56 protein-coding genes (1 of these 56 running past the window's edge) are annotated in these 57671 nt (G+C 46.3%); 25 read left to right on the forward strand and 31 right to left on the reverse strand.

The window, feature by feature from the left end:
• Positions 1-361: 361 nt before the first annotated feature.
• The 22 genes from B3K42_RS06600 to ndk form a co-directional block, all read right to left on the reverse strand.
• A complete protein-coding gene (locus B3K42_RS06600) occupies positions 362-1876 on the reverse strand; it encodes a 1-acyl-sn-glycerol-3-phosphate acyltransferase (RefSeq protein WP_110990534.1) in 1515 nt (504 codons plus the stop codon).
• On the reverse strand, positions 1873-3150 hold the full coding sequence (locus B3K42_RS06605; protein ID WP_110990535.1) for a HAMP domain-containing sensor histidine kinase: 1278 nt from the start codon (positions 3148-3150) through the stop codon (positions 1873-1875). Before B3K42_RS06605 ends, B3K42_RS06600 begins: the two co-directional genes overlap by 4 nt.
• Positions 3140-3802, reverse strand: coding sequence for a response regulator transcription factor (locus B3K42_RS06610; protein WP_110990536.1), 663 nt, complete (start codon positions 3800-3802; stop codon positions 3140-3142). Before B3K42_RS06610 ends, B3K42_RS06605 begins: the two co-directional genes overlap by 11 nt.
• A complete protein-coding gene (locus B3K42_RS06615; RefSeq protein WP_110990537.1) occupies positions 3799-4680 on the reverse strand; it encodes a DMT family transporter in 882 nt (293 codons plus the stop codon). Before B3K42_RS06615 ends, B3K42_RS06610 begins: the two co-directional genes overlap by 4 nt.
• Positions 4681-4711: 31 nt before the next feature.
• Positions 4712-5785 carry a DUF4384 domain-containing protein gene (locus B3K42_RS06620; protein WP_110990538.1) on the reverse strand — a complete coding sequence of 358 codons (1074 nt, stop codon included), beginning with the start codon at positions 5783-5785 and terminating at the stop codon, positions 4712-4714.
• The gene (locus tag B3K42_RS06625) at positions 5782-6729 is read right to left on the reverse strand and encodes an L-lactate dehydrogenase (protein ID WP_110990539.1); all 948 of its coding nucleotides are present in this window, start codon (positions 6727-6729) and stop codon (positions 5782-5784) included. The genes B3K42_RS06620 and B3K42_RS06625 overlap by 4 nt, the downstream gene beginning before the upstream one ends.
• A complete protein-coding gene (gene ispG, locus B3K42_RS06630) occupies positions 6726-7769 on the reverse strand; it encodes a flavodoxin-dependent (E)-4-hydroxy-3-methylbut-2-enyl-diphosphate synthase (RefSeq protein WP_110990540.1) in 1044 nt (347 codons plus the stop codon). The genes B3K42_RS06625 and ispG overlap by 4 nt, the downstream gene beginning before the upstream one ends.
• The gene (locus tag B3K42_RS06635) at positions 7766-9277 is read right to left on the reverse strand and encodes a site-2 protease family protein (RefSeq protein WP_292597666.1); all 1512 of its coding nucleotides are present in this window, start codon (positions 9275-9277) and stop codon (positions 7766-7768) included. The genes ispG and B3K42_RS06635 overlap by 4 nt, the downstream gene beginning before the upstream one ends.
• Positions 9262-10398, reverse strand: a complete 1137-nt coding sequence (gene dxr, locus B3K42_RS06640) for a 1-deoxy-D-xylulose-5-phosphate reductoisomerase (RefSeq protein WP_292597668.1) — start codon at positions 10396-10398, stop codon at positions 9262-9264. The genes B3K42_RS06635 and dxr overlap by 16 nt, the downstream gene beginning before the upstream one ends.
• Complete coding sequence (locus B3K42_RS06645; RefSeq protein ID WP_292597671.1) at positions 10395-11087, reverse strand: RnfABCDGE type electron transport complex subunit B; 693 nt, start codon at positions 11085-11087, stop codon at positions 10395-10397. Before B3K42_RS06645 ends, dxr begins: the two co-directional genes overlap by 4 nt.
• Positions 11088-11097: 10 nt before the next feature.
• A complete protein-coding gene (rsxA, locus tag B3K42_RS06650) occupies positions 11098-11679 on the reverse strand; it encodes an electron transport complex subunit RsxA (RefSeq protein WP_292597672.1) in 582 nt (193 codons plus the stop codon).
• Between the two features lie 13 nt (positions 11680-11692).
• On the reverse strand, positions 11693-12307 hold the full coding sequence (rsxE, locus tag B3K42_RS06655) for an electron transport complex subunit RsxE (RefSeq protein WP_292597674.1): 615 nt from the start codon (positions 12305-12307) through the stop codon (positions 11693-11695).
• Positions 12304-13026, reverse strand: a complete 723-nt coding sequence (locus tag B3K42_RS06660; RefSeq protein WP_292597677.1) for an RnfABCDGE type electron transport complex subunit G — start codon at positions 13024-13026, stop codon at positions 12304-12306. Before B3K42_RS06660 ends, rsxE begins: the two co-directional genes overlap by 4 nt.
• Positions 13019-13969: an RnfABCDGE type electron transport complex subunit D gene (locus B3K42_RS06665; protein ID WP_292597680.1), complete on the reverse strand. Its 951-nt coding sequence runs from the start codon at positions 13967-13969 to the stop codon at positions 13019-13021. The genes B3K42_RS06660 and B3K42_RS06665 overlap by 8 nt, the downstream gene beginning before the upstream one ends.
• Complete coding sequence (gene rsxC / locus B3K42_RS06670; protein ID WP_292597683.1) at positions 13966-15285, reverse strand: electron transport complex subunit RsxC; 1320 nt, start codon at positions 15283-15285, stop codon at positions 13966-13968. The genes B3K42_RS06665 and rsxC overlap by 4 nt, the downstream gene beginning before the upstream one ends.
• Before the next feature lie 169 nt (positions 15286-15454).
• Positions 15455-16912, reverse strand: a complete 1458-nt coding sequence (locus tag B3K42_RS06675; RefSeq protein WP_292597685.1) for a 5'-nucleotidase C-terminal domain-containing protein — start codon at positions 16910-16912, stop codon at positions 15455-15457.
• 12 nt (positions 16913-16924) lie between these two features.
• Positions 16925-17275 (reverse strand): hypothetical protein, encoded by a 351-nt coding sequence (locus B3K42_RS06680; protein ID WP_292597688.1) that lies wholly within the window; start codon positions 17273-17275, stop codon positions 16925-16927.
• Entirely contained in the window at positions 17238-18506 is a 1269-nt protein-coding gene (locus B3K42_RS06685) for a glucose-1-phosphate adenylyltransferase (protein ID WP_292597691.1), read from the reverse strand. The genes B3K42_RS06680 and B3K42_RS06685 overlap by 38 nt, the downstream gene beginning before the upstream one ends.
• A gap of 16 nt (positions 18507-18522) precedes the next feature.
• Positions 18523-19650, reverse strand: coding sequence for a glucose-1-phosphate adenylyltransferase subunit GlgD (glgD, locus tag B3K42_RS06690; RefSeq protein ID WP_292597694.1), 1128 nt, complete (start codon positions 19648-19650; stop codon positions 18523-18525).
• Between the two features lie 59 nt (positions 19651-19709).
• Complete coding sequence (locus tag B3K42_RS06695; protein WP_292597697.1) at positions 19710-20525, reverse strand: zinc dependent phospholipase C family protein; 816 nt, start codon at positions 20523-20525, stop codon at positions 19710-19712.
• A gap of 6 nt (positions 20526-20531) precedes the next feature.
• Positions 20532-21710 (reverse strand): class I SAM-dependent rRNA methyltransferase, encoded by a 1179-nt coding sequence (locus B3K42_RS06700; protein WP_292597700.1) that lies wholly within the window; start codon positions 21708-21710, stop codon positions 20532-20534.
• Positions 21710-22153: a nucleoside-diphosphate kinase gene (gene ndk / locus B3K42_RS06705; protein ID WP_292597703.1), complete on the reverse strand. Its 444-nt coding sequence runs from the start codon at positions 22151-22153 to the stop codon at positions 21710-21712. The genes B3K42_RS06700 and ndk overlap by 1 nt, the downstream gene beginning before the upstream one ends.
• Positions 22154-22278: 125 nt before the next feature.
• Here ndk and B3K42_RS06710 point away from each other — a divergent pair, with 125 nt between their 5' ends.
• Genes B3K42_RS06710 through uvrC form a run of 7 tightly spaced genes read left to right on the forward strand, consistent with a single transcriptional unit; the run spans position 22279 to position 29806 of the window.
• Positions 22279-23229, forward strand: coding sequence for a hypothetical protein (locus tag B3K42_RS06710; RefSeq protein ID WP_292597706.1), 951 nt, complete (start codon positions 22279-22281; stop codon positions 23227-23229).
• A 1-nt stretch (position 23230) separates the two neighbouring features.
• Positions 23231-24115 carry a PSP1 domain-containing protein gene (locus B3K42_RS06715; RefSeq protein ID WP_292597709.1) on the forward strand — a complete coding sequence of 295 codons (885 nt, stop codon included), beginning with the start codon at positions 23231-23233 and terminating at the stop codon, positions 24113-24115.
• A 20-nt stretch (positions 24116-24135) separates the two neighbouring features.
• On the forward strand, positions 24136-26034 hold the full coding sequence (locus B3K42_RS06720) for a transketolase (RefSeq protein ID WP_292597712.1): 1899 nt from the start codon (positions 24136-24138) through the stop codon (positions 26032-26034).
• Positions 26034-26771, forward strand: a complete 738-nt coding sequence (gene rnc / locus B3K42_RS06725; protein WP_292597715.1) for a ribonuclease III — start codon at positions 26034-26036, stop codon at positions 26769-26771. Before B3K42_RS06720 ends, rnc begins: the two co-directional genes overlap by 1 nt.
• Positions 26768-27583, forward strand: a complete 816-nt coding sequence (locus B3K42_RS06730) for a 50S ribosomal protein L11 methyltransferase (protein WP_292597718.1) — start codon at positions 26768-26770, stop codon at positions 27581-27583. Before rnc ends, B3K42_RS06730 begins: the two co-directional genes overlap by 4 nt.
• On the forward strand, positions 27553-28086 hold the full coding sequence (locus B3K42_RS06735; RefSeq protein WP_292597721.1) for a DUF501 domain-containing protein: 534 nt from the start codon (positions 27553-27555) through the stop codon (positions 28084-28086). The genes B3K42_RS06730 and B3K42_RS06735 overlap by 31 nt, the downstream gene beginning before the upstream one ends.
• Positions 28079-29806, forward strand: coding sequence for an excinuclease ABC subunit UvrC (gene uvrC / locus B3K42_RS06740; protein ID WP_292597722.1), 1728 nt, complete (start codon positions 28079-28081; stop codon positions 29804-29806). The genes B3K42_RS06735 and uvrC overlap by 8 nt, the downstream gene beginning before the upstream one ends.
• A gap of 32 nt (positions 29807-29838) precedes the next feature.
• Here uvrC and B3K42_RS06745 read toward each other — a convergent pair whose 3' ends face one another.
• Both B3K42_RS06745 and B3K42_RS06750 read right to left on the reverse strand, forming a co-directional pair.
• Complete coding sequence (locus B3K42_RS06745) at positions 29839-30111, reverse strand: HU family DNA-binding protein (RefSeq protein WP_292597724.1); 273 nt, start codon at positions 30109-30111, stop codon at positions 29839-29841.
• Between the two features lie 111 nt (positions 30112-30222).
• The gene (locus B3K42_RS06750; protein WP_292597727.1) at positions 30223-31566 is read right to left on the reverse strand and encodes a TrpB-like pyridoxal phosphate-dependent enzyme; all 1344 of its coding nucleotides are present in this window, start codon (positions 31564-31566) and stop codon (positions 30223-30225) included.
• 877 nt (positions 31567-32443) lie between these two features.
• Here B3K42_RS06750 and B3K42_RS06755 point away from each other — a divergent pair.
• The 12 genes from B3K42_RS06755 (at position 32444) to ileS (ending at position 47022) form a co-directional block, all read left to right on the forward strand.
• Entirely contained in the window at positions 32444-32635 is a 192-nt protein-coding gene (locus tag B3K42_RS06755; RefSeq protein WP_292597730.1) for a hypothetical protein, read from the forward strand.
• A 456-nt stretch (positions 32636-33091) separates the two neighbouring features.
• Positions 33092-33982 carry a carbon-nitrogen hydrolase family protein gene (locus B3K42_RS06760; protein ID WP_292597732.1) on the forward strand — a complete coding sequence of 297 codons (891 nt, stop codon included), beginning with the start codon at positions 33092-33094 and terminating at the stop codon, positions 33980-33982.
• Positions 33983-33984: 2 nt separating this feature from the next.
• Positions 33985-35169 (forward strand): CaiB/BaiF CoA transferase family protein, encoded by a 1185-nt coding sequence (locus tag B3K42_RS06765; protein WP_292597735.1) that lies wholly within the window; start codon positions 33985-33987, stop codon positions 35167-35169.
• Entirely contained in the window at positions 35166-35861 is a 696-nt protein-coding gene (locus tag B3K42_RS06770; RefSeq protein ID WP_292597737.1) for a DUF2877 domain-containing protein, read from the forward strand. Before B3K42_RS06765 ends, B3K42_RS06770 begins: the two co-directional genes overlap by 4 nt.
• A gap of 81 nt (positions 35862-35942) precedes the next feature.
• Positions 35943-37475: an acyl-CoA synthetase FdrA gene (gene fdrA, locus B3K42_RS06775; protein ID WP_292597740.1), complete on the forward strand. Its 1533-nt coding sequence runs from the start codon at positions 35943-35945 to the stop codon at positions 37473-37475.
• 2 nt (positions 37476-37477) lie between these two features.
• Positions 37478-37657 carry a hypothetical protein gene (locus B3K42_RS06780; RefSeq protein WP_292597742.1) on the forward strand — a complete coding sequence of 60 codons (180 nt, stop codon included), beginning with the start codon at positions 37478-37480 and terminating at the stop codon, positions 37655-37657.
• Positions 37644-38906 (forward strand): DUF1116 domain-containing protein, encoded by a 1263-nt coding sequence (locus B3K42_RS06785; RefSeq protein WP_292597787.1) that lies wholly within the window; start codon positions 37644-37646, stop codon positions 38904-38906. Before B3K42_RS06780 ends, B3K42_RS06785 begins: the two co-directional genes overlap by 14 nt.
• 12 nt (positions 38907-38918) lie before the next feature.
• A complete protein-coding gene (locus B3K42_RS06790; RefSeq protein WP_292597744.1) occupies positions 38919-39710 on the forward strand; it encodes a cyclase family protein in 792 nt (263 codons plus the stop codon).
• Positions 39711-39737: 27 nt separating this feature from the next.
• A complete protein-coding gene (locus B3K42_RS06795) occupies positions 39738-40613 on the forward strand; it encodes an FAD binding domain-containing protein (protein ID WP_292597746.1) in 876 nt (291 codons plus the stop codon).
• Entirely contained in the window at positions 40610-41113 is a 504-nt protein-coding gene (locus B3K42_RS06800) for a (2Fe-2S)-binding protein (protein WP_292597749.1), read from the forward strand. The genes B3K42_RS06795 and B3K42_RS06800 overlap by 4 nt, the downstream gene beginning before the upstream one ends.
• On the forward strand, positions 41100-43514 hold the full coding sequence (locus B3K42_RS06805; protein ID WP_292597751.1) for a xanthine dehydrogenase family protein molybdopterin-binding subunit: 2415 nt from the start codon (positions 41100-41102) through the stop codon (positions 43512-43514). Before B3K42_RS06800 ends, B3K42_RS06805 begins: the two co-directional genes overlap by 14 nt.
• A gap of 364 nt (positions 43515-43878) precedes the next feature.
• Positions 43879-47022 carry an isoleucine--tRNA ligase gene (ileS, locus tag B3K42_RS06810; protein ID WP_292597754.1) on the forward strand — a complete coding sequence of 1048 codons (3144 nt, stop codon included), beginning with the start codon at positions 43879-43881 and terminating at the stop codon, positions 47020-47022.
• Positions 47023-47079: 57 nt separating this feature from the next.
• Here ileS and B3K42_RS06815 read toward each other — a convergent pair whose 3' ends face one another.
• Both B3K42_RS06815 and B3K42_RS06820 read right to left on the reverse strand, forming a co-directional pair.
• Positions 47080-47871, reverse strand: a complete 792-nt coding sequence (locus tag B3K42_RS06815) for a family 1 encapsulin nanocompartment shell protein (protein WP_292597758.1) — start codon at positions 47869-47871, stop codon at positions 47080-47082.
• Between the two features lie 17 nt (positions 47872-47888).
• Positions 47889-48221 carry a ferritin-like domain-containing protein gene (locus B3K42_RS06820; protein ID WP_292597759.1) on the reverse strand — a complete coding sequence of 111 codons (333 nt, stop codon included), beginning with the start codon at positions 48219-48221 and terminating at the stop codon, positions 47889-47891.
• A gap of 1581 nt (positions 48222-49802) precedes the next feature.
• On the opposite strand from B3K42_RS06820, the gene B3K42_RS06825 reads away from it, so the two are divergent.
• From B3K42_RS06825 to B3K42_RS06840, 4 genes are all read left to right on the forward strand, one after another.
• Positions 49803-50285: a hypothetical protein gene (locus B3K42_RS06825; protein WP_292597762.1), complete on the forward strand. Its 483-nt coding sequence runs from the start codon at positions 49803-49805 to the stop codon at positions 50283-50285.
• 55 nt (positions 50286-50340) lie between these two features.
• Positions 50341-50643 (forward strand): hypothetical protein, encoded by a 303-nt coding sequence (locus B3K42_RS06830; RefSeq protein WP_292597764.1) that lies wholly within the window; start codon positions 50341-50343, stop codon positions 50641-50643.
• Complete coding sequence (locus B3K42_RS06835) at positions 50621-52315, forward strand: hypothetical protein (protein ID WP_292597766.1); 1695 nt, start codon at positions 50621-50623, stop codon at positions 52313-52315. Before B3K42_RS06830 ends, B3K42_RS06835 begins: the two co-directional genes overlap by 23 nt.
• Before the next feature lie 321 nt (positions 52316-52636).
• Positions 52637-53179: a hypothetical protein gene (locus tag B3K42_RS06840; protein WP_292597767.1), complete on the forward strand. Its 543-nt coding sequence runs from the start codon at positions 52637-52639 to the stop codon at positions 53177-53179.
• 385 nt (positions 53180-53564) lie between these two features.
• On the opposite strand, the gene B3K42_RS06845 is transcribed toward B3K42_RS06840, so the two are convergent.
• Positions 53565-53915 carry a hypothetical protein gene (locus B3K42_RS06845; RefSeq protein WP_292597770.1) on the reverse strand — a complete coding sequence of 117 codons (351 nt, stop codon included), beginning with the start codon at positions 53913-53915 and terminating at the stop codon, positions 53565-53567.
• Between the two features lie 207 nt (positions 53916-54122).
• Between B3K42_RS06845 and B3K42_RS06850 the strand changes: the two genes are divergently transcribed.
• Together B3K42_RS06850 and B3K42_RS06855 are read left to right on the forward strand one after the other, a co-directional pair.
• Positions 54123-54422 carry a hypothetical protein gene (locus B3K42_RS06850; protein ID WP_292597772.1) on the forward strand — a complete coding sequence of 100 codons (300 nt, stop codon included), beginning with the start codon at positions 54123-54125 and terminating at the stop codon, positions 54420-54422.
• A 137-nt stretch (positions 54423-54559) separates the two neighbouring features.
• Positions 54560-55621: an amidohydrolase gene (locus tag B3K42_RS06855; RefSeq protein WP_292597774.1), complete on the forward strand. Its 1062-nt coding sequence runs from the start codon at positions 54560-54562 to the stop codon at positions 55619-55621.
• Between the two features lies 1 nt (position 55622).
• On the opposite strand, the gene B3K42_RS06860 is transcribed toward B3K42_RS06855, so the two are convergent.
• The 4 genes in view from B3K42_RS06860 to B3K42_RS06875 are tightly spaced (at most 20 nt apart) and all read right to left on the reverse strand, a layout consistent with a single transcriptional unit that may run on beyond the window.
• On the reverse strand, positions 55623-56327 hold the full coding sequence (locus tag B3K42_RS06860; RefSeq protein WP_292597777.1) for a protein-L-isoaspartate O-methyltransferase family protein: 705 nt from the start codon (positions 56325-56327) through the stop codon (positions 55623-55625).
• 20 nt (positions 56328-56347) lie between these two features.
• Positions 56348-57079, reverse strand: a complete 732-nt coding sequence (locus B3K42_RS06865) for a sulfite exporter TauE/SafE family protein (RefSeq protein WP_292597780.1) — start codon at positions 57077-57079, stop codon at positions 56348-56350.
• A 15-nt stretch (positions 57080-57094) separates the two neighbouring features.
• Positions 57095-57580: a MarR family winged helix-turn-helix transcriptional regulator gene (locus B3K42_RS06870; RefSeq protein ID WP_292597783.1), complete on the reverse strand. Its 486-nt coding sequence runs from the start codon at positions 57578-57580 to the stop codon at positions 57095-57097.
• Positions 57577-57671, reverse strand: partial view of a glutathione peroxidase gene (locus B3K42_RS06875; protein WP_292597785.1) — the 3' portion only. Its footprint extends 385 nt past the window's final position; 95 of the gene's 480 nt are visible here — the last part of the coding sequence; its start codon lies beyond the right edge, outside the window — the gene reads right to left on this strand; its stop codon occupies positions 57577-57579. The genes B3K42_RS06870 and B3K42_RS06875 overlap by 4 nt, the downstream gene beginning before the upstream one ends.

Raw genomic sequence — 57671 nt, forward strand, 5'->3', positions numbered from 1 at the left:
CAGATTTCATGCTGTCAAAGTTGAGGTAGTGCTTCTGTACGAGATCTCGCATCTAAGATCCACTTTTCGCTGGTCGCTGAACGCTTTGAAGAACAGTCGTAAGTCGACAGATCCAAGTTGATGACAGCAAGCATCCAGCTGATCTTATGGCCCGGCACAGCCGGAACTGGCATCGCCGTAGGCGAGACTGGCCAGGCGAAGCCTGACAGGCCACCGAAGGTGACTGGCTCTTTTTTTGCCTCCTGCGTAGCAGCCTCACTTCCCCGGATGTTCCTCCGGGCATCACTTCCTGCGGAGCAGCATCACTTCCTCGCGCCAGCGAGCCTCGCCTCCTGCCGAAGGCAGCATTACATGCCGGGAGCTATCCCCAGAGATCAGTGTGATAGTTTTCTCTTTTAAGTCTAAATTTGATCTGAAAGTCGACAACTTCCTGCCACATCAGTGCACTTGTTGTCGATACGAAGCTCACCATTTCATTTGCAATCCCGAAGACCGGTTCAATGCTTTTCTCTATACTAGAGTTCTTTATAAGGTTGTAATCCAGCCTGTAGTCTCCGATAGTCGCTTGATCTTCATACATAGTGGCAACAACTTTCTTCCCGTTATATATGACATCATCCTTTATGGGAAAGGACAGCCCCATGCTTCCCGGCATGATTTTGTCGTGTATTTGAATGACTTCATTCACAGTTGGCTTTGTCCAACTTTTCCCACAGGAAGAGCAGGAAAAGCCACTTCTGAATCCTTTGATTGAGGATATGGTTCCGCAGCTAGGACAGCGCCATATCAGCTTTTCGATGTGCTTGTAGTTCCGGTAAGGGAGTTTGAATGTGGGATCCTCCTTGCCCAGAAAATCCATAACCTTTTCTTCGAGCTGTGGATCATCTGCTTCAATGGGATTTCCAAATTCAATAGTGGAAGTACCGACAGAGAATATCTTCGACCATCTTGGCCAAAGCCGCTGAACTCCGAAGAACTTGACTGGAATTATGGGAATCTTCAACATCCTGAAGAGCTTCCATATCTCTCTTTTTGTATGAAGAGGTCTGCCATCCCATGATCTTGATGCCTCTGGAGCGATTCCAAGAGGAACTCCCTGCTTAATTGTCGCGAGCATCTGCCTGATAGCCGAAGTATCTACGGCATATCTTCTAACTGGGATTACGCTCAACCAACCCAGCAATCCTAATCTGTCAACATAAATGGCTGTGCCAACAAATCTTATATATCGCCATGTGGAATAAAAGATCAGAGGACCATCAAAATGTGTTTGATGCGCCATGGCAATTACGAAGGGCCGCTTCTGCCTAAGCACTTTCGAGTTTTTTACTCTTGAAGGCAGAACAAAGAGAATAACGAGCTTCACAACGAAGGAAGCGACGATGAACTGCCATGGGATTGATCTGGATTCGTCAAAAGAAATTCGCCTTCGCGGATCAGGAATCATGAAGGGTATCTTCTCTTTGTCTTCTTTATAGCTATCGATTCTCTTTATGGCGAGTCTTTCCTGGAAAAGAGAATACAGTACAACCGCTGCGGCGACAACCACAACGTAATGCAGTCTCCAGTAATCCCCACAGAGAATGCCAAGTCCAAAGATAAAGGCTATGAATCCTGCATTGAATGGATGGCGGACAAATCTGTACGGCCCGCTCTGAACAGTGGTTTCAGGACCGAAGAAAAAGGTCGGAAGTCTTCCCGACCAGTAATACAAGACCAAAGCGGAGTAGATCGACAGAAAAAGAGATCCGGCAATGATTACGGAACCGAAAATCCTCATACCCAGTGCTGCCGAAAACGGAGCGCCTGCGTAGAGAAGAATTGGAACTAAAATCCATGTTATCGCCAACTCGGCGATCGAAAAGGCTAGTTTCATCTCAATCCCCCCACTTTGAACACTGCTCCTCCATCTGCGCAGTTATCAGCACCGATTGAAAGCCCTAAAACCTTACAGATCTTGCTTGCAATGGAAAGGCCTAACCCATGTCCTTCACTGCCTCTTGAGGAATCACTTCTGTAAAATCGGTCAAATATCTTGCCTATTTCATCCTTCTCGATGCCCTTCCCATAGTCCCTAACGCTGAGAACGCCATTTGACCAAACGATCTCAATTGGTCCGTCTTTCCCGAATTTTATCGCGTTTTCGACAAGAACCTTGAGAACGATCTTCAGTAGAACTCTATCCGAACTGATGTCAATATCCGGCACATCAATCTTGAAATTAAGGGATTTCGCAGAATTTGTGTTGCTAATCAGCTCGTCCACCAATTCTCTGATGCTGAAAGTCGTGGAATTCAACTCAATACTTGGTTGTGAGAGGAATAGAAGGGATTCAGTGATTGTCATCATTTTGTCTGCAGTGTCTGAAATGCTTTCGGCAGCCTCTTTTACGACCTCGGGATCACTAGAGCCCCAGCGCTTAATCAATCTTGAGAAGCCGAGTATCGAAGTGAGTGGAGAACGAATTTCATGTGCAATATCTGAAGAGAACTGTTCCTGCCTGCTGTATCCGTCTTGTATCCTGTCCAGAGCCTTATTGAGAGATTCCTTCAGTTCAGCAAGCTCGCTAGTTTTCGGCTCACTCTCGACTCGTCTCGAAAGATCATCCATTGTAATCTCTTTGAGCAAACGCGAAGTGTCTTTGATAGGTTTGGAAACCCTGTTTCCAAGAAGAAGACCACCAATCACAGATAGGGCGACCCCTACAAGAAGCGAGAGAAGAAGCGTGGTAGCCAGACTTTCAAGAAAGAAATCAAGATCGTCCATCCTTGCCCCAAGGACGACTTTCTCAGTTCCGTTCCAGAAACCATATAGAAGATAGGAACTCCCTTCTATTCTTGTTCTCACGTATCCTTCAACATCGGGAACCGCGACAAGTTCTGAGGGATTTTGAACTACCGTCTCGTCGATTCTTACGTAGAACTCCGTGGACCCCCTCCCTATCGACATTCTTCCCACGCCATACCTAAACCCTTTGCCCATGGGGGAATCCATAAAGATCTTTCTCATCTCTGCGGAGTAATTTCTGATGAAGACGTTCTCGGAAACAGCATACACGAAGAGAGCAGATGCACAGAGGATGAATACTACAAGCACCACCGAGTAAATGGCTACCTGAGTTGCCGTAGAAAACTTTCTTCTATCTGACAACGTAGCCAGAGCCCCTCACCGTTTTTATTCTTTCGCCCGTCTTTCCGAGTTTCTTGCGTAAGTAGTTAATATATACTTCCACAACATTGGGATTGCCCCAGTCCTCGCTTCCCCAAACCTTTTCAAGTAATCTTTCCTTTGACATCACAATTCCTGCGTTCGATAGCAGAGCGGCCAGAAGGTCAAATTCGGTTCGACTTAACTGAAGAGGTTCTCCACTTACTGAGGCCTCACGAGACTGAAGGTCGAGCATGAGTTCGTGGTAGCTGATCCTTTCCACTTTCCCTTTGCGTCTGAGTACTGCTTCGATTCTGGCCAGAAGTTCCTCAATTACAAATGGTTTCGGCAAGTAATCATCTGCACCGCTCCTCAAACCTCGTATTCTGTCCTTAACTTCACCTTTAGCGGTAAGCATTATAACGGGAAGATCAGTCGAAATATACTCTCTGATCTCCTCCAATACTGTGAAGCCATCCAAACCGGGAAGCATCACGTCAAGGATAAGAAGATCAGGAAGCTCTTTTTCTAGATGCTTTAATGCCTCCTTTCCATCGGTCAACACTTCAACTTCGTATCCTTCGTGGCTCAGCTCCATGCGAAGCAATTTTCCTATGTGTATATCGTCTTCTACGGCCAGAATCCTTCCTTTCAACCCTTCTTCACACTCCTATCACGCATTACGAAGGACGAGATCCCTCCAAATACCATTCCAGCAGTCATGAGAAGCAAACCCACTACTTCCATTTTACCCGGAATCTCTTTCAGTATGATCATTGCGAAGAACAGTGCAAAGGCCGGTTCACCTACGTAGATCAGAGATGCTCCTACGGAACCGAGAAACCTCTGATATTTCAGCTGTACTGCGACCGCGAAGATTGTTGCGAACACGGCAGAAAACAGCGCAACAAAGAGTATTGATCCGTTTATGTACACGCTTCCCCTGACGAAAGGAATGAGCGTCATATTGACAAGAAGTACTACGACAAATTGAGGGACAAGAAGCTCCATTTCGTCGACATCTTCTTTTTGAGTGAAGAAAGAGATCAAAACAACATGTAGGGCGAAAGAGACTGCGCAAAGAGCGGTTAGCAGGTCACCAAAGTTGAAGCCGGCCTCGGGTGTTGTAAGAAAATACAATCCTATCAAAGATATCCCCAAAGCAAGGACCTGATAGCGGCTGGGGATTCGCCTGTCTACAATGGGCCCAATGATTGCGACCAAGCCCACGTAAAGAGACGTTATAAAAGCGCTCTTCGATGCCGTGGTGTAAACCAGTCCCCACGTTTGAAATACATAACCTCCGGAAAGGAAAAGCCCTAGAATCAGACCCCGGGAGAGGCTCTTCTTTGTGAGTTTCAGTCCAAGCTTCTTCCTCAGAGGAACCAGGACAATCAGGGCAATCGAAAACCGAAGCGCATTATAGAATACTGGAGAAAGACCTTCCAGTATGTTCTTCTGCACCGGAAAAGTCATTCCCCAGAAAATTACTACCAGTAATAAATTGACATATGCCTTCGACTTCTGCTTCATCTAAGAGAAAAGCGCCCCTCTCGGGACACTCTTAGTTGGAAGCACCAAGCACTATTGCAATGACAATTCCTGCTATCAGCACTCCGATTATGGAGAAGAGAATAATGTTGTCGGTTTTCTTCTCTTCTTCGGTCTTTTCGGTGAGCCTTAAGTCGACTGAAGTCGTCATGTCTCTGTTGATATAGACATTTTGCTTTGCGTCGTGGTAACCCCATTTAGAGACAGTAACAGTATGACTTCCGACCTTTTCAAAGTCTCTGTAGGGTGTATCGCCAGCATATTGTCCATCGACATAAACCTGGCCATCGGGAATCGATGTTACTTCTAGATAACCGTAAATGTAGTTTGGCAACAGGGAGAACTGGAAATCGCTCGAGCCAGGCTGTATGTTAATAGTCGCAGGACCGTACACAAGATTTCTGTCCGTGTATAAATAGACTGTGTGAGTCCCGGTTTCCAGAGTCGTCGTAACCGGCGACTTTCCCATGAAAATTCCATCCACATATACGTTAGCGTCGTTTCTGTCTGCTCTGATTGTTGTCCTTACAGTAAAAGGCACATAGCTATTATAGAAGTATGTGTAACCCATTCCCCAGCTTGTGTTGAAAACCGGATCGATAACTACCGAAAGGTTGTTGATGCTTTGACTCAAGTAAGGGAATGGATATCTGTCGAAGAGAGAGAAAACGTTGCCCAGGAAGTTCAGTGGAGATGTGGAAGCAACGACTATGATAGTCTCTCTTCCTCTCTGTGACTGGACCTGTAGATTGTACCTCGTTGTCGCTTTGTCGGTTGGCAAGGTGTAGGTTCGTCCACCCTGTACATAGTTGTCTTGATCATATACATTCGGGAAGAGAACCTGAATCTGACCAGACGGATCGATGTCAAGAACGGCCACGTAAGCACTTCTATCTACTGAAAAAGATAGTCCCAGTGATTCACCGCCATAATAAGTTGATCCCATACCCTTGTTCAGACTTACGTTAACATTGATACTCGCCCCCGGTCTGCTCAAGAACATCAGCCCCTGTGGATCGTACGAAACCGAGGTGGCAAATACGGAGACACTTAGTATTACGATTGCAAGAAGCAAAACTCTTTTCACGCTAATCCCTCCTCATCCCTTAGGCTTTCTATGGCATCGGCGATAACGCCTGCTGAGTTTGATAGTCCCTTTAACTCCTCTGACGATAGGCCTACCTTTAGAATCCTTTCAACTCCCTCTCTACCAAGTATGGTGGGAACGCTGAAAGGAACATCCTTCAGTCCTTCAAACTCCGAGTGAACGGTTGAAACTGTTAGAACTGAATGCTGATTGTTGAAAATTGTTGAAAGCACTTTCGATACAGCCAGTCCTATTCCGTAGAATGTTGAACCCTTCTTTTCAATAATTCTGTAAGCAGCATTTTTAGTTTCTTCGAAAAGCTTCTGGAAGAGGTCACCCTCGCAGTCTCTCCCGCAATTTCTGCAGAAGTCGGTTAGAGGAATTCCGGCAATGTCTGCGTGAGACCAGTTGACGATCTCGCTGTCACCATGTTCACCAAGAACATAAGCGTGTACATTTCTTGGATCAAGCTGGCAATGATCTGCAATACTCTGTCTGAGCCTTGCCGTATCTAAAGTTGTTCCCGAGCCTATTATTCTGTTTCTTGGCAAACCGGACGCTTTCCATGCTACCCATGTAAGAACGTCGACGGGATTCGACACGATTATGAAAACTGGCTCTTTGCTGAAGGAAAGAGATTTAGTCACCGCTTCCTTCACTATCCTTGCGTTGTCCGTCAGAAGTTGGAGGCGACTCTCTCCTCCTTTTTGAGGTCTACCGGCCGTTATTACAACTACATCCGAGTCTGAAGAGACGTCGTAATCTCCACCATGAATTCTTATTGGTCTAACATAGGCATTGCCGTGACTCAAGTCCATTGCCTGACCTTTGGCAAGTTCCTTGTTTATATCAACAAGAGCTATCTCTCTTGCAATACCTTTTATCATTGTTGCATATGCAATTGACGAACCTACCATTCCGGCTCCGATTATCGTGACTTTCATCTATCACCTCCCGACAAGAGTTCATCAAACCAATGTCGGAACCTTACTTCAAGGTCTTCCCTTTTCACTTCCTCCACGATCTCGCCTTTGACAAATATCACTCCGCCCGAGGTCGTTCCAGCGATCCCAATGTCTGCCTCACTACCTTCTCCGATCCCGTTAACTACACAGCCCATCACTGCAACCGAAAGGTCGGCATCTATACTGCCTACCCAGTTCTTGATTTTTCTCGCAAGAGCTTCAACGTCAATTTCGGTTCTTGCACAGGTCGGACAGGAGATCACATCGACACCCCTTCTAAGTCCCAGCGACTTGAGAATGCTCAATCCAACTTCTACTTCTTGAACGGGGTCACCCGACATCGATACTCTTATGGTGTCTCCAATGCCTTTGAGCAAGAGTGTGCCAATACCAATAGAAGACTTTACGGTTGAATCAAGCCCAAAACCTGCCTCTGTAACACCAAGGTGAAGCGGATAGTTGGTCTTCTCGAACAGGTATTCATTTGCACTCACAGTCTCTGATACCGATGAAGACTTAAGAGAAATCAGTATGTCCTCGAATCCCACGCTCTCGAGTATTCTTACCTGCGCTAAAGCGCTTTCTGCAAGAGCGATTGGTCTATCATATGAACTGAAATTCCTGTCAAGGGAACCGGAGTTTGCACCGACTCTGATCGGAACACCATATTCTCGAGCAACTCTGACCGTCTCTATGACTTTCCATTCCGCACCTATGTTCCCGGGGTTTATACGCACTTTAGCAGCTCCGTTTCTAATCGATTCAATGGCAAGCCTGTGATCGAAGTGAATGTCAGCAATCACAGGTATTCTGCTCAATGAAGAGATCTCCTTGAGAGCCTCGGCAGATTCCAGATCGGGAACTGAGACCCTGACAAGGTCGCAGCCGGCTTGCGTAAGCTTCTGAATCTGGTCTATAGTGGCAGAGATGTCTGAAGTCTTGGTGTTTGTCATTGATTGAACTGTGATTGGATTTCCTCCGCCAATCAGCACGGAACCGACTTCAACTGCCTTGCTCATAGCCACCTGCCTATGTCAATGAATGTTATGTAAATCATGAAACCCATCAATATCATAAAACCAATTACGTTGATCAAGCCTTCAATTTTCGGATCCAGTTTCCTTCTGGTTATCATTTCAAGTAATGCTAGAAGCATCCTGCCCCCATCAAGTGCTGGAAAGGGGATCAGATTAATCACTCCAAGGTTCAATGAGATGAATCCTGCGAGGAAAAGCACGATTCTAAGACCGAGACTTACTGCCTGATCGACTATTGTCACTAGTCCTATCGGGCCGGTGAACTCGTTGATACTTGCTCCCCCTGTGAAGAGGCTACCGACAACCTTAACCATAGTAAACAGCAGGTTGTTTGCCCACTGAACGCCCAGACCTACTGCCTTCAGAGCGCTGTCGGGATACCAATAGTCACTACCCTGTGCGAAAGCCCCGGCTTCAGCGACGAGGGCAATCATTTCGTTCTTGCTCACCGTTAATTCCATTATCTGACCTTCGCGTTCTATGGAAACAACGAATTCCTCTGGAAAGCCATACTTTGCAAAGGTAGACTCTTTGCCAGTTAACTGAATTAGCAACTCATTCGATTTCAAGGAAAGCAGCTGACTCATGGTCGTCAGGTCATAACTTGTATCAGTCTTTATCCCGTTAACCGAAAGCAGACGATCGCCCTCCCTGAACTGACCGAAATCGGTGGTCAGTAAGGGTTTGAAATTTGCATAGTATATTCCCATCGCGTAGCGTTCCTCTGTTGGTGAATAAGTTAGGAGCGTGCCCGAGAGAGTCGTTCCATCAGAAAAGCCAAGTCTTACCGTGCTTTCGGGTGAAAGCACACCAGAGTATCCAACGTAGTCACCGTTAAAGGCAGCGCCGTTGATTGAGGAAAGGACCGCACCGGGTTCACCAGTCGTATTGCCGATGACAATGAAGGCCTCTTGGGGAAGCAGTTCGGGCAGAAGAGAGATTTCAACTTCCTTACCATCCCTAAGCACAACAAGATCTATCCTATCGCCTGTAGCAACCGCTTCACTGAGCCGGGTGTTGTCTATTAGGGTCTTTCCATTTACAGTAACTATTCTGTCCCCGGGCATCATTCCGGATATCGCAGCGGGTGAGCCGGGCTCGATTTTGTCGATTCTTACTTCCTGAAAACCCCAAACTACGGCAACGAGGGAGAGTATCAAAAAACCCAGAAGTATAGAGAAAGCCGGGCCTGAAAAATAGATGATGAATCTCTGCCAGGCCGGTTTGTTCTGAATCTGCTCATTGGCGGGAACGGAAGAATCGATGTTGTCGAGATCCTCTCCGGCAGGTCTAACGTAGCCGCCAATTGGAAATGCGTTTATTCTAAAAGTAGTATTCTTTCCCTTCTTTGACCACAGTTTAGGACCCATTCCAATAGCAAATTCAATAACTCTCACTCCGAAAAGCCTGGAGAACAAGTAGTGACCCAATTCATGCACCACAACTATCCCGGTCAGAATGAGAAGAAAGTATATTATTGACAATACCATCTATTCACCTCTTCTTTAGCCAGTCTTCTTGCAAAGCTGTCAATCTCGATTATTTGACTGTAATCGGTCGGGTTTTGATCATCGGTACCTGCGACCGTCCTTTCAATTATATTGTAAATGCTCCCAAAAGGCATCCTGCCCTTCATAAAAGCATGGACTGCTATTTCATCTGCTGCATTGTAAGCGATCTGCTTGCTGACAGTTCCACAAATCTCTCTCGCAAGTGTCAGAGCGGGAAATCTATCTTGCTGCAGTTCTTCCAGGACAATTGGAATGCCGACTATCCTCTCTTCTCCGAAAAGATTATGACGCGCAGGATAAGTCAGCGAATATGAAATCGGAATTCGCATGTCCGGGCGACCCACATGGAGTTTCACAACGCCATCATCGTACACAACGCCGGCATGAACAAAGCTGTTTCTACATATGTAAGTATCAATTTCACTCGAATCGAATCCAAAGAGATATTTCGCTTCAATGACTTCAAGTCCCTTGTTAACCATTGAAGCGCTATCAACGGTTATTCTGTTTCCCATAGACCAAACAGGGTGTTTCATGACATCTTCAGGGCTTGCTTGGTGAATCTTTTCTTTCGGCCAATCCCTCAGGGCGCCGCCAGATGCGGTTATTAAGATTCTCTCTGGGCGAATAGTTCCGTCAAGAAGCTGAAAGAGGCCGCTGTGCTCTGAGTCGACCGGGATCAGTTCGACTTCTTCACTGGCACATTTTTCTAGCAACAGGTTTCCTCCACAAACGATAGACTCTTTGTTCGCAAGACACAATCTGCTGCAGACTTCAGCCGCCTTAAGGCTAAATCTCAGTCCGGCCGCTCCGCTAACCGCAAGCATCGCATAATCGGGTCGGGACTTCTCGAGCATTGTTTCGATCCCCTCTTCACCGTGGAAAAAGGTTGTTCCCGGAAAGGAATCAACTAGATCCTCATTTCTTTCTAGAGTGGCGGCGAATTTGGGGTGAAATTTCGAAAGCTGTTTAGAAAAAGAGGCGAAATTGTGGCCAGTGGAAATGGCCACAATTTCGATTTCTTCAATCTTATCTACTATTTCGAGTGTCTGTGATCCTATAGAACCAGTAGAACCAAGAACAGCCAACCTTTTTTTCATGACTCAAACTTCTTTTTTATCTCAGCTGGTTCTCCAGAAGTATCTTCAATTATCTTTTGAATCTCTGATTGGGAAAGCTCCATAATCTTCGCGACTTTTTCGGGCGCGTTCTGTCTTTTCCCGGGGACGCATTTATCTGCGTTCTCTTCCTTGCCGGCAACCTTCAGGGCAAAAGCAGCACATCCTGGAGAACCACATATACCACAGTTTATATTAGGAAGAACGGCAAAGATCAGCGTTGCTCTGGAATTCTCCTTGAGCTTTTCCTTGTAGCTTTCGATTTCTTCTTGGGTTGGCCTTTTGGGCTTGGGCGGCGATGCTTTTACTTCTTTCCCGGAGGTGGCGATCAGCTTTTCCAGTGTCTTTTCCGCATCTTCCTCTGCCTCTTCAAAGAGAACGGTGAGCTTGTCGACGTCCGTCTCCATGATTAGCTTCAGTTTTTCCGGAACGCCGGACCGCTTGCCGGGAATACACCCATCCAGCGGAGCTTTTCCATCGGTAATAGCCTTTGCAAAAGCCGAGCAACCCGGGAAACCACAGGCGCCACAGTTAACGCCTGGCAAAGAAGCTTCTATGAGTGTGATTCTTGGATCTTTCTTAACTGCAAACTTCGCGGAGGCGAAAGCTAGAAAGACACCTGCTCCTATGCCCAGTATGGCCATAAACAGAACTGAATTGACTACGGTCATACACATCGCCTCACAGTTTTACTAGGCCTTGAAAACCCATGAAGGCCATCGAGAGTAAACCGGCAGTGATCAATGCAATGGCAGTACCTCTGAAAGGTTCGGGAATTTCGGAAAGCTCCATTCTCTCCCGAATCGTTGAAAAAAGAATGAGGGCCAAAGCAAAGCCAAGTCCAGCACCTGCAGAATTTACGATCGTCTCGAGCATTGTGTAGTTCTGCTGAACGTTGAGTAGTGCCAGACCGAGAATCGCACAATTTGTCGTGATGAGGGGGAGGAATATTCCCAATGCATCGTAAAGCGCCGGACTTGTCTTCTTCAGGAAGATCTCGACAAACTGTACCAGCGTTGCAATAACAAGAATGAACACGATTGTTCTCAAAAAGGGAATGTTGAGCATATCGAGCAGAATGTTCAGAAGCCATGTGATAATCGAGGCCATGATCATAACGAATGTAACTGCTATGCTCATTCCGACAGCAGTATCAATCTTCTTTGAGACACCTAGGAAAGGACAGATTCCCAGAAATCTCGAAAGCACGAAATTGTTTATGAGAATCGCTGAAAGAAATATGAAAATCAGTCTAGTAGCCATCAGTCACCCCTCCTCATTTTGCTGCCTTTTTAGCTTTGCTGCGCCTTATTCCCAGATAATTGAAAAAAGCGGCGAGCATGCCCAGAGCGATGAATGCACCTGGAGGGAGTATCATAGCGAACATCTTAACGTCCGAAAGATGGTAATTGAAAATCGATCCATTCCCGAGAAACTCTCTTACAGAACCGAGCAAGACTAGGGAAGCAGTAAAACCCAGCCCCATGCCAAGACCGTCCAGGAAAGATCTAAAGACATTGTTCTTGGAGGCAAAGGCCTCTGCTCTTCCAAGGATTATACAGTTCACGACTATAAGTGGAATGAATAGGCCCAGAGTCTTCCATAGATCGTAAACGAAACCGTGCATCAACATGTCAATCATTGTGACGAAGGAAGCGATTATGACAATATATGCTGGAATTCTTATCTTGTCGGGAATGAGCTTCCTGACAAGAGAGATCGTGATATTCGACATTGCCAGAACCGCAGTCGTTGCAAGCCCCATTCCCAATCCATTCTCGGCGCTCGTAGTTGTAGCAAGAGTAGGACACATGCCAAGAACCTGAATGAAGATCGGGTTCTGCTTGAAGATTCCATTTGTGAGAACCGAGAACTTCGATTCAGCCATCATCTAACACCTGCCTTTTCCAGGAACTCTGAGATAGCATTGAGAGAGAATGCAACGGCTCTCGGAGTTATCGTCGCTCCAGTCATCACATCGCTTACGGTGACTATCCCTTCTTCCCTTTTTTTAATGTCTATTTGATCTCCGATAGGGGTTACTCCTGCATCTTTGTCAACTTTGATGCTCTTCTTGAGACCTTGACTGTCGATCGGATAAAATCTCTTCTGTACAGTCTCGTTTGCGATGTTGGCTCCAAGGCCGGGGGTCTCCTGTGAGTATTCGAGAACCTTAATCCCATTCAGATGTACTCCATCGGAGTCCTTTACGAAGGCTGCCATTGACTTGACATCGCCTCCGTAACCGACTGCTATGCCGATAGCTACAAAAACCTCACTGCCATCATCTTTCAAGAACTTGTATGCAGGGCTTTCTACTCTTCCCTGAGAGTTGACAGCCTGATAGATTATTCCTTCTGAAGCGGTGAATCCCTCTGGGAACCATTCAAACTTTGCGAGTTCGCTTGCGGTTTTGGGGATACTCTCTTCAGCGATCAGAAGTTCTCCAGAATCCGCATCGGTAAGAACATTTCGAATAGCGGCGAGTTTTGCGCCAAGTTCTGCGTTTGCGATCGGCTCTTCAACAATGCTGTAGACCACAGAAAGGACAAAAGCAGCGATTATCGTAATAACCATCAGGGTAATGCCGGTCTTCAAGTAATCACGCATTGCTCTTCACCTTCTTTGGTTTCCCGAATATCTTGGGCTTGGTTCCCATATCAATGAGCGGTACGAATGCGTTCATGATCAGAATCGCAAATGATACGCCTTCCGGATAGCCACCAAACAATCTGATTGTCATGGTAACGACTCCACAGCCAACTCCAAAGATCAGATGCCCCTTGATCGACATTGGACTAGTTACCATGTCAGTAGCCATGAATAGAGCTCCCAACATCAGACCGCCTCCAAAAATGTGGTACAACGGCGAGCCAAAACCGGGATTTGCAGCGTAGAAGATTGCCGCCATTATTGCTACAGTTCCTACGTATGCAATAGGTATGAAGGGTGAGACTCTTCTTCTCAGCAACAACCACCCAAAACCGAGAAGAAGCAGCAGTGCGCTAACCTCTCCTATAGAGCCAGGAATTGTGCCCAGGAACATCTCTTGCAAAGAGAAGACTCTTGGTGCTCCCTGCTTAAGAATAGCCATCGGAGTGGCGGTGGTCTGCATGTCAAAAGGACTGAACCATGTTGTCATCTGAACGGGGAACGAGATCAGAAGAAAGACCCTTCCCACTAGTGCGGGATTGAAGAAATTCTTTCCAAGACCCCCAAAGACCGACTTTGCAATCACTATTGCAACGAAGACACCTATCAGGGCCTGCCACCACTCAACAGCAACTGAAAGATTCAGTGCAAGCAACAGCCCTGTGACCGAACCGCTAAGGTCTGGTTTGAAGGTCTTCTTGTGTCTCACGAATCTCATCACAAAGAAATCGAGCGCCTCCGAGCCGACTGTGCATACAAGTATCAGAATAAGTGCTTTCATGCCGAACAAGACAACGGCCCAAACTGCTGCAGGAGAGAGCGCAATCAGAACATCCAGCATTATCTTCCTAACATTATCTTCAGACCTCAAGTGAGGTGCTGCCATCATTGAAAGCTTCACTTCTTAGCACCTCCCTTCAGACTTCGATAGACCCTCTTATGCAGTTTGAAATTCTTGACCAGATCGATGTTGGCCGGACAGGCGAAGGAACAGCTCCCGCATTCTATGCAATCCATCAAACCGTTTTCCACTTGCGCGTCATACAATCTGTTTGTACCGTAGAGGTTTAGAAGAAAAGGTTGAAGATTCATGGGACAGACGAATGTACATTTGCCACATCTAATGCAAGGGAACTCTTCAAGAGGTTCACTCTTAAGCAACAGAGTAATTCCGGAAGTGCCTTTTACAGTCGGGACGTCTGTCTTGGGAACCGTGATGCCCATCATTGGGCCACCGAATAGGGCTCTCTCGACTGTCTCTTGGGCTCCTCCCGCATGACCAATCAGCTCTTCTGCCATGACTCCTATTCTTGAGACGACGTTTAAGGGCTTTCTAATGCCCTCCCCGGTTATCGTAACTCCTCTTTCGACGAGAGGGCGGCCAAGCTCGACGGCTTCATAGATTGCATAGGCAGTGCCGACGTTATCGACCACCACTCCCTCATCCAAAGGAAGCCCGCCCGAAGGAACCTTTCTCTTCGTCAGGGCATAGATGAGTTGTTTCTCAGCACCCTGCGGATACTTGGTTTTCAGCGTTTCCACCCGTATCGATGTTGACTTGGCTGCCTCCTTCATCCTCTCTATCGCCTTTGGCTTATTATCTTCAATGCCAATAATCGCATCTTTCACTTTCAGCGCTCTCATAATCGCAAGAATCCCCCTGACCAATCCCTCGGAACGTTCAAGCATGTACCTGTAATCTATCGTCAGATAAGGTTCACACTCTGCTCCATTAATAACGAGAAGATCAATCTTTTTCTCCTTAGGCGGGGAAAGCTTGACGCTTGTTGGAAACATTGCACCGCCAAGCCCGACGATTCCTGCAGACTTTATTCTCTGGACAATCTCTTCCGGTTCAAACTGATCGTAAGATTTAGCCGGTTGAAGTAACTCCCATTCATCGTCACCGGATCTCTCTATGACTATTGCATCGTCCGGCTTTGAAAGAGTTGGATGGAAATACTTCGCGATCTCCTTGACTTCGCCTGTCAGAGGAGAATGAAGATTCGCAGAAATAAAACCTCCGGACTCTGCTATCAGCTGACCGGTTTTGACCTTGTCACCAATATTTACAATAGGTTTGGCTGGAATACCGGCGTGGTTCGCAAGAAATACATAGACCCTTTCGGGAAGTGGAAGAACGCTCAGATGAGAATCCTGAGACAGTTCCTTTCTCTCCGGCGGGTGCACCCCTCCTCTGAAGGTAGGCAACCTCATTTAGTTATCACCTCTCAACCTTAATCAATAGATGTTTGCCTTTCTGGGATCCCGAATAACAAGAAAGTAACTACGACTCCAAACGAGTTTGTGAATTTGTCAAAACAAAAGGAGCGGATCGCTCCGCTCCTATTATATTACATCGTTTGAGTCTTAACGAAAATTAAAACTATTTCCTGGTGATTCTACCGCTATCCTGATAACTTGTTATCGGGCTGATCTTTCCAACGAACTCAACCACTACATCTGCTAGTACGAATCCGGTGTCGTAACCAGAGAGTTCCGCAAGGACCGCATACCCGTCACCGCCGGATGCAAGGTAGTTATTTGTAGCTACTTTGTAAACCCTATTGTCATCAATGGGTGCTCCGTTCACAAGAATATCTTTGGCCTCATTATTCTCTATTACATAAGTTACTCCACTTACCTGAGGCATGGCGCCCTGACCAGCTTCGCGAGTTGCCGTGTACTGCAGAAGGTCCCTAAGGGCTGTTCCAGGTACGTCCACAACGTATAGTGTGTTTCCAAATGGGAGTACCGTAAGGATGTCTCGGTATGTGATTGGGCCAGCATTTATGGAGGCTCTGATTCCTCCGGAGTTGCTGATCGCTAGATCTGCTCCGGATTTCCAGACCATTGCGTCACAGATCAAGTAACCAAGATTTGTGTCCTGAGCCCTGACTACTCCTCTGTCGCCCTCCAGTTTTATCGTTGTTTCGCCGACAACGGTGTTGAGCGCCTCTCCGCCGGCCTTCTTGAAGTAATCCAGAACAGTGGCGACGGCGAAATCAGGTTCAATCTCTTCGGCGATAACCGGGAGATTTCTGAAAGAGACGAAGATAACCGTTTCATCGACGATTTCGAGTTCAAGCTTGCCGAGATTCTTTGCCCATTCGCCTGCAGAAACTATGATTGTTTCGTTGATTATCTCAGGTCTTTCGTAGAAAGTATGGCTGTGGCCATCGACTATAACGTCGATACCGTCAACTGCTTTCGCAAGCTCCCATGAATTTGCACCGACAAGTACAGGGTTGCTTCCCATGTGAGTAAGCGCAATGATTATGTCTGCCTGAGCTTCAATCTCGGGAATGATCTCTTTTGCTACTTCTATTACGTCCTTCCACTCGTAGTCCTTGGCATAAAGGTACTCGAGAATCTCTGTTTCCTGAGCAGTAAAGCCAACGATGGCGACCTTTATTCCGGCGATTTCTTTGATTATGTATTCCTGGAAGGCGGGTTCGCCATCTTTGTAGATGTTTGCGCTGAGGAACGGGAAGTGAGCAATCTCCATCTGCTTTGCGAGTACGGAAGCATCGTTGTCAAATTCGTGGTTACCGATTGCCATTGCATCAACCTTCATAAGATTGAGAGCAACTATATCAGGAGCCGCATCCTGCAGATCTGATTCAGGAACACCTGTATTAATGTCTCCAGCGTGCAGGAATAGGGTGTTGGGATTCTCGGCTCGAACCTGATTTATCAGTGTTGCTACAGCCGCGAGCCCACCGTACTCACCTTCAGGCCAGATGTGACCATGCGTGTCGTTGATGTGAACAATAGTTAGTCTCTGAGCCATGACGAATACTGCCATGACCAAGAGCAGGGTAATCAGCAGAACTTTTTTCATACTCATACCTCCTTATGGAATATCGGTAATTTCTCCAATTAGCTCGAAATCGAAGTACTTATCTCCTTCACTTATATGGTAATTGATTATCTCTATTTCTGCGCAATTTGAAAAGACAGTTCTTGAACTTTTCTCAATCTTCAGCCCGTTTGCTTTCGTTTCATCTGGTTCAGCCAGATAAAGCGATTTCACATCAAGAGCAAGTCTGAAATACCATGAACTCAGGCGCCTTGTAGTCATAATTGTTTCCAGTGGAGCAAGGAATGTCACTATCGTCGTGCATATTATCAATATTGCAATTAAAAGCGTGAAAGAAGCAACTCCTTTAACCTCTGTGCGAGATGGTCTTACCTCCGGCCACATCTCCCGTGAAATCCTCCTCTCTAACATGATTGAGAATCGCACTGTTTTTTCCAACCTTTGTGTTTTGGGGAATAACGACATCAGATCCTACAACAACAATTCCAGAATCGTAAATGTACGGTTGTGATTCGTGTGGTACCTCATCGCCGTGACCAATTACGACTCCGTCTTTCACAATGGTTCCCTCTCCGACAATACCCTTGTCTATTACCACATTGCTGCCAATTCTGGAGTTGGTCATGATCACGGAATTATTGACTATAGACCCCTCACCGATCTGAACTCCCTGGAATATTACGGAGTTTTCTACTCTTCCATAGATCTCTGCCCCTTCGTTGATCAAAGAGTTTCTGACGTGAGAACTGGTTCCGACATATGCAGGCAGATACTCCTCAGTCTGCGTGTAGAATCTCCAGGAGGGGTCGTGAAGATTCAGCGGCGGTATCGGGCGAGTCAGTTCGATATTAGCCTCCCAGAGCGATTCGATGGTTCCTACATCTCTCCAGTAACCCTCGAAAACGAAAGCAAACAATCTCCCTGCATTGTCTTCGACGATTTTCGGCAGAATATTCTTCCCGAAGTCATTTTCACTTTCTTGGTCTTGTTCGTCCTCGATAAGTCTTTGCCGGAGGAATTTCCAATCGAAAATGTAGATTCCCAAAGAAGCAAGATCGGACTTCGGCTGCTTCGGTTTCTCCTGAAAGTCGACTATCTTGTTTTCGAAATCCGTTATCATCATTCCGAACCTGTAAGCCTCGGACAGTGGGACACGCATGCAAGCAACCGTTCCCGTTGCGCCCTTAGAGAGGTGGTAATCTATCATCTCGTTGTAATCCATGGAGTAGATATGATCACCCGAAAGTATAACCACAAGTTCGGGGTCGAAATCATCTACGAAATCGATGTTCTGAAAGACAGCATTCGCAGTCCCTTTGTACCAGTTTGAGTCTCCCTGAGCTATAAAGGGAGGCAGAATTACAACTCCACCGTCCTTTCTGTCAAGATCCCACGGACGACCTATTCCAATGTGTCGAGCGAGCATGTGGGGCCTGTATTGAGTGAGTACGCCGACTGCGTAGATTCCCGAGTTGACGCAGTTACTCAATGCAAAGTCTATAATCCTGTATTTCCCACCGAAGGGGACTGCGGGTTTCGCCACCTCATCTGTGAGCAGTCCAAGTCTGGTGCCCTGCCCGCCAGCTAGTATCAATGCAACAACTTTCTTGGCCATACAATCACCCCCCCCCTTAAATTACGCCGTGTTTTTCGATTACTGTGGGCTCTTCACTTTCACCAACAAAACTTCTTCCCAACCTAACGGTACAATACTTGTCCATGATCACATTTTCTATGTGAGCCCCCTCTTCAACAAGGCAGCCCTCGAGAAGAACAGAATTCTTTACTGTTGCTCCGGCCATAACCCTCGTATCCCTGAACAAGACAGAATCTTCTATCTTTCCTCCTATTATGCACCCGTCGGCAATGACAGAGTTATTCATAGAGGCGGTCCCGGTAATTTTGGGAGGCGGAAGATCCTTCAGCTTCGTGAAGACTCTTCCGTTTTCATAGAAAAGCTCTCTCCTTATCTCGGGATTGAGAATATCGAGGTTCGTTCTGAAATAGCACTTCTTACTCTGCTTTATGTCGCGCCAGTAACCGTTGTATCTGTACTCTCTTACATTCAGAGAAGACAGGTTTGGAGTAATAATACCCTTCACGAGCTCATTCTCTCCATTTGGAACTGCGGAGTAGAGAAGCTCTCTCAGCAAGAACTTATTGATGAAGTAGATGCCCAGAGCAACGCAGTCTCCTTCCTCGGGGTTTTCCGAAACCTTTTCTTTCTCTATCCACTTGATTATTCTCCCGTTCTTGCATACCACCCTATCCATCCCTTCCATGCCGCATTCTCCATCCTTATTGCCGGTAAGGACAGTTATATCGGCGGCCGTGTCTAGGTGATATCTGAAGATCTTCGTCAGGTCTGTTTTGAAAATGTGATCTCCCGAACCTATCAAAACAGAGTCTTCGTTGCCTCTCCTGAGTATGTTTATGTTCTGGAAGAGAGCGTCGGCCGTTCCTTTGTAACCCATGGAAGGGTTATACGGAGAGTAGTAAGGCTGCAGTATGAAGAGCCCTCCCTGTTTTCTGTCTAGATCCCATTCTTTGCCTGAACCAATGTGATCCATGAGGCTTCTGGGGCTGTACTGTGTAATTATGCCAACCTTCGATACTCCAGCATTGACCATATTGCTGAGTGTGAAATCAATCGACCTGTACTTTCCATAGACAGGCAGGGCAGCACTTGTACGAACCTGAGTCAGGGAACTCAGGTACTCTCCTCGCCCTCCTGCAAGAATTATTCCGAGAACTTTCATATGGTCACCGCATTCCAAATATGGATACGGTCTCCCTCCCTTCTGTGCGAATTTGTCATTCAGTACTCCATTAGGGGTAAATTCGTCATAAGAGATACCCCAGGTAGAGAAAAATCGGTTTGACTGTCGAGATAGTTCTGCAAGAACAAAACAGCACTGTCAAAGGCTTCGCGATAGAGCTCATCGAAAGTTTTTTTGCTTTCCCAGCCGGCTATGCTGTGAAACCAGGGTTTCATCTCCAGATTGAGCGGATCAACGTGAGTGTCCTCAAAGAAGGCCTCTTCTGGCGATCCCTCTTTAATACTAAAACGTTTCAGTATTAGGGCCAACCTGGAGCGACCATAGATTCCCGCAAAGTACTGATTCATGGAGTCTATAGCCTTCTGGATGGAACAGCCCTTGATTCCGTAGAATTCCATTGAGATCTCTCGATAGAGATCTTCAAGTTCCGCTGGCAAAGACCGAGAAAACTCGGCAGTCGGATCGAGATCGAGAATGTCCGCCTCAACTTTGCTTTTAAGAATTACTTTGTCTATCATTGTTTCTAGTTGACGATACTTATATCCATTTCCTGCACGGGCAACTATATAATGATTCACAGTTGCATCGAGGAAGTAATGGCAGATAACCCCCAACGAATAGAAGCGAGAAATCTCTTCCGATTTCCTGCAGAGGAGCTTGGCAAAATCATCACACCTCAGCGTGTGAGAGAACCTCCACAAAGAGAACTCTGGACCCTCTCTCGAGCAGTACTTACCGGGATCCGTGAAGAGGCATCCAAGATTGAACTCCTCTCTTTTGTCGGCTTCAAGATCCAGTCCTATCTCTTCCAAAACATCTTTTCCATACATAATATGAGTCCAGAAGCCGGGCAAAAAAACTCACTCCTTTGCTACCAAACCCCACAGACACTTCAAATAAAGGCTCTCTGGAACCTCAACAAGCCATGGATGATCAGGCGATTGTAGTGTAATAGCCAGATGCGAAAATGTTATACCGATACTTTCCGTTGACCTTCTGATAGACTCAACCAAATGCTCGATAGCGATATTATAGGCACAGGTACAGAGCCCCAGGACTCCTCCATCCTTTACAAGCGGGAGCGTACTCTCTACTAGCCTTCTGAAAAGTGAAATTCCATGCTGAAGCTCTCTCTTATGCTTAACAAAGGATGGCGGGTCTACCACTACTATATCAAAATAGTTTTTCATTTCAAATCCACCAAGGAAGTCAAGAACATCGCTCTGGACCAACTGCAGCCTGTTATCCAGCCTGTTCACTACTGCGTTCATTCTTCCCCGGTCCAGGTCATCGCCGGACCTGTCCACGCAAATTGCCTGGGCACCTGAATAAGCCATATTAAGCCCGAATCCTCCTGTGAAAGAGAACAGATCCAGGCCTTTCTCCAGAGAGAGTTCTGCGGTGATTCTCCTGCAGAATGCTCTGGAGTCTCGCTGATCAAAAAAGAACCCTGTTTTCTGGCTGTTCTTAACATCCACGAGGTACTTGATACCATCTTCCTCAATTTCGACAGAATCAGGTACTTCTCCGAACAGCAAACCTGTATGTCTCTCTATTCTGTCTTCCACGCCCATCTCGAAATCGCTCCGTTCGTAGATTCCCTTGGGATTCACGAGATTTCTGAGAAGACCGACTATCATTTCCCTTCTTTTCTGCATAATCGAGTTTCTGAACTGCACAGCTAGAATCTCTCCGTATCTGTCCACTACCAACCCGGGAAGTCTGTCTCCTTCACCGTGAACGAGTCTGTAGTAAGGTCTATTGAAAAGTCTCTCTCGCTTTAGCAGAGCTTTTTGCAACAACCGTCCGAAGAACATTTCTCCAAGCTCTTCGTCTTGATTTGTGAGAACCATTATCGCTCGCGTGGAGCTCGGATTGAAGAAGCCCTTCCCGAGAAACTCATAGTTCGATGAGAAAATGTTTACTTCGCATACAACATCGGCAGACCCTTCTAGAGACATGATCTCGTCCTTGAAGATCCACGGGTAAGAATTACGGACCTTTCCTTCCTTTCCCTTTCTGATTCGTGCAATTAGCATCAGAACTGGCCTTCGTTCAAGAGTGAATAATCATTTATCTCGCTTTCTTCAAAGAATATTTTGGTTTCGCGATTAGAGCTCTCAACACTGTCTGATGCGTGTATCAAGTTTTTCCTTATGGACACGCCGAACCGACCTCGTATGCTTCCAGGATCGGCTTCCAGAGGGTCGGTCTTGCCAACTAGAACTCTCAGCCTTTGAATGGCGTTCTCACCTTCGAGTACCATGGCTACGACTGGTCCCGATTGTATGAAAGCCAGCAAAGGTTCGTAGAAGTCTTTTCCCGCATGTTCCCTGTACAGTTCTCTCGCCATGGATTCAGAGATCGTCAGCATCTTAAGAGCGACAATTTTCAGGCCCTTTTCTTCAATTCTTCTGATTATTTCTCCTATGAGGCCTCTCTGTATCGAGTTTGGTTTTAGATAAGCGAATGTTTTCTCCAAAATACTTCCCTCCAATCAAATTCTGTATTCATTGATATAATTAAAACATGGAGTGGTTCAATGGAGTAGCTAACGAAAGACTTTCCCGGTTCTTGGCCCGCGGCTCGGGAAAAAGTGTGACTTTGGTGGGCAGAGATAGTGAGTACTTGAAGGCTTCGGCTATCTCAATAATAGAGGCTGATCCGAAATGGAACAGAAAAAGATATATTGAAGACTTTCTCCTAATAGAGCCTGAAAACGGAAACATTGGCATTGACAGGATTAGAGACATAGAAGAAATGATGCTTCATAAACCTGCAATTGGCAAGAGAAAATTCGTGTTGATTCATCAGTGCGAGAAAATGACTGATGAGAGTGCAAATGCTTTCCTGAAAGTTCTTGAAGAGCCTCCAGATTTCGCGACTCTCATAATGACCACATCTTCATGGCAATCGCTTCTGCCTACAGTGAGAAGTAGAACTATTTCGATCGTAATAGATATTCCTGAAGAGCTTATGAACAAACTCAAGTCGAATTACGGAGAGCGAGTTTCCGGTATATATGCTGCTGCAAGGCAGAACTTCAAGGTGCTCCGGTACTTTCTGGAGCAGGATCCAGAATCCGTAAAGTACGAGTCTCTTGAAGTGCCTTCCGATCTTGAAGGATTGACACAGTTGATTAGAGAGAGTGTTAATGAAGATCCCATAGATCTCGTGAGGCGAAGAAGGGCGTTTGCAGCGCTTTGCAAGAATTTTGTGGATTCCAGAAGTTTTTTTTCGGCCTTTAGGGAGGTCTCATCCACTTTTGCCGGGCAAGGCTCATTTGAAAGGGCGCGTGAACTTGTCGAAGTCTCCAGGAGCCTCCTGAAAGACGTTGTGATTCTTTCGGGCGATACTCACAATGACTCGCTTATGAACATTGATCTGTTAGAATGGCTAGTGAACTTCAAGCCGGGAAAGGAAATCCTGGAAGATTTTATTTGGTGCGACACGTTTCTTAGACAGCGAACTTCATCACTTAGCGCAACTCTTGTTTCTTTTAGAGCTTTGCATTCGCTTTCCAGAAGCCTGGCAAGAAGAGAAAACGGAGGTTATTGAGATGCCTGAGATATATGGAACGGTCTATGGAATCGAATTCCACTCAGTGGGGAAGCTGTATCAGTACACTTCCAGCGAGCAGTTGCTGAAGCAGGGTGACTATGTGCTTGCAATGAGTGAGTTTGGATTGGATGTTGGAAAGGTCATGTATGGACCGGTTGAAACTCGCATAGATGACACTAAAGAAGAGCTTAAACCGATTGTCAGAGTAATGACCGACGAAGACTGGGAAACGGATGCCAAGAATAAAGAAGAAGCCGAGGCGGCAATGAAGACCTGCCAGGAACTGATAAAGAAGCACTCTCTTCCCATGCGGCTTCTTGAAGCGAGATACATGTTTGATCGATCGAGAATCGTCTTCTACTTCGGTGCCGACAGCAGGGTCGACTTCAGGGAGTTGGTCAAGGATCTTGCGAGAGCTTTCAGGACGAGAATCGAGCTCAGACAGGTTGGAATACGAGACGAGGTTAAGATGACCGGCAGTCTTGGACTGTGCGGAATGACGGCCTGTTGCGTTCGCTTTCTAAGGCAGTTTGAAAGCATAACGCTGAAGCATGCTAAGAAGCAACAGTTGTTGATCAACCCGGCAAAGATATCCGGAAGGTGCGGAAGACTTCTCTGCTGTCTTTCCTATGAACAAGAGCTTTACGAAAACGAGCTTCTGGATATTCCTGATGAAGGTTCTCTTGTAGATTATGAAGGCAAGACCTGTAAGGTTTTGACTGTAAACATTTTCATGAAGGTTATTACTCTGGTTGCAGATGATGGGCAGATGCTGAAGGTTCAGTTCGGAGATTTCAGAAAGAGCCAGAGATCGATCATACAGGACACAAATCCAGATGAACTGATAAAGAATAGAGACGAAGATATTTCGATTGATGACTAAAGGATGAATGGAGGTTGGATATGGCGGGTTTACTCACGAAAGCTGAATTGAAAAGACTTGAAGATCTTGGAAGAATATGTAGGGGTGACATAATAAAAATGACTACTGTTGCCAATTCTGGTCATCCAGGCGGTTCAATGTCATCCATAGACATCTTTCTTTCCGTATACGATTTCGCAAAGAACGATCCAAGTAATCCCTTTGATCCGGAGCGCGACAGGGTTATTGTTAGCCACGGTCACACATCGCCAGGTGTCTACGCAACGCTAGGAAGGCTTGGTTTCGTTGATATCGACGAAGTCATTTGCGGTTTTAGACATCCAGGTTCCATATTCGAAGGTCACATCACAAGAGGGATTCCGGGTGTAGAATGGACGACCGGGAATCTTGGACAAGGTCTTTCGGTGGGAGTTGGTATGGCTCTTGCTTCAAAAATCAGTGGAAAGAATTACAGGGTCCTTGTCGCAATGAGTGATGCGGAACAGGCCAAGGGCCAGGTGGCGGAAGCAAGAAGGACTGCAAAGAAGTACGGGCTTGATAACCTCGTTGTCGTTATTGACTACAATGACGCTCAGATTTCTGGAAATGCGCGCGATATAATGTTCGTGGATATAAAGGCTAATTATCTGGCAGATGGCTGGAAGGTTATTGAAGTCGACGGTCACGACTACTCTGAGCTTAACAAGGCGCTTGTAGAAGCGTACGAGTCGAAAACTCCCGTCGCGATAATCGGTAAGACCATAATGGGAAAGGGAGTTTCGTTTATGGAGGGTGATGTTTCCTATCACGGAAAACCTCTCGATATGGAGAAGGCCGCCTCTGCTCTCTCCGAACTCAAGCTTGAAAACGATATTGATAGATTTGTTGAGATGAGAAAGAGGCTTCCCTCGTATCATGAACCAATACACCATAAGGACGAAGAGATAAGACCAACAATTGGCGTTCCCTTTGTGTATCCCGTTGAAAAGAAGAGTGATAACAGATCGGCCTTCGGGAAGGCTCTTGCAGATATCGGAAAGCTCAACAAGGGTAAACTACCAATGATGGTAGTAGATTGTGATCTAAAACCGTCTACGAAGGTAAATGAATTCGAGAAGATCTGGCCGGAGAACTTCATACAAATTGGTGTCCAGGAACACAATGCTGCAACTGTCGCCGGGGCCGCATCGGTGTGTGGTGTGCTGACTTTCTTTGCCGACTTCGGAGTTTTCGGCATCGATGAAACCTATAACCAGCAGCGACTAAACGATATAAACAAGGCAAACGTAAAGGTCGGAGTAACTCACGTTGGAATCGACGTGGGTGAAGATGGTAAGACTCACCATTGTTTAGATTACATTGGGGCCCTGAGAAACTTTTTCGGTTTCAAACTGATAGTACCTGCCGATCCAAACCAGACAGATAGAGCAGTCAGATTCATGAGCAGGGCCGACGGGAACTACCTCATCGCGATGGGAAGATCTACTATGAATCCAATTGCAGACGAGGAAGGAAAACCGTTCTTTGGGGACGGTTATGAGTTTGAATATGGAAAAGTGGATGTTGTGAGGAAGGGAAAGGAAGTCACGCTTGTTACCACGGGTCAGGTCACTCATCAAGCAGTTAGGGCAGCAGACGAACTGAGATCTCAAGGGATAGAAGTAACCGTTCTTAACGTTAGTTGTCCACTTGGAGCAGACTTCGATAGCGTTAAGGAACATCTCTCTTCTACAGTTATCTCTCTCGAAGACCACAATGTCAATAGCGGTCTAGGATCAATTCTCTCCGACTATCTAGTCCAGCCTCGAATAACGCCGAAGAGTTTCGAAAAGATAGGCGTCGACAAGTATATGTTCTCCGGAGACAACGAATTGCTCTATGACCTTTCGGGTCTTTCGAGCAAGAGCATAGTAGAAAGGGTCAGGGGTATTATCCAATAATGCTCAGTTTAGAAGAAGAAAAGTTGGTAGATGAGTTTTGCAGAATAAACGAAATAGAAGCGGACAGGGAGCTCGTTTTTAGAGCTCTCTGTCATTCCTCTTTCACCAATGAGCTCGCCCAGAACGGAGAAAGGCTTCTCGAGTCCAACGAAAGAATGGAATTTCTGGGAGACGCCGTTCTTGAATTGTCTCTAGCCACAACCCTATTCAGCAATTATTCCCTCAGTGAAGGCGATATGTCGAAAGTGAGAGCTATGGTGGGAAGTGAGAAGGTCCTTTCTTACGTTGCCAGATCAATGAGAGTCGGAGAATATATTTTTCTTGGCAAGGGAGAGAGGCAGAGCGGAGGATCGGAAAGAGATTCGATTCTTGCAGATGCCTTCGAAGCTGTTCTGGCAGCAATCTTTTTGACGGGCGGCCTTGACATCTCAGTTGAATTTGTTCAATCAAAGCTGTCAGAGTATATTGAGAAAGCGGTTGGAGGAGACCTGATTCTCGATTACAAGACTTCCCTTCAGGAACTCACGCAGGCTCGCTTCAGCTCAAGACCTGTATATGAGACGATTCTCGATGAAGGTCCACCACAGGATAAGTGGTTCAAGGTTGGAGTATTCCTGGAAGGGAGAATTGTTGGTGAAGGCGAAGGGCGAACAAAAAAGGCAGCAGAGCAACTGGCCGCAAAGCATGCTCTGGAAACCCTCAATGAAAGCGTGAATAGTGCAGGTGCTGAACAGTGAAGTACAGACACTTTGTCGCGTTTCTCTCAGAAGAGGAATGCGATCTAATTGAAGGAATCAGCTGGAACGAAGGTTTTTCAGATCTCTATTTTGAAAAACTTGTTGATTCAGGAAACGCATTGCACGTTTTTCTGGAGGAAGAGGAAGAACTCCCGGTTTTTCTGAAAGGGATCGAGTTTTCGGATCTGGGTTTTAGTGAACAGAAGGATTGGTTTGAGAAGTGGAAGGAGTCTCTGGTTCCATTTGAGCTCTGTGATGGGATCGAGGTCATTCCTCTGGAAGAAGAAGAGGAGATAATCGATTCAAACAAGATCGGTATTATTCCCGGAATGGCCTTCGGAACGGGCCTTCACGAATCCACGAAACTTGCCGCTTCTCTTCTTTCAGAGCTCATTCAAAGAGGTTCGAAAGTTCTTGATGTTGGCTGCGGGACTGGCATTTTGTCGGTGATAGCTGCCAAGAGAGGAGCGTCTTCGGTTCTCGCTCTGGATGTTGATCAGCATTCTATTGAGAAAACAGTTGAAATTGGCCGAATAAATCATATCTCCATAGAAACGCGTCTGTCCAACTTTCTTTCGGCGTTAAAGCCAGAGGAGCGTTTCGACCTCATTGTCTCGAATATGATAGTTGAGTTGCTGAAGGAGTTTGTTCTCGATCTTCGGGGGTTTCTCCTAAAGGATGGCAGAGTGATCCTTTCGGGAATATACAAAGATAAGTACCAGGAATTGAAGAGTCTCGTAGAGAAGGGCTTTCTCATCGAGCGTATTAAGGAAGATGGAGATTGGAAAGCAGTAGTGCTGAGAAGAAAATAGTTTCGCTACAGCTTGGAAGGATTCTGAAAAATGATTTCGGAATTGTCAGAGTCTGTGAATGGGGATTCCCACAAGTCATACAATCTTCGTTGATTGCTGAAGGGAAACCATTTCCAACTTTGTTCTGGCTTAGTTGTCCATTTCTGAAGGAGGAAGTTTCGAGGTTCGAAAGTGCAGGGATGATCGCTGAGTTTGAGAAAAGGCTCGAAGAAGACGAGACTTTTGCCGGTGAATACTTGAGAGCGCATTCCCAGACGGCACTTCTTAAAGAGGAACTACTCGAAAAGGCCCCTGTTTCTGAGGAACAGAAGAGACTACTCATGGAAAGAGGTATTGGGGGAATCAGGAATCTGAAAAGAGTGAAGTGTCTCCACCTTCAGCTTGCGAATTTTCTCGGCGGGGTACCAAACCCTGTGGGAAGAGAGGTCTGGAATCTGCTGAAGAAAACTCAGTGTTCTTACGAGAGAGTCATATGCGGAGAGTTGTTGAGCAAGTATGAATGAGAAAATATTGAACAAAGCCTCGCAGCTTCCCGAGGAGCCGGGAGTTTACATCTTCAAAAATCAAAAAGGCGTTGTAGTTTACGTCGGCAAAGCAAAGAAACTGAAGAGAAGAGTCCTGTCATACTTCAGAGAATCTACGTGGGCAAAGAATGAAAAGGCCAAACGAATTGCAGAAGAGGCAGAAGATCTAGACTTCATAATGGTTACATCAGAGCGTGAGGCTCTGCTTCTTGAGGCGAATCTGATCTTCAACGGAAAGCCTAAGTATAATGTCTTCCTGAAAGATTCCCGAACCTACCCGTACATTTACATCTCTGCAGATCAATACCCGTATCTTGGAATCACAAGGACAAAAGAGCTGGAAGGTTCATATTTTGGACCTTATACAAGCGCGGGACTTGTAAGAAAACTGCTTGAGTTCCTGCAGAAGGTTTTCGGAATCCGAACCTGCTCGTACGATCTCAGCAGGGTCAAGAAACCCTGTTTCCTCTATCACCTCAAGATGTGTTCCGCACCCTGTGTTGAAAAAGTGACGCCTGAAGAGTATCGAGAACAGCTTTCGGCTCTCACAGATTTTCTCGAAGGAGACACCTTGAAAGTGAGAGAGGCTCTTCTTAAACGGATGACGGTGCTCTCCGAAGCGATGCAGTTTGAGAGGGCCGCGGAGATAAGAGACATCCTTTCCTCTATGGATGATCTCTATGCATTCCAAGGGGTTGAAGCTTCTCTAGATCTGAAGGCGGACATTCTCGCCGTTTCTACGGGCCTGGCCGCGTTGCTTCAGGTTAGGGGTGGAATGCTTCTTGGGAAACTGGTTTTTGATTTTCCCGATGGGACTCCGGTAGATTTCATTACACAGTTTTACTACGCAAAAGGAAATCGAATACCGAAAGCGCTTATCGTAACGGGTCTGAAGAAGAAGGATATCAAGCAGTTCAAGAGAGACTTCCAGTATATCGGAGATCCTCGTGATGAGCAGGAAGAGCGACTTCTAAGCATAGCCTTCAAGAACATTGATGAAGAGCAGAAGATTAGACTGAATGCCACCCATTCCCTGAGACAGGCTCATCAGATTCTGGGGCTGAAGAGATTTCCTTCGAGAATCGAGGGTATAGATATCTCTCACACTCAGGGACTGTACACGGTAGCCTCGGTGGTTGTCTTCGACAATGGAAAGCCTAACAAATCCGAATATAGAAGATACCGCATAAGCGAGCTAGACGAACCAAATGATTTTGAGGCAATAGCAACCGTCATCAAGAGGCGATACACAAAACATCCGCTTCCAGATCTTCTTCTAATCGACGGTGGAGAACCACAGCTCAGAGCTGTCGAGAAGGCCTTTGCCGAGATAGGCATGGATGAATACGAAGTAGTGGGATTAGCAAAGGAGTTCAATGAGCTTGTCTTTCTTGACAGTCGCGACAGGGTTAAGCTGAAGGAAGAGCACCCCGTCTTGAGAATGATAATCTCTATAGACAAAGAAGCCCATCGCTTTGCTATCAATTATCACCGGGTCCTCAGGGAAAGGAGATTTCAAACTTCAAGGATAGACGACATTCCTGGGATCGGGCCGAAAAGGAAGAAGGCGCTGCTTAGGGCATTTGGCAGCGTCAAAGGGATCGCTGAAGCCTCTGAAGCCGATCTTTATGGCGTCCTTAAGAACAGTAAGGCAGTTGAAGCGGTTGTCCAGTGGGCAAATGAAAAAAGTGGAGACTGAGCTCCACTTTCTCATATTGGTCGGAATAATCGTTACTGAACTTTCTCTTTTAGCTCTTTACCAGGTCTGAATTTCGGCACCTTCCCGCCGGGAATCTCGATTGCTTCCTTTGTTCTCGGGTTAACACCTTTTCTTGCCTTTCTCTTAGTAACATTGAAAGTTCCGAATCCGACGAGTTTCACTTCTTCATTCTTTGATAGCTCTTCTTCAACTACAACGATGAAACTATCAATGATGTCTCCAACAAGCTTCTTGGTTGCTCCGGTTCTTTCTGCAAGTTCAGCGATAAGTTCTTTCTTGTTCACAGGCACACCCCCTAGCTAGAATTCAGATCTCAAAACAATTCTAACATCTTCTAATCAAGTAATGCAACACCGAATCAACTGAAACCGTTTAACAAAAGGCATTTCAAAGAGTCAACGTTCTACAACGCTCGATTCACGCAGATTATCGAAGTTAAGAACATCTTCGTGAGCCTCGATTGTGCTGGTGTATGAAGAGAGATCCAGAGCGCCGTTTCCGCTCAAAGTGAAAACAATTACCTTCTCTTCTCTGTTCTCTCTGGCCTCAATTGCTCTTCGCACAGCACCCGCAATTGCGTGTGTCGATTCCGGTGCCGGTACTATTCCCTCGGTTGTGGCGAAGAGAAGTCCTGCTTTGAAAGTCTCATCTTGAGGTAAGGCCTCCGGAGTGACAATTCCCTCCTTCACCAATCTTGAAACGAGCGGAGCGGCTCCGTGATACCTAAGTCCTCCGGCATGAATTGCGGGCGGAACGAAGTCTCTGCCAAGTGTGTACATCTTCAATAATGGTGTGAAACCTGCGGTGTCTCCGCTATCATAGCGATACTCGCCTTTAGATAGAGTGGGGCAGGACTCCGGCTCGCATGCGACGAACTCGATGTCTTCACCGTCGAGTCTCCTTTTGACAAAGGGTAGAATTGTTCCGCCAAAGTTTGATCCTCCACCATGACATCCTAAGATGGACGATGGCTTCTCGCCGAGCATTTCAAGCTGTTTTTCGACTTCCAATCCAATTATAGTTTGATGCAGAAGCACGTGATCAAGAACGCTTCCAAGGGAATACTTCTTGGTGGTGGAATTCAGAACGATTTCAATAGCCTCGCTGATTGCCATTCCTAGAGAGCCTGAGAAATTCTTTCTGTCCTCAAGAAACTTTCTGCCGCTTTCAGTATTCTCTCCTGGGCTGGGTTCTACCGCGCCGTTGAACATCTTCATCATGTGTTGTCTCATTGGCTTTGACTGATAGCTGTTTCTGACCATGAACACTCTTACGCTGAGGCCAAATTTTCTCCCGGCATAGGAGAGGGCACTTCCCCACTGTCCGGCACCTGTCTCGGTAGTAAGCTCTGTGACTCCATCGGCCTTATTGTAGTAGGCCTGTGCGATGGCCGTGTTTGTTTTGTGGCTTCCTGTAGGCGAGTTCCCCTCATATTTGTAGTAGATTCTGGCAGGAGTGTTCAGATACTCCTCAAGAAAAGTCGCTCTAATGAGTGGACTGGGACGGAAAACCACGTATTCGTCCAGAACCGGTTCTGGGATTGGAATGAACCTCTCTTCACTCATCTCCTGCTCAACAATTGACTTTGGAAAGATAGCCATCAAATCTTTGGGGTCGACGACTTCGTTCGTTGCTGGATTCAAAGGCGGATCCATTTTGAAAGGCAAGTCAGCCTTTATGTTATACCAGCTTCTTGGCAACTCCTCTGACTTCAAATTCACTACAATTCTCTTCTTCATGCCAGTACCTCCTCAAAAAAAGTAAAGGGGCTCTCGATTATGAGAGCCCCTTCAATATGGGTTTACCCTGGTAGCAAAAGGCTAACCCCCACCGAAGGGGCAGCTCCACCACCAGAACATATTAAGTTTATTTAGACATAGATTATCAACCATACAAATCCCTCGCTGATTTAGCTTAAACTACTTTACAACTTTGGTATGTTACAAGTCAAGCAGCCGATATGCATCACAAATAATCTACTCGAAAAGGGTAACGTTGCATCAAAAATAAAACTACTCGAAAGGTAAGGCAGCATTGTGAAAAGACGTGAAAGCAGATTCGCAACCGTGGCAGGGGTTGCACGTTAGTTGTTTGAAAGAGCAGATTGAAACCGGTTCACCGTTGAAAGGTTCTCCGTTCTCCGAAAAGAACCGCTCACCGCTTGCTAAGATACGCTGAACGCTGGAAAGAGCAAGAGATCAGTTACAAGTTGCAAGTTGTCAGTTTTAAGAACTAAAAGACCGTGGTTGCGGGTTCGAAAGAGAAACAAATCAGTTGCAAGATGCAAGTTGTGAATGGCATGAGCAAGAACCAACATTAGGGGGGACAGACAACGGAAAACCTGTCTGTCCCCACACTTTGTCGCACGATAAGACCGAAATTCTGACTAGGAGCATTCTCAGAATGACAGAATGTGATGCTTTCTGAATAATCAAAGGGTGTCATCCCGTAGTGTTCCTATACGGGATCTGGGCTTTGAAAAACCGCGTTCTGCGTGGGTACCGGTTGGTGTGTACCAAAACCTTAAGAGCAAGATGCCGGATCACAGTCCGGCATGACAGAAAGTGAGATTGTGAGAATTCCCTCACGAAGCGAGATTTCTGAATGGAGTTCACAATGACAGATTTTTGTATTCAGCTAACAGCGGTTCCTTGTTCGCGAAGCGGCACTGGCCTCGCCGAAGGAGAGACTGGCCAGGCGGAGCCTGACTGGCCTGCGTTAGTAGACTGGTTCTTTGATGCAAATAAGCTCGCGCTTTTCGCGCCAAAGATCGAAATCCTGACCAGGAGCATTGTCAGAATGACGTGAAGGGGTTGTCATCCCGCACCGTCATCCCGTATAGCCTGCCCCAAATCCACTCACTTTGTCATTCCGTAGTATTCCTGTATGGGATCTCATCTCTTCACTCTCGCGCTCTCTCCTTATCTCGTGGTCGTTAACGAAGAACCTGGACACGAAGTGTCGGAACGAAGACCGCTGGATCTTGCTCTCGTCTACTCGGAGGACGGTGAACGGCCAACGGACAACCTTGTCTAATTTGACTGGCCTGCGTCAGCTGACTGGCTCATTCTTTTGCCTCCTGTGAAGCAGCATCACTTCCTCGCACAAGCGAGCCTCACTTCCTGCCGAACGCCAGCTTGCGTCCTGCCATGGTCTTTGATAATCCATTGCGGACTCTGTAAAGAACATTTCTCTAATTTGCCTGTCATGTGCTAGATTGTGACATATAGATACTTTTTATGTTAAGTGAAAGGAATGTCCATCATGAAAGAATTCGTTGCTTCAGCTATTCAGTTCGAAGTTGAGCCTATGAAGGTTGAGAGGAACTTAGAAGTCGCATATCGCTGGATAAGCAGATGCGTAACGGAAACGGGAGCATCATTCATTGTATTGCCGGAGAGCTTTACGACGGGTTTCACTCCGACAGGAAGTGCGAGTGAGCTTTGGGATGCAGTCGATGAAATCCCCGGTCGCCTTACGAGTGAAGGACTGAAATGGGCGAGTGAGTTTGGCGTTTATATTTGCTTTCCCACTTATGAGCGTGGCAGGGAACGTGGAATCATATATAATAGCGCTTCTGTCCTCGGTCCTGAAGGGATTCTTGGAGTTTATCGAAAGACTCATCCTTTTCCCACAGAAAGGTTGGCGGCCGGCGGATGGACTACTCCAGGAGTCGATCCGCTTGTTGTCTCGACCCCGATTGCAGATGTCGGGGTAGTGATTTGTTATGACGGCGACTTTCCCGAACTAGCAAGAGTGACCGCGCTTAAAGGCGCAGAGGTGGTTTGCCGGCCATCGGCATTCTTGAGAACCTATGATCAGTGGGAACTCACCAACAGAGCAAGAGCTTATGATAACCATGTTTACTGGATTGCGTCTAATCTGGTTGGAAAAGACGCAAGCGGAGCGAATTTCTTCGGCTCGTCTATGATTGTCCATCCATCGGGGGCGAAGATTGTACAGGCGTCTGGTTGTGAAGAGTATATTTCTGCCAGACTGAATGATGATCCAATAAAGAAGATTGTTCCAGGTTCTTCTAGAGATCAGATTTTCGACCATATTGAGGATAGAAACCTGGATTCCTACAGAGATATTCTGACTGAAGGAAAGAGCGTCTTCGAACCTTCAAGAAGAATTCCATACGGGAGGAGATAGTCTTGTCAAAGCCCCTTGAAGGCCTCTTTGTTCTAGATCTTACGCGTGTCCTTGCCGGACCTTTCTGCACAATGCTTCTCTGTGACATGGGCGCTACCGTCGTTAAGGTGGAGCGACCTGACGGCGGAGACGATTCAAGATCGTTCAGTCCTTTTGTTGGAGACGAAAGCGCTTACTTCATGAGCATAAACAGAGGGAAGAAAAGTATCACCCTTAATTTGAAGACAGCCGAAGGAAAGAATCTCCTCGAAAGACTTATCGAGAGAGCGGATGCGTTAGTGGAAAACTTCAGGCCGGGCGTCTTTGAAAAACTTGGCTTTCCAGCGGGAAGACTGCGCGAGATTAATCCCGGACTGATATACACATGTTCGTCCGGTTTTGGACACTCCGGTCCCATGAGCAGAAGAACTGCTTATGATCTCATTATTCAAGGACTTAGCGGAATGATGAGCATCACTGGTCCTGACAAAGATAATCCGACAAAGGTCGGAAGTTCAATCGCAGATATTTTCTGCGGAACATTCGCATGCATCGGGATCCTAGCCGCACTTCAGAGCCGTAATGTCAGTGGAATAGGGCAAATGGTAGATGTTGCAATGCTTGACAGCATGGTCGCCGTTCTGGAAAACGCCATCGCCAGATATGCGGCAACTGGGGAGGTCCCCGTTCCAATTGGAAACAGACACCCGTCGATTGCGCCATTCGCCTCTTTTGAGACTCTTGACGGAAAAATCAATATCGCCGTAGGAAATGATGGAATCTGGAACAAGTTCTGCAAAGCAATTGACAGGTCGGACATATGTGATGATCAGAGGTTTGCTAGTAATCCCGCTAGAGTAAAGAATATTTCCGAGCTGATGGAAATAATCAGTGAACAGCTGAAAAAGAAAGGATCTGAGGAATGGTTGAGCGCCTTTGAGAAACTGGATATTCCTTCCGGGAAGATAAATAACGTATCCGATCTATTTGAAGACGAGCAGATCAAAGCAAGAGAAATGATCGTTGAGGTTTCCCACAGAAGCGGAATAGTGAAAATGCCTGGTGTTCCGATCAAATTCTCGGAAACCCCCGCTTCTATTTCCGGCCCGGCACCTCTACTTGGAGAGCACAATAGCGAGATCTATATAGGAATGCTTGGAATTAGTGTTCAGGAGATGGATGCCCTTCGTGAAAACGGCGTAATATGATCCATCTATATCCATTCGAGAGAAGTTTCGATTGGAATGAGGAGATTAGTAGTCTTACGGTCAAGAGCATTTATGATACCGTAGTGAATCTGAGGAGTGATTCTGGAAGGAGATGCTCTCTTCTCCTGAAGACAGAGGATTACCTTCCCCGATCGGCATTGATCGAGGCTCTTCCAGCACTTGAGAAAGGCCAGGAGATTGTTGTTGATTTGAAGTGCGTGGCAGAGGGGTTCGATCCATCTTGCCTTTTAGAGCCTCCAAAGGTCAAGTGGAAGGACCTGTGGTTGGAATGGTTAGAATTCTTGAAGAGAGAAGAACTTGCGGATCTGCTCGATAACATCGATAAGCCCGAGAAAATGATCGGTTTAGGGCCCGGTTCGACTCCGGCCGGTGACGACTTCCTTGTCGGCCTGATCATGGCTTTCAGGCTCACCGGAATCGATAGCAATGAATTGGGAATTGATCGTAATACGCTTGGCAGGAAGACAGAATGGTTCTCATCCGAGATGATAAGAGATGCTCTCGATGGGAAGTTTTGGAAGCGAGGGATTGACCTGGCCCGTGCTCTTGCAGGAGATGATGTCGCCAGGATCCTCGAGAAGGCAGGAAAAATCGTGGAGTGGGGCCATCTGTCGGGAAAGGCCTGGCTTGCAGGATTAGCGTATGGTCTTGAACAAAGTGGAGTCTATTAGGTTTGATCTAAGAAAGACTGTTCAAAGTGGTCTTGCGATTTGTGTCCACTCTAGCTGTGAAGGTTGCTACTGGAGGTTCTAATGAAGAGAATAGAGGTTGTGAAAGGCGAATACTATGATAGCGTTACCCTGATGTTGGTTGCGAAGGAACTGAAGAAGATTCAAGGAGTCGGCGATGCAGCTCTAAACATGGCGACAGAAGCAAATGTAAGTATAATGAGGGCGGCCGGCTTCGAAGTAGAAACCGATTCGCTTTCGCCCGATGACCTTCTAATTGGAATTGACTTTGAAGGCGAAGGAATTGAAAAGCTTTTTGACACAGCTCGATCTTATCTTGCTCGCCCTCCGTGGAGAAAGGAAGAGATAGAGGCAGAGTACTCTCCAGTCACACTGTCAGGGGCTCTAACTGTGTTACCAGAATCGAATCTTGCCCTGATATCTCTTCCCGGTAGATACGCAGCGGCTGAAGCGATGAAGGCGTTGAAGAGAGGCCTGAACGTAATGCTTTATTCCGACAACGTTTCAATTGAAGACGAGGTTGAACTCAAGCAATTCGCCGAGAAGAACGATCTTATCGTTATGGGTCCCGACTGCGGCACAGCGGTCATAAACGGAAAAGGTCTTGGCTTCTCGAACGTATGTCCAACCGGTCCGATAGGAATTGTAGCGGCTTCAGGCACCGGTCTTCAGGAAGTCATGGTTCAACTGAGTAGGCGGAATCTGGGCGTGAAACACGCAATAGGAACCGGTGGAAGAGACGTCACGAGTTCCGTGGGGGGGATATCCTTTCTGAGGGCCATAAAGGAACTCGCTGATGATTCAGAAATCTCGATCATTGTTGCCGTCGGAAAACCACCTGCTCCTGAGGTGAGGAAGAAGATACTGGATTCTCTAAAAGAAACAGGCAAGCAGAGCGTGATCTGCTTCATGGGAGACGCGCCTCGAAAAGACGAAGGAAGTCTTTATTACTCGACCCAACTCGAAGAGTGCGCCGTAGTTGTCGCTGCTCTTCATGAGGGCGAAGACGTAACTCTTGCTAGAGAAAAGCTCAGAGCTGAGTATGCAAAAGTGTCTGGAAAGACTTCTACCGGAGAATTGTCCGGGAGATATCTGCGAGGCCTTTTCACTGGTGGAACTCTTTGTTATGAAGCGCAGTATATTGCTCAGTCATACATAAATCCAATCTACGGAAATGCACCATTAAGGAAGGATCTCAAGCTTGAGAACAGTCTGAAACCTGTTGGGCATTCCTTCATTGATTATGGCGAGGACGAGTTTACCCAGGGCAGACTGCATCCAATGATAGATCCTACGTTTAGAGCCGAACAGCTGAAGAAACAGTCGGAGGATTCTTCGGTCGCGGTTATCTTATTCGATGTTGTCTTAGGATATGGAAGCGCGGAAAACCCTTCTTCGGATTTGGTAGAGGCGATTAGATCTGTTAAGAGAGACATAAAGCCAGTCTATGTCGCTTATGTGTGCGGAACAGATAGAGACCCTCAAGATATTGAAAAGCAGCGGTCCCTGCTGGAAAGTGTAGGCGTCATAGTCTGCGAAAGCAATGCAAGGGCCGCGATTCTGGCTGCCAACATCCTTTCAAGAAAGGAGCGTTGACGATGTCCTTCAAAGAATTACTAGAAGACGGGCCGAGAGTTGTTAATATTGGAATGAACAGATTCTACCTTGATCTTCTCGATCAAGAGGTTCCTGCAGTCAAAGTCAACTGGAAACCTCCTCTGGTTAAGAGTTCACTGATGGAGAAATTGAAGAGGCTGAGAGGTGATGACATTGAATAATATTGAAAAGGCAAATTCAGTCGCATTCGATAAGCTTTTGAGAGCCGAACCTCAGATCGTTGATCTAGGTCTTGCCAAAGACGTTATACCGGGCTTCGGAGAGAAGATGATACTTCATGCGGGGCCTCCCTTGACCTGGGAAAGAATGTCGGGACCAATAATCGGGGCCGTAACGGGTGCGATCCTTTATGAAGGCTGGGCAGATACTCCTGAGAAAGCCAGAGCCTTCGCGGCAGAAGGCAATGTCTCGTTCGATCCCTGTCACCACCACAACGCGGTTGGCCCGATGGCAGGAATAGTATCTCCTAATCTGCCGGTGTGGATTATTGAGGAAAAGAACTCCGGAAAGAATAGCTATGCAACGTTAAACGAGGGACTTGGGAAAGTCTTGCGCATGGGTGCCTTCAGCGATGAGGTCATCGAAAGACTTCACTGGATGCGCGAAGTGCTCTATCCCGTGCTCAAGAATGGAATAAGAAGATACGTTGCAGACAGCGGAGGCCTGAATTTGAAGAGCCTCATTTCCCAATCTCTTCACATGGGAGACGAACTCCACAATCGCAACAGGGCAGCCACCTCCCTGCTAATTCGATCTCTCGTGCCTTCACTTATTGATGCGGAGAGCGATAATCCTGATCTTTCAAGGGTCGTCAGGTTCATGGCCGGCAACGATCATTTCTTCCTGAATCCAGGAATGGCTGCAGCAAAAGTCTCGTTAGACAGTGTCGGTTATGTTGAGGGCTCCAGTATGCTGACAGTAATGGCGCGGAATGGGACAGACTTCGGAATTCAAGTGGCCGGTCTGAAGAACAGATGGTTTACATGTCAGGCCGCTCTTCCAGATGTTCTGCTCTTCCCTGGATTCACAAAGGAAGATGTGAATTGTGACATTGGGGACAGCGCAATAATGGAGACTTACGGGGTTGGGGGTTTTGCCCTGGCGGCGGCACCTGCTATCGTCCAGTTTGTTGGCGGCACGCCCCAAGATGCGTTGAATTATACAAAAGAAATGTATGAAATCTGTGTTGGAGAGAACAAGCATTTCACAATCCCCTCGCTAAATTTCCGGGGAACTCCGACCGGTATAGATCTTATCAAAGTTGTCGAGACTGGTATTACACCGATCCTGGACACGGGTGCGGCTCATCGAGAGGCCGGTAAAGGACAGGTTGGTGCAGGAATAGTAAGGATGCCGTCTGAAGCATTTGTGAAGGCGGCAGAAGCCTTCGTCGAGGAGTATTCCAAATAAAGGAGGTAACCTATGGTACCTAAGAACTGGGACAAGATCAGGATCTATGAGCTATCTCAACCGATCAGCCACCTCACTCCGCCATGGCCAACTTACGAGCCTCTACAAATAAAATTCTTCAAGAGGCTGGCTCCAAATGGAGCGAACGGCCAGTTACTGACTCACTCCAACCATGTCGGAACCCATCTGGATGGTTCTCTTCACTTCTGTACTCACGGAAGAGACATCGCAAGCATACCTCTGAATGAGCTCGTAGCTCCGGGAGTTATCGTTGATCTTTCAGACATTGCGGAGGATTATGGAATCTACACATCAAAGGACATTGAAGACAGGGTTGAGGTCAAGGAAGGAGACATACTTATCATCAACACAGGATACCACAAATATGCCTTTGATCAGCCGGAAGCAGATGAAGTAAGATACATGATCAAGCATCCGGGGCCGACCAGAGAATTTGCCGAGTGGTGCAAGAGGAAAAAGATAAAGTGGATCGGAGTCGACTGCGGCTCGGCCGACCATCCAATGAACACGAAGATTCGCGACTGGATGCCGGTTCAGGCAAAAGAGTGCGATCGATACATGCAGAAGAAGTATGGCAAGTCCCTCCAGGAGGTCTTCCCTGACGAAGACTACCAGCTGATGCACGTGCTTCTCTTCCCGTACGACATAATACATGCCGAGAATGTCGGTGGAGAGATTGACAAGATATTGAACAAGAGAATGGTTATTGGCTGTTTCCCATGGAGATTCGTTGGTGGAGAGTCATGTATAAGCAGGATCGTGGCTTTCGATGAAGAGAAATAAATACATTTGAAAGAGTGGCGATAAAGGATGCGTGATTTCGTTCTTGAAAGACCGCGCTCGATCTCGGAAGCTCTGGAAATTCTCAAAAACAAAGGAGAGAAGGCTATTCTAAAGAGCGGCGGTACGGATGTCATTGTCTGGCTACATAAGTCCCTGAAGGAGCCTGATTACTTGGTAGACCTGACTTCGATCGACCAGCTCAGAGGAATAGTGATGAACGATGACAACGCAGAGATAAGAGCGCTCGTAACTCTAAACCAGGTTATCGAGGACAATGCAATGAACCGATACTTTCCGGCCCTGGTACAGGCCTGCAAAGCGCATTCCGATCCCTTGATCAGAAACCGCGCTACTGTGGTAGGCAATATCTGTGCCGCGATTCCTTCCGGCGACATGATAGCGCCTCTGATGTGCTATGACGCTAAGGTCGAAATTGTGGGATCGAGAGGCATCAGGGAAGTTCCGGTTTCTGATTTCATAACCGGACCGAAGAAGACTTCCCTGAGACAAGAGGAAATCGTAACAGGTATAAGAATTGCGATTCCATTTGTTGAAACAAGCGGTTGCTACCTTAAGGCAATGAGGAGAGAGACTCTCGATATAGCTCAGGCCGCAGTATGCTGCACTTTGCATAAAGGCGATAGCCGGGAGTTTAGAATCGCTTTCTGCGCCGTCTCGCCCCGACCACTGAGAGCAGTTGAAGCCGAGAAGCTACTGAACTCTTCCAGTGTCATCGACGACAGAATTATCGAAAACGCTGCAAGGCTTGCCGCGGTTGCTGTCAACCCCATCACTGACGTGAGAGCTTCGAGAGAGTACAGGATTGATATGATTGGAGAGGTGACAAAAAGAGCAATATCGATTTGTCTAAGAGGTCCAGCAGAAGAAGGTGGTCCCAGATGAAGGACAAATATGTGACACTTACGATCAACGGTCGAAAAACCACTCGGGTAGTTGAAGATAGAACAACTCTTCTTACCGCGTTGAGAGAATACGGGGTTACGAGCCTAAAGAGAGGTTGTGAAGAGGGCGAGTGCGGAGCATGCACCGTAATCATGAATGGACTTCCTCAGAAGTCATGCCTAATACTGGCGCGAGAAGCCGAAGGGGCAGAGATCCTCACTGTCGAGGGGCTTGTGGAGAAAGGAAGACTTCATCCAATTCAGCAGGCCTTCATCGATGAAGGTGCGATTCAGTGCGGTTACTGTACTCCTGGGATGGTTATGACAACTTATGCGTTGCTGAATAGAAACACGTCTCCTACACAGGAAGAGATAAAGGAAGCTCTCTCCGGAAATATCTGCAGATGCACGGGCTATCTCTCGATTATCCGTGCAGTCAAGAAGAGTGCCGCAATTCTCTCAGGAGAGGCTAAAGAAGGTGAAGCGTGTGAAGACTATTAAAACAAAGACTGGAATAGGGAAGTGGATGCCAAGAAAGTACGATCTCGAAAAGGCTGAGGGCACGCTTCAATTTGCCGACGATCTCCGATTCGGTCCGGAACTGCTTCACGCAGCAGTCGTACGCTCTTCTGTAGCCCACGGAGAGATTCTTAAAATCGATTATTGTGAGGCTTTGAAGATGCCTGGGGTCTTGAAGGTCATTGTCGGCGAAGACTTTCCTCATCACTTCGGACTGTATCTTAAGGACAGAACCCCTATGGCCATCGGGAGAACTAGATACGTGGGAGAACCGGTTGCACTAGTCGTCGCAGAAACGGAAGAGGACGCTAAAGAAGCAGTGAAGAAGGTGAAGGTTACATATAAAGAGCTCGAGCCGGTCTTTGATCCAGTCAAGGCGGCGACTACGAATTCGGTGCTTGTTCACCCTGATCTTCATAAATACGAGCACGTAGACTTCATTACTCCACAGCCAAATACCAATATTGCCAACTGGTTCAGAATAAGAAAGGGAGATACCGAAGCGGCCTTCAAAAAAGCCGCGCATGTCTTTGAAGAGACAATAACCTGCCCTCAGATCGCTCACAGTTTCATCGAGACATTCTGCTCGATATGTAAACAGGATCCTGGGTCCGGAGAGATCACTATTTGGACAAGCGCCCAGTCGGCCTTCACGGTGAGAGATATAATCGCCAAAGGCATCAACTACCCTCTTCATAAGATCAGGGTGATCGCTCCGCCAATAGGCGGAGGTTTTGGTGGAAAGGCTGGAATGACAGTCGAGGCACTATGTCTTGCCGCCGCAATGGATGAAGACCTTAAAGGAAGGCCCGTGAAGCTGTTCATTCCAAGAGAAGAGGTTCTCTTGAGTTCGTGGGTTCGCCAGGGATTTGTTGCGCGAATCGAGCTTGCAGTTGATGAAGATGGCTTAATGCAGGGAATCCGCAATACTTTCTGGTTCGATACGGGGATTTCAGCGGAGTATGGAGCAAACCCGGTTAGAAGTGCCGGCTACACGTCGATGGGAGCTTATAACATTCCGAACGTCTGGTCGGACTGCTATGCAGTTTACACAAACAAACCCTTTGGAGGAGCTTACAGGGGTTTCGGCCTTCCGGAACTCATGAGCGCTCTTGAAGTCGTTGTAGATATTGTTGCTCATAAACTGAGAATCGATCCGGTTGAGTTCAGGAAGAAGAACCTGCTTATGAAGGGTCAAACAACGTGTACTGGAATGCCCATGCACGATCATGCTCTTAACAAGATAATCGACAAAGTTGCGAAGAGTATCGATGTTCTTAAAGAAGAACCTGCGACAAGAAAGGGCTGGAAGAGAGGGAAGGGAATCGCTCTGGCAATAAAGGCGCCTGCAATTCCCGCCGACGCCTCGTCGTCTGCAATCGTCAAGCTCAACGGAGATGGAACCGTCGAAGTCCTTGCAGCAACGATGGATATGGGTCAGGGAACATACAGCGCTTTTGCGCAGATAGTCTCCGAGGAACTCGGCATTCCGTATGATTGGATCAAGGTTTACTATCCTGACACTCAGAGCCATCCTTATGACTGGCAGACGGTTGCAAGCAGATCTTGCTGGTCGATGGGCATGGCAGTGAAGAGAGCGGCAAGCGAACTCAGAGAGAAACTTCTCGCACTCTTCTCTGAATACTGGCAGACTCCAGTTGAAACGATCAGCATAGAGTATGGAGTCGTTAAGTGCCATAAGCTTGGGAAGAGTGAAAGAATAGACGAACGCGTTCAGAACGGTTTCAAGATGCCAGACGGAATTCTGAAGGGCGGCCCGATAATCGGAAGCGGCTCATTTACACCGCCTGATTTGATCTATCCAGATCCAGATACTGGACAATCACCTAAGAGTGTTGTGCACTTTACTCTTGGCGCCGTAGGAATAGATATGGAAGTCGATCCTGGTACTGGAAGGATAGTTATAAACAAAGTCTGTGCTGGATACGATGTTGGCAAGGCAATAACACCGATAAACGTGAAGGGTCAGATCGAAGGCGGAACGGTCCAGGGTCTATCGGCTTGTCTCATGGAAGCCATGACCTACGATGAATATGGGAGACTGCTTACTCCAGACTTTACAGATTACAAGATTGCTACGATAAAAGACGCTCCGGGCGAGATCGACGCCTTTTGGGAAGAGACCCCGGAAGAGATCTCTCCATACGGAAATCGCGGCGTTGGCGAACACTCTATGATAGCCCCTGCACCTGCAACAAACAACGCGCTATTCAGAGCGACGGGAATGAGAATTCACAGCTATCCACTAAGCAGAGAGAGGGTCTACAAAGCCCTAAAGGCAAAAGAGAAGGGCGAAACGGATTTCTGGGAATGGCCCTACGCTCTAGATCTGGCATATGAGCGCGCAAAGAAGGAGTGGTGAGACGAGATCTCTTTCTAGTGTGTCTTGATTTCTTGCCAGAATCGGAATCAATGAAGGCATCCGTGGAAATGCGGGTGCCTTTCTAATGGCGTGCATCAAAGGACTTGATTGACAAGTCTGAAATGTATTGTATTATATTATCTATAAGAGAAAGAGAAGCTTTGAGAAGGAGAAGAAGTCTATGCTTAATTCGAATTCAGAGCCGGGGATTACAGAGTAAAAGGCTTTTCCGGGACAGATTACTTGTCCATTCTCTTCACACATACTCTTCATGTTATTTTGTTCTTAAAACAAATATTGACAGAAACGTTCATAATTGAATCAACTTGTTTGATGAATACTTCAAAACAGGAGGAGACGAAGTATGCCAAGGTTTGAAGAAGTAGACCTTAAACGTCCTGCAGCCGAGAGAGAAGAAGAAGTACTCTCCTATTGGCGAGAAAACGATCTTGCGACTAGAAGTGTGACAGAAAGGGAAGGAAGCCCCGAGTTCGTGTTTTTCGAGGGACCTCCAACGGCTAATGGGATGCCCGGAATTCATCACGTTATCTCAAGAACGCTGAAGGATGCCGTCTGCCGTTTCAAGACGATGCAGGGGTACCAGGTTAGACGAAAAGCCGGCTGGGATACCCATGGTCTTCCCGTAGAAATCGAAGTTGAAAAGCAGCTCGGCTTCTCCTCGAAGCAGGAGATAGAAGACTTTGGCATAGAAAAATTCAATCAGAAGTGCAAAGAATCTGTCTGGAAGTACGAAAGTCAGTGGAAAAAGATGACCGAGAGAATCGGTTACTGGATAGACATGGAGCATCCTTATGTAACGATGAACAACGATTACATAGAATCTGTTTGGTGGATTCTCAAGCAATACTTCGATAAAGGCTACATCTACGAAGGTCACAAGATAATGCCTTATTGCCCGAGATGTGGAACTCCTCTTGCCTCTCATGAGGTTGCTCAGGGCTATAAAGACGAAACGATAGATTCTATCTATGCAAAGTTCCGACTTAAGGGAAAGAACAACGAGTACTTCATAGTCTGGACGACGACCCCTTGGACACTGCCATCTAACGTCGCCCTTGCGGTCAATCCGGAGTTCAACTATGTTAAAGCCGAGGTTACGCTAGATAACGGAGAAATAGAGTACTACTATTTGGTGAAGGAACGACTGGGCGCATTGCTTGGAGAGGAAAGCAATTACAGGATCGTCGAGGAACTGAAAGGGAGAGATCTTGTCAACCTCGAATACGAGCAGCTTATCCCTTTTGCCAGTGTAGATAAAAAGGCCTTCTTCGTGGTTTATGGAGATTTTGTTTCTCTGGAAGATGGTTCAGGTATCGTCCACATGGCTCCCGCCTTTGGTGAAGATGACAATATCCTGGGAAAGAAGTTTGATCTTCCGTTACTTCAACTTGTCGACAAAGAGGGCAAAATTACTGAAGAGGTGACGCCCTGGGCCGGGATGTTTGTAAGAGATGCCGACCCTCTGATTACGCGGTATTTGAAAGACAACAACCTCTTGTTCAAAAGGGAGCGTATGACTCACTCCTACCCTTTCTGCTGGAGATGTGACACTCCGCTTCTTTATTACGCAAGAAAATCGTGGTACATAAAGACCACGGAATACCGGGACAAGATGGTTGAAGTGAACAACTCCGTCAACTGGTATCCGAAATTCGTTGGCGAGGGCCGTTTTGGGAACTGGCTCGAAAACATGGTAGATTGGGCGCTCTCGAGAGATAGATATTGGGGAACTCCTCTCAACGTTTGGAAGTGCGACGACTGCGGAAAACTCACATCGGTAGGCTCTAGAAAAGAACTCGTTGAGAGAGCGGTAGAAGATATCTCGGAGGATATCGAGCTTCATCGCCCCTACGTTGACGACGTTCATCTAAGATGCGAATGCGGCGGCCAGATGACGAGAACCCCCGAGGTCATAGACTGTTGGTTTGACTCCGGCGCTATGCCTGTGGCTCAGCATCACTATCCTTTCGAGAACAAGGACAATTTCATGGGAGAGCTGTTCCCGGCAGATTTCATTTGTGAAGGAATAGATCAGACGAGAGGCTGGTTCTACTCGCTGATGTCGATTTCCACTTTTCTTTTCGGACAATCACCGTACAAGAATGTTCTTGTCAACAACCTAGTACTGGACAGGACCGGCCAGAAGATGTCAAAGTCAAAGGGAAACACTGTCGATCCGTCAAAGATAATTGAGAAGTACGGTGCCGATACATTGAGATGGTATCTGCTCGCCGTTTCGCCACCATGGGTACCCACGAAGTTCGACGAAGACGGAGTCAAGGATACGTACAGCAAGTTCTTTGGAACCCTGAATAGTGTATTCTCTTTCTTCACAATGTACGCCAATGTAGACGACGTTGATCCGGGGGAACTAGAACTGCCGGTTGCAGAGAGGGAAGAAGTCGATAGATGGGTAATCTCGAGGCTTAATACTCTAGTGAGAGAGGTCACAGACCTTCTGAGTAATTATGATCTCACAAAATCGGTAAGGGCCATACAGGATTTCGTTGTCGAAGAGGTATCGAACTGGTATGTCAGAAGAACACGGGACAGATATTGGACAAGCGAATTGGACAACAGCAAGAAGGCAGCTTATCTTACGTTGTATGAGGTGTTGTTGACAGTAGCGAAATTGATGGCGCCCATTGCTCCTTTTACTGCCGAAGAAATTTTCCGGAATCTAACCCACGGAGAGAAGGAGTCTGTGCATCTCGAACTTTATCCAGTGGCCGATGAAAGCTTGATCGAGCCGGATCTTGAGAAGAGAATGGCCACAGTTATGGACGTCGTGACTCTAGGAAGGGCATGTAGAAACAAGGTGCAGATCAAGGTCAGACAGCCTCTTCCGAAGATTCTCGTTGATGGGCGGATAAAGAAGATCGTTGAATCGATGCGCGAGTTGATTCTGGAAGAGATCAACGTCAAGAATATCGAGTATATTGAAGAGCTCGGAGACTACGTCAATTACGAGGTAAAGCCAAACTTCAGGGTTATGGGCCCCAAGTTCGGTAAAGATCTGAAAGCGATCGGAAATGTTCTCAGATCGATGAAGCCTTCGGAAGTAGTTGCCAAAGTTAAGCATGACGGCAAGATAGAGTTTGAAGTTCAAGGAAAGCTCTTCGAATTGAAAGAAGAGGACCTCGATATAAGAATTCAGGAGCTGGAGGGCTTCACTTTCGAAATGAGCAATGACAACTTTGTAATACTCGATACCGAACTTACTCCCGATCTGCTTCAGGAAGGGCTTGCAAGAGAGATGGTGTCGAAGATACAGACAATGAGAAAGGAAGCCGACTTTGAAATCACCGATAGAATAAGAGTAGCTTTTTCGGGACCTGATGCTCTTGTTAATGCCATAGAGAGTTTCAAAGACTACATAAAAGAAGAGACTCTGTCTAACACCATTGATTTTGATGAGAATCTTGACAACGGAACAGAGTGGAATCTCAATGGGCACAACACTCTGATTAGAGTGGAGAGAGTCTAGGCTAAGTATGAGAAAACCGGGAGCGTAGCTCCCGGTTTTTTATAGAAAGATCCGTTTCTAGACTGAGAGTCTGACGATAATTGCCGGATCTAGAACTCTGAAAGTAAAGGATTCAGTTATGAAGAGTTCCACTTCTTCGTCAGTATGACTCTGATAACCAATCTCGAAATCTCCGCCGATAACCATCTCTAGATCAGCGTGATCCTTCGGCAGCAGCAGCGCATCCTTCACAACTCTGCTGACAACAATATCCGTGCCGAGGAAGGACTCGATTCGTTTCACAAGCGGGTAGCCTGAAACATGTGAATTCAGTATCGCCATTGTTTCGGGATTGACGATGAGAGAGAACAGTCCATCCGCGAAATTGTCCTTCAAAACCTGCGCAGCCTTCGAAAGTGATTCGATGATTTCGTTCGGTTTTGAACCCAGAGGAATCGGTTTGTTTTCGACCGACTCTACGATTCCTTTGACGGTCGCCTTTTCGTAGCCATTGTAGATTACATTCTCTTCGAAGAGCGCTATCTGTTTTGCCGCCTGTTCAAGCGGTCCCAGATCGGAGTCCTTTGCGCCTCTCTCTATATCGTCCATCTGCCAGCGGACCAGCTTGAAAGGAACTCTTACCTCTATAAGGGGTTTTGCCTTTCTAAGACCTACACCGACCTCTCCTTCTTTTTCGAGAATCTTGACCCTTCCTTCTGGAACGAAAGAATACTTCCAGCCCTTTGGTCCGACGACATTCACTACCTTTCTTGCAGATAGGTAACTCTTCAGGACTCGCTTTGCTCTATCGTTTATTTCTTCCCACGCCTCGCTCGACAATGGGGCAAGCTGTCTTTTGAAAAGATCCATAGTGATTCCCTCCCTTATTACATCTTGCCTATGTTCAATCCGCCGTTATCAGCGCCTTCTCCGGCTTCTTCAACTTCAGTGATTGGCGCCTGCGTGAATAGATAAGTCTTCAGTTCATCATCCCAGCCGTCCATGTTACGCCTTAACCATTCAAGAGTCATGCAAGCATGCTCGATCTCTTCGTCTCTGTTATGCGCCATTACAGCCTTCAGTTCGGCATCTTCAGTTACATCCACTCTCTGGTTGTACCAGTCGACGGCCTCGATTTCTTCCTTCAAACTGTTGAGAGCTCTAGATATGTCTCTCGCCTTTTCACTTAACTGTTCAAACGGTTCATGATAACTGCTCATATTCACGCCTCCTTATCAAGTTGATATATTTCACATAATATCATTACTATTTTATCATACTTTAAATTGTAACATAGCAAACTGCCGGTGATATGGCAAACGTTGACCTTTGACGCTTCCCAGTCCTTCGAGATCAGTAGCAGAAGTGAGGCTGATAGAAGGTGGTAGCAGGTACGGGGTAGGGGGTAGGAAATATCAAGACCAGAAGTGATGCTGGCGCTTCCGCGCCAGGAAGATGAGGAAGGGCCGGTAGCCAATCTTCTTGATCTGTGATCCCATTCAGAATCATATTCCTCTTGTAGGGGCGAACGGCTGTTCGCCCAAAGGGTGAAGCCCTCTCACGGGTGCAAGGCCAGTTTTGTGGGGAAGATCTTCACAGCCAGCCTGCTGATGCAGGCCAGTCAGGCTCCGCCTGGCCAGTCTCGCCTTCGGCGAGGCCAGTCCCGCTCCACGGGCAAATAACCGCTGTTCGGTGAGCGCTGAATAACTTGCTTTTGGTCAACAATTCTCCGTCCTCGGAAAAAGACGCTACGGGCGTAAGTATAGAAGACGGCAAAACCGTTCAGGAGACGCGAATTGAAGAAAGAAAGATGAAATAAAAGGAAACACGAGGGAACTGATTAGAAATAAGGAGGTCTTTCGGGCGTTCTCAACTCTGTTCTAGGAGGTTCTCCAGTGATATCTTATCCTCAGAAACCGTCTAATCGATTCGATTGTCAGCTCCCTCGCAATGAAATGGGAATAAATAATGATACCTCATAAGAGATGCAAAATGCAAGGAAAAATCAAAGCTTTTACATGAAGAAACTATAATGATACAAAATCAGTCCCTGAGATGATTCTAGACAATTGGCTGTAATTGCTTATCAGTGCGGAATAACACAAATGTGGTCGTGGTCAGAGCCATATTGATCAGATCCCGTGATTGTTATTACAGAAAGAATAGGTCCTACTATTCCCAGCCAAATAGGTTGTCTTCATCTGTTGTGTTCGAGTCTCATCATGCTTGATTCTTAATCTATCTAGGATTTCGCGGATTGCATCGATCGAAAGAGCTAGATAGCAAAGAAAACAGAGGAAAGTGAAATCAATTTCATTTGCGGAAAGTCATTCGAAGATCCAGGAGAATCAGGGATGCTCGTTGCAAAGCTGACTCGTGTTTCGTAACTGTGAAAAGACGTGTTATCCGATGTGAAATAGGTGGCATGTTGTTGCTTAACAATTAGTGGAACGTTAGAACCAGAAGAGGTTAGAATTAGTTGCCACATCGATTCTAGAACAAGACCGGCTTGACCCAGGAACTCTCTTTTGGAGCTATTGTTCAAAACAATGTGATAAAATTGTTCCGGCTAAATAGTAATTGGACTGAAGAATTATGCTGTTTTATGGATTTGATTAATTGATTCCGAAACTTGTTTGGACTTACCAACTACGGCTCTTGCCATCGCCCTAATTCTCGTGTTAAGCAGCAATGAAGCAAGTCGTAAGTTGGTGAATTACGACCCAAAAAGGATTTTAATGAAGTATATTTGGAGGACTGATTTGATCCGGAACCCAGAAGCAAGAAGTAGAGGTCTTACGATGACGGAGATGCTAGTAGTCATGGCATTATCGTTCATAGTTGTTTCTGTAGTTCTCATTGTTGGCAATGTTGCAGCTAGAGAAATAAGGAAGATTAACGCTAATATGGAAGTTAATGAGGAGATCTCAAGATTTCAACTTTCTCTAAAGCAAATTGTGACCCGTGGTTGGACAGGTCTTGGGGACATAGAAGTTGAGAATACAACAATTGGTATGCTGACCAGTGTACCCTATGCAAGAAAGAATGAGATTTATGAACAAACTCCCGCAACAGTTACGTTTGATCAAGTTAGGAACGAAGTTGTGTATTCTTTCCATGATCAGAACAACGTAGTCTCCACAGACGTCATTGCAAAAGGCGTCCTTGACTGTAGGTTCAAGTATGAAAGTGTTTTTCTTACATATGATGCTACTTTTTCTACATACTCGGAGGATATGCCGGTAGTGATAAAGAATGTTAAAGGGGCGGTGAGGTTTTATTAGAGAGGGTTATTCTCTTCTGGAACTCGTTGTTGCGTTAGCGGTGGTTGCGGTATTCTTGATAGTCTCGATGTCATTATTGGTTGCATACAATAGACTTTCAAATGCCACTCAAACGGCTGTAGCTAAGGAAAATATCAGGCGTCTGCTAGCAGAGTTTGTTGAACATAAAAACGATCCAGTTACTCAGAATGACTTGGACAAAGCGCTTGAAGATGCTGAGTACAGTGAGTATGAAATCAAGCTGTTTTCGAGAACTGAATCACAAGAACTCAGCGATTTAGTAGTTTATCGAATTGGATTTGGTATAGTTAACTCCTCGGGTGGTGATGAGTTATATGTTAGCAAATACGAACCGTAAGGGTTTTGTTCTGCCTTTTACGCTGATGATGCTTGGGTTCACGTCCATTATGCTAATTGCTTTTGGCTCTCAGATTGGAAGATTGGGAAGTAGACTGAACTCATATGAGAGAGTTTCGGAGATACAGCTAAGCACAAGGAACATAATTGAGATCGCCGCTGCATATCTTGTGGACAGTTTGGAAGAATCTGTCACTTTCACTTCTGGTAACGACTGGGAGGACTTCGATGAATTCCTCGAATTTGCTTCAACAAGAGGCGGAATGGAAGGTACATATTGGGCTACAGTGCTCAGAACTCTGGATAGTGACGATATCGAGTACTGGAATCTATCAAACGAGGCGGATTTTGTCTCACATTTGAACACGGATCCGAGTGTTTTTGATACGCAGGATAAAGGAGCTGTTATTTACAGGCACGACAAAGACACTTATTCGCTTATCTCTTGGACCGGCACTGAGAATACTGCCAGGCGCTATTCTTATGGACTATTTATCAGGCAGTACAAACTGGAGAATCCAGCGCTTGAATTAGGCTCGTTCGAAAGAGTGCTAAACCAATATAGGTCGGGGGACGAAACAACGCTTTGGGGAGATGTGGTATTTGGTGATGTAATAATTTTTGACACGATTACTATTGCAGATCTCAGCGATCCAAGGAAGATCTTTTTGGGTACAGTTTCGGCTTCGGAGGTCATACCAGCTTTCGAAGGCTTTGATTTTACGAAGCCTTCTACACCGGTCGCGGATTACTTCGAAGGTCTTAAGAACGAACATATTGATAGCCTCCCTAGCACTACCGTGGAAATCAATTTGTCAAGTGACGATAGAGTTCTTCCTTTGGTCCTCGACTCGTATGCTCTGCCTTTGGATGATGAAACCCTTCTTGTTGTTAGAATTGATCCCTCAGTAGAAAGTGTTCACAAGATTAGAGTGGAGTTCGAAGAAGATGGAGACCTTGTGTTATCAACGTTGGAGGTGAAGAACAAAAAGATCGAAGTTAAGACAAGCAGGAGAATAACTGGCAGAGATCATAAGTTGTTTGTTCGTTTTGACTCAGACATTCTGGTTGGAGATGGTGATGCAAAGAAAATGGATCTTATAAACGGAGAGTATTCGATCACTGTGGTTGGCGACATTGATGTAACGAAAAGCCTTGTGTATGAACCGCTTAAGAGTCTTTTCAACGACGGTAATTCTGAAAATGCTCAGACTGATGTCTCTAATAAGCCTTTAGGTCAGACTGAAGTAAATGTGAGTGAAGTAAACAGTACTCTCATTGGCGAGTCTAGTTTAATAGAAGGGATATCTTTGGAGTTGATCTCTATTGGGGGAGATATTAACTTCTTCAAAGAGACGACGTCTTCCCACGGAGTGGGAGTAATGCATGGGGATTTTAAGGCCTTTAGCAATGTTAATGATGATAATCCTTTTGATGATTATGATGATCCTCTGATTCCTCTGACTGGTGGTAGCATAGGTTTAGTAGTTGAAAGCGAGATTCCTGCAAAAGGCTCTGAGTTCTGGGTTTATGGGAGTCTAGTCGGAGAATCCTTCTCGAGTGAAGATCTAAGCGACTTTCTCAAGAGATTCATTGCAATTTCACGTTCTGAAGGTGGAGGGAGTTCAGCAGTCTCAAAAGGCTTCTCTGTAGTTGGAATTAGGAGTTGGTAGTCTAGAAATGCATAAGGATTATGATATGGTATTCTGTTTCGGTCTGGGGAAGAAGAGATTCTCTTCTTAGCTTCTGTACTATAGGCCACAGTTAACCCCCAGAGAGCCCTCGCGGATTGCGGGGGCTTTTTCCTAAGCTCTGCAAGTGTTTTGCCGCAGATGCCTGCAATTCTTCATTAGTCACAGAGCATAACAGTATTTCAAAGCGCTTCGCGTGAACAGGTGCTGGAATGATTCTGCGTTTTTCCGGACAAGAGCGGTCAGGCGATTTCTGAAAACACGAGCTTGAACGGTATAATTGTAAGTTAAGAGGAGGATAGTATGTTCAGAAGGGAAAACAGAATCATTGAAGTGGCATCTCATGAGCTAGATCTTCATCCTGCCGCGCAGATGGTCGATCTGTACAAGCTCTTCTATCAGGGGACGTTTGGTCCCAGACATGTAATGGAGGATCAGGCGGCCGCCCTGAGATATCTGGCAGAGGAAATAGATTGCTCCGAGTTTGATCAAGTTCTGTGGCAGGACATAAGTTACATGGAGAACTTCTTCAGGATAAATCTGGTTCTTGTTAAGAACAGGCAGGTACTGATCGACGATCTATTCCGCGCGCTGGTTGCCAGCACGAGAATCGGAGCCTCAATAACTCATGAAGAGTGGAGAGCAGAGTGGAAACAGATAGAAGAAGTTCTCATTGATTCGCTACCCGAGAGTGTCTTTACTCCCGAGTCTGCGATCGCTATCAGGGAGGCCCTTGAGACTGGTCAGCCCGTGCATCATAGTCTTTCATACAAGAGGAGCTATCACCCTCATTACAGGGTAATAAGCCGTGAATGGTTCGAAAGACTCATAGGAATCACATACTGATCTGTTTCTCTGCATACTGCGTTTGTTCCGTTCTCCTAGTTTGCTTCTGTTATTAGTGAGTAATGAGGTGATTCTTTCGAATGCTTAGTTGCTTTCGTTCTGCTTGTCTGTGCTCAGGAGGATGTGTTTTTCTAGATTGGAGACTCAGGTGAGATGTGGGGGAATCTTCTAGATCTGACGTTTTCAGAAGGCGGAGCGCCAAGAAATGAAGAGTATCCAGACAGCCAACCTACAAGTTCACGAAACGCTTTGTTTGAGCCTAGTTCATCCGTATTCGCATTTCCCGCAGACGAAAAATCCGAAAGCGGATTATCCGTAGCCGGAAAACCCGCCTCTACTAAATAATGATATTACTAAAGGATACTTCGTATCCAGCAAGCTCGATTTATGACATATAAGCACCGGTGAAAATGTCTGAATAAAGAAGAGATCTGCAATCGAAGGGAAGCCCAAAATCGGAAGTTATTGCTGCTTTTTCGACAGCCCGCTGGTGATTGCATAGGATACTAGAGCTGTCGATAATAGTAAGGAAACAGTTCAGATAATCCCCTTTTCTTGAGTCTCTATTCAAGGAAGATCCGCACTTGAAGGATTCATCTCCTGAAGGTGTTTTCGAAAAGCTTTCTCTATCCAATAGTTCCAGCAAAGAGTGACCAGTTATTTTATCGAGATACTTCCTTCTTGCAAAATGGAAATTGCTAGAAACAACTGGTTCTGGCTGCGAGCGCTTTTGCATCTTGGGTGCCACTGCAGGTTTACTCTTCGGTGAAGTACGTCTATAATAAGATTTCGTACTTCGAGAATGGAGAGCAAAAGGAAATGATATACGGGGTAACGATCGATTGCGATGAAAACCATTTCATCCTGAATTATGATACCCCTCTTTCTACCCCTCAACACTGAGCTCACCTCAGACATGATGTTCCGTCAGCAATTCTCAGTGATGATGTACATATTCCTGAATTCGATGTTATCCTTCATTTATGATGCAATTGACCTGCAAGAGCAGATGAATACGAAGCAATACGGATTTGGTACTTTCAAATACGAGAGACTGTATTCCGTAGATGGAAAGAATGGAACGTATACTGGAACAAAAGTCGCTTTATACAATGAGGACGGAGAGTTGTCGATGTACTGGATGATTGATCCAAACATTCCTTTCGCTCTTAAAACCTACATGGGCGACGATTACGAGGATGATTCTACTACAATTACTTTTTGCGACTATGCCCTCAGTTGATTGAGGATTCAATCAGAAGGAGTCTTCAGGCGCCTTTTTGTTTATAATAAATCAACGAGAGACCTGCCGAATGGAGTTCAGCAAGTCATAATTTCATCATGGTAGCTGATAGGAAATGACAGTTCAAGGAGGAAGGCATGGATTTAGCGAGAATTAGGCACGACTTACATGAGATTCCGGAGATTGGATTCAATGAGTTCAAGACTCAAGAGTACATTATGAATTTCCTGGATCGATTATCTGTTCCCTACGAAAAGGTTGCGGGTACCGGAATCCTGGCGGAGTGGAAGAAGGTTGAAGGCCCCTTCGCTCTATTTCGAGCCGATATGGATGCTCTTCCTGTTTTTGAAGAAACAGATGCTCCATTCAAATCTACTTATGAAGGTTTTATGCATGCTTGCGGCCATGATGTTCATATGACAATTCTCATTGGACTTATAGAGAGGGTAGTAAGAAACGATCTTAAGCGTAATTTTCTCTTTCTTTTCCAGCCGGCTGAAGAAGGCGGTGGCGGTGCTGCGAAATGCTTATCAAAATTGGAGCAATACGAGATAACCGAAGCCTGGGCACTGCACGTAAATGACGAATTCCCGGAAGGATCTGTTTACACAAAACCCGGCGTCCTCTTTGCATCGGCCTTCGAAATGGATTGCACTTTCAAGGGAAGGTCGGCACATGTTGCTTTCTATAAGCAGGGAAGAGACGCAATCGAAGGAGCCATGGACTTTCTTCATAGGGTCTATTCGGTAGATAGAGGAGATTCCGTACTCAGATTTGGACTCATGCAGGGGGGCAGGGTTAGAAATGTGGTGGCAGATTTCTGCACTCTTTATGGAACAGTTAGAACTAAAGCTTTTGAACTTTCTGAAAAAGCAATTCTGGAGCTCGAAGAGCTTGGGAAAGAAGTCGCTACCGAAAGAGGTCTTAAGTTCTCTCAGGAGATTGGTTCAAAGTATCCACAGGTTCTTGTAGACGGAGATCTTTACGATAAACTGTGCACCCTCGTCGATGTAAATCCGGTAGAAATGAAATACGTGGGGGAGGATTTTGGGGTGATCGCTATGAAATACCCTTCGGTACTTTTCTGGTTGGGTACAGGAAGAGGAGAACAGCATGGACTACATAATTCAAGGTTTTTGCCTGCTGACTCTGTTATAGAAAAGGGTGTTGAGGTTTTCTGGAAGGCAGCCAACAACTAGTCTACAGCTTTCGAAATCTTCCCTCTCGAAGCTCAAGCGAGAACTCGTTATCACTGTAGAGAGGGTCAGGTTTGGAGTTTTCTACCACCATAAAGACCGCTCCTGTTCTTATCTCAGCCCTTAAAGTGATTTCATCGAGTTTTTTGAATAGGAAGACGGGTGTGTTCATGTAGCTTCTGTGTATCGGGACGATAGATCTCGCTCCGATCTTCATTTGATTGAAAAGCTCTACGGTTATTCCCGGTAAGGCTACGGTGGAGATCATAGCATCGTACATAGCTTCTTCTTTGCAGCCATATCTACCGTCACCGATCACTATCCTCACATTGCTAAGGAGGTAGCGTCGCAAATTTCTCGAGGCAATTGATGCAACCGTCTTGTCGGTCTCCATTGAAACTACGCTTCCCTTTGTCAGCATTTTTCCAAGCAGACAAGCGCAGAAGCCGGTTCCAGTTCCAAGATCCAGTACCTTGTGGTCTTCGTGCAGTTTCAATTCTTCTATCATGCTTATCAAGAGAGATGGCTGAGTAGAAGTGGAGCAAATTTTCCCTGAGCTGGCAAGACTTACTAGCGCCCTGTCGGAGTAAGCCTCATCCGCTACTTCGGGGGAGACGAAATCCCCCCTGTCAAGTTCCATTAGGGCTGACTCCAGTCTGGGGTCGGTCAGGTAACCTGCTCTCTTCAGAAAACTCAGAAGCTCTCTCATGGAAAATCTGTCACACTCCTCTAGAACAAAAGATACTTAATGGCGTTTGCGACCACAATTATCAGCAGAATCCATCTCACAAAACCGCTGCCTTTTCTTATAGATAGCCTGGCAGCAAAGTAAGCACCAACAATATTTCCTGCTGCGAGAACCAGGCCGGGAATCCAATAGATCATTCCGTTAAGGATGAAGATCACCAGAGCAAAAACCGTGTAGATGAAGACGATAAGAATCTTCGTGAAATTCGTCCTCACAAGATCAAAGCCGTATGAAAAGGTAATCGCTCCAATCAGGAAGAAACCAACTCCCGCCTGTAAAAATCCCCCGTAGAAGCCCACACCGAAAAAGATTAGAGTTGAGAGGGCTCTCGAAGGTCTGGAAAAAGTGAGCCGCTTCGGTTTCAGTAACATAAGTAAAACTACGGCTAGGAGAGCTACTGCGATCACTTTCTCCAGCGCATCCTTGGGTATTGTCGAGACAAACATAGAACCTATGACTGAACCTATCGTTGCAGCCACTATCGCCGGAAGTATGGACTTGTCAAACCTCATACCCCCAGATCGAAAGGTCTTAACTCCTATACCGCTTTCAAATATCACGCCCAGTCTATTGGTTGCATTGGCAATGGGCGGCGGCAATCCTATCCACATAAGTACCGGGAGAGTGACCATTGAGCCGCCTCCCGCCATAACATTCATAAAACCAGCAACGGCACCCGCGATATAAATAATTGCGAACTGTAATACTGTCATTTATCACTTCATCAACTAGATGGGAGAGTTGTTCGAGCCACCCATATTAATCTGCTTCATCAGCTTTTTCAGAGATGTCAAGAGAGAAGTGAATTCGCTTTGAGAAATGTTTACCTGATCGGCAATTTTCAGTGGAATGGCCAGTGCCTTATCCTTAAGTCTTTTTCCTTTCTCAGTTAAATTTATCAACACCTGCCTCTCATCGCCCTGGGACCTTTCTCTTGTCAGGAGACCCTGTTTCTCCATTCTCTTCAGCAAAGGAGTCAGGGTTCCGGAATCAAGAAATAGTCTTTCACCGAGTTCTTTCACAGTAAGCGGCTCCTTCTCCCAGAGAACAAGCATTGCCAGGTATTGGGGGTAGGTTATGCCGAATTCCGAAAGCAACGGTCTGTAAAGCCTTGTAACACCCCTTGAGCTGGAGTACAAAGCAAAACAAAGCTGATTGTCCAGTTTAAGGAGTTCTTCCCCTCTTGGAATCGCGACCCCTACTTTCTCACTCACATAACCGCCTCCTCAATCGCAGAACGAAATGTCTCGGGTTCCTCCTTCGGCTCGAATCTTCCAATTATTTCACCCTCTCGGTTAATCAAGA

This window comes from Mesotoga sp. UBA6090, from assembly GCF_002435945.1.
GTDB lineage: Bacteria > Thermotogota > Thermotogae > Petrotogales > Kosmotogaceae > Mesotoga.

Bases quoted from the DNA above. Each gene is read 5' to 3' on its own strand.
- B3K42_RS06645 (WP_292597671.1), bottom strand. From the start codon at position 11,087: ATGACCGTAGTCAATTCAGTTCTGTTTATGGCCATACTGGGCATAGGA.
- rsxC (WP_292597683.1), bottom strand. From the start codon at position 15,285: ATGAGGTTGCCTACCTTCAGAGGAGGGGTGCACCCGCCGGAGAGAAAG.
- B3K42_RS06835 (WP_292597766.1), top strand. From the start codon at position 50,621: ATGTTAGCAAATACGAACCGTAAGGGTTTTGTTCTGCCTTTTACGCTG.
- B3K42_RS06615 (WP_110990537.1), bottom strand. From the start codon at position 4,680: ATGAAGCAGAAGTCGAAGGCATATGTCAATTTATTACTGGTAGTAATT.
- ispG (WP_110990540.1), bottom strand. From the start codon at position 7,769: ATGAGCAAGGCAGTTGAAGTCGGTTCCGTGCTGATTGGCGGAGGAAAT.
- B3K42_RS06795 (WP_292597746.1), top strand. From the start codon at position 39,738: ATGCGTGATTTCGTTCTTGAAAGACCGCGCTCGATCTCGGAAGCTCTG.
- B3K42_RS06715 (WP_292597709.1), top strand. From the start codon at position 23,231: ATGCCTGAGATATATGGAACGGTCTATGGAATCGAATTCCACTCAGTG.
- B3K42_RS06825 (WP_292597762.1), top strand. From the start codon at position 49,803: ATGACGGAGATGCTAGTAGTCATGGCATTATCGTTCATAGTTGTTTCT.
- B3K42_RS06800 (WP_292597749.1), top strand. From the start codon at position 40,610: ATGAAGGACAAATATGTGACACTTACGATCAACGGTCGAAAAACCACT.
- B3K42_RS06865 (WP_292597780.1), bottom strand. From the start codon at position 57,079: ATGACAGTATTACAGTTCGCAATTATTTATATCGCGGGTGCCGTTGCT.
- fdrA (WP_292597740.1), top strand. From the start codon at position 35,943: ATGAAGAGAATAGAGGTTGTGAAAGGCGAATACTATGATAGCGTTACC.
- B3K42_RS06685 (WP_292597691.1), bottom strand. From the start codon at position 18,506: ATGGCCAAGAAAGTTGTTGCATTGATACTAGCTGGCGGGCAGGGCACC.
- B3K42_RS06680 (WP_292597688.1), bottom strand. From the start codon at position 17,275: ATGTGGCCGGAGGTAAGACCATCTCGCACAGAGGTTAAAGGAGTTGCT.
- rsxE (WP_292597674.1), bottom strand. From the start codon at position 12,307: ATGATGGCTGAATCGAAGTTCTCGGTTCTCACAAATGGAATCTTCAAG.
- B3K42_RS06790 (WP_292597744.1), top strand. From the start codon at position 38,919: ATGGTACCTAAGAACTGGGACAAGATCAGGATCTATGAGCTATCTCAA.
- rsxA (WP_292597672.1), bottom strand. From the start codon at position 11,679: ATGGCTACTAGACTGATTTTCATATTTCTTTCAGCGATTCTCATAAAC.
- B3K42_RS06755 (WP_292597730.1), top strand. From the start codon at position 32,444: ATGACAGATTTTTGTATTCAGCTAACAGCGGTTCCTTGTTCGCGAAGC.
- ileS (WP_292597754.1), top strand. From the start codon at position 43,879: ATGCCAAGGTTTGAAGAAGTAGACCTTAAACGTCCTGCAGCCGAGAGA.
- B3K42_RS06660 (WP_292597677.1), bottom strand. From the start codon at position 13,026: ATGCGTGATTACTTGAAGACCGGCATTACCCTGATGGTTATTACGATA.
- B3K42_RS06850 (WP_292597772.1), top strand. From the start codon at position 54,123: ATGATGTACATATTCCTGAATTCGATGTTATCCTTCATTTATGATGCA.
- B3K42_RS06785 (WP_292597787.1), top strand. From the start codon at position 37,644: ATGACATTGAATAATATTGAAAAGGCAAATTCAGTCGCATTCGATAAG.
- B3K42_RS06760 (WP_292597732.1), top strand. From the start codon at position 33,092: ATGAAAGAATTCGTTGCTTCAGCTATTCAGTTCGAAGTTGAGCCTATG.
- B3K42_RS06855 (WP_292597774.1), top strand. From the start codon at position 54,560: ATGGATTTAGCGAGAATTAGGCACGACTTACATGAGATTCCGGAGATT.
- dxr (WP_292597668.1), bottom strand. From the start codon at position 10,398: ATGAAAAAAAGGTTGGCTGTTCTTGGTTCTACTGGTTCTATAGGATCA.
- uvrC (WP_292597722.1), top strand. From the start codon at position 28,079: ATGAATGAGAAAATATTGAACAAAGCCTCGCAGCTTCCCGAGGAGCCG.
- B3K42_RS06780 (WP_292597742.1), top strand. From the start codon at position 37,478: ATGTCCTTCAAAGAATTACTAGAAGACGGGCCGAGAGTTGTTAATATT.
- B3K42_RS06675 (WP_292597685.1), bottom strand. From the start codon at position 16,912: ATGAAAAAAGTTCTGCTGATTACCCTGCTCTTGGTCATGGCAGTATTC.
- rnc (WP_292597715.1), top strand. From the start codon at position 26,034: ATGCTCAGTTTAGAAGAAGAAAAGTTGGTAGATGAGTTTTGCAGAATA.
- B3K42_RS06700 (WP_292597700.1), bottom strand. From the start codon at position 21,710: ATGCTAATTGCACGAATCAGAAAGGGAAAGGAAGGAAAGGTCCGTAAT.
- B3K42_RS06720 (WP_292597712.1), top strand. From the start codon at position 24,136: ATGGCGGGTTTACTCACGAAAGCTGAATTGAAAAGACTTGAAGATCTT.
- B3K42_RS06840 (WP_292597767.1), top strand. From the start codon at position 52,637: ATGTTCAGAAGGGAAAACAGAATCATTGAAGTGGCATCTCATGAGCTA.
- B3K42_RS06770 (WP_292597737.1), top strand. From the start codon at position 35,166: ATGATCCATCTATATCCATTCGAGAGAAGTTTCGATTGGAATGAGGAG.
- B3K42_RS06845 (WP_292597770.1), bottom strand. From the start codon at position 53,915: ATGCAAAAGCGCTCGCAGCCAGAACCAGTTGTTTCTAGCAATTTCCAT.
- glgD (WP_292597694.1), bottom strand. From the start codon at position 19,650: ATGAAAGTTCTCGGAATAATTCTTGCAGGAGGGCGAGGAGAGTACCTG.
- B3K42_RS06625 (WP_110990539.1), bottom strand. From the start codon at position 6,729: ATGAAAGTCACGATAATCGGAGCCGGAATGGTAGGTTCGTCAATTGCA.
- B3K42_RS06820 (WP_292597759.1), bottom strand. From the start codon at position 48,221: ATGAGCAGTTATCATGAACCGTTTGAACAGTTAAGTGAAAAGGCGAGA.
- B3K42_RS06860 (WP_292597777.1), bottom strand. From the start codon at position 56,327: ATGAGAGAGCTTCTGAGTTTTCTGAAGAGAGCAGGTTACCTGACCGAC.
- B3K42_RS06815 (WP_292597758.1), bottom strand. From the start codon at position 47,871: ATGGATCTTTTCAAAAGACAGCTTGCCCCATTGTCGAGCGAGGCGTGG.
- B3K42_RS06600 (WP_110990534.1), bottom strand. From the start codon at position 1,876: ATGAAACTAGCCTTTTCGATCGCCGAGTTGGCGATAACATGGATTTTA.
- B3K42_RS06635 (WP_292597666.1), bottom strand. From the start codon at position 9,277: ATGGTATTGTCAATAATATACTTTCTTCTCATTCTGACCGGGATAGTT.
- B3K42_RS06750 (WP_292597727.1), bottom strand. From the start codon at position 31,566: ATGAAGAAGAGAATTGTAGTGAATTTGAAGTCAGAGGAGTTGCCAAGA.